Origin of the sequence: Bradyrhizobium sp. 160 (assembly GCF_023073735.1) — a bacterium.
GTDB lineage: Bacteria > Pseudomonadota > Alphaproteobacteria > Rhizobiales > Xanthobacteraceae > Bradyrhizobium.
The window spans coordinates 1-55,549 of sequence record NZ_JADPKD010000025.1 but is presented as its reverse complement, the minus strand read 5'-3'; the positions used below and the strand labels follow the sequence as shown (position 1 = coordinate 55,549).

Annotated in this window: 43 protein-coding genes and 15 pseudogenes; 40 read left to right on the top strand and 18 right to left on the bottom strand. The window is 59.2% G+C overall.

From position 1 onward, the window contains the following. The first annotated feature begins 213 nt into the window (after positions 1–213). From IVA98_RS09590 to IVA98_RS09520, 15 genes are all read left to right on the top strand, one after another. Positions 214–363 carry a hypothetical protein gene (locus tag IVA98_RS09590; protein WP_247278021.1) on the top strand — a complete coding sequence of 50 codons (150 nt, stop codon included), beginning with the start codon at positions 214–216 and terminating at the stop codon, positions 361–363. Positions 364–1,794: 1,431 nt separating this feature from the next. Next, the gene (locus IVA98_RS09585) at positions 1,795–3,690 is read left to right on the top strand and encodes an MFS transporter (RefSeq protein WP_524536365.1); all 1,896 of its coding nucleotides are present in this window, start codon (positions 1,795–1,797) and stop codon (positions 3,688–3,690) included. Positions 3,691–3,907: 217 nt separating this feature from the next. Continuing rightward, complete coding sequence (locus IVA98_RS09580) at positions 3,908–5,122, top strand: TlpA disulfide reductase family protein (protein WP_247354783.1); 1,215 nt, start codon at positions 3,908–3,910, stop codon at positions 5,120–5,122. 540 nt (positions 5,123–5,662) lie between these two features. Continuing rightward, positions 5,663–6,958 carry a C4-dicarboxylate transporter DctA gene (locus IVA98_RS09575; protein ID WP_247278019.1) on the top strand — a complete coding sequence of 432 codons (1,296 nt, stop codon included), beginning with the start codon at positions 5,663–5,665 and terminating at the stop codon, positions 6,956–6,958. Between the two features lie 489 nt (positions 6,959–7,447). Then, positions 7,448–8,368 carry a P-type conjugative transfer ATPase TrbB gene (gene trbB, locus IVA98_RS09570; RefSeq protein WP_247305784.1) on the top strand — a complete coding sequence of 307 codons (921 nt, stop codon included), beginning with the start codon at positions 7,448–7,450 and terminating at the stop codon, positions 8,366–8,368. Next, positions 8,365–8,691 (top strand): TrbC/VirB2 family type IV secretion system protein, encoded by a 327-nt coding sequence (locus IVA98_RS09565; protein ID WP_458309325.1) that lies wholly within the window; start codon positions 8,365–8,367, stop codon positions 8,689–8,691. The genes trbB and IVA98_RS09565 overlap by 4 nt, the downstream gene beginning before the upstream one ends. Continuing rightward, the gene (locus IVA98_RS09560) at positions 8,691–8,954 is read left to right on the top strand and encodes a VirB3 family type IV secretion system protein (RefSeq protein WP_247278017.1); all 264 of its coding nucleotides are present in this window, start codon (positions 8,691–8,693) and stop codon (positions 8,952–8,954) included. Before IVA98_RS09565 ends, IVA98_RS09560 begins: the two co-directional genes overlap by 1 nt. An 8-nt stretch (positions 8,955–8,962) precedes the next feature. Beyond that, positions 8,963–11,395: a conjugal transfer protein TrbE gene (gene trbE, locus IVA98_RS09555; RefSeq protein ID WP_247354781.1), complete on the top strand. Its 2,433-nt coding sequence runs from the start codon at positions 8,963–8,965 to the stop codon at positions 11,393–11,395. Continuing rightward, on the top strand, positions 11,395–12,129 hold the full coding sequence (gene trbJ / locus IVA98_RS09550) for a P-type conjugative transfer protein TrbJ (protein ID WP_247305790.1): 735 nt from the start codon (positions 11,395–11,397) through the stop codon (positions 12,127–12,129). The genes trbE and trbJ overlap by 1 nt, the downstream gene beginning before the upstream one ends. 2 nt (positions 12,130–12,131) lie before the next feature. Next, positions 12,132–12,503: a putative entry exclusion protein TrbK-alt gene (gene trbK-alt / locus IVA98_RS09545; RefSeq protein ID WP_247305793.1), complete on the top strand. Its 372-nt coding sequence runs from the start codon at positions 12,132–12,134 to the stop codon at positions 12,501–12,503. A gap of 3 nt (positions 12,504–12,506) precedes the next feature. After that, complete coding sequence (gene trbL, locus IVA98_RS09540; protein WP_247305796.1) at positions 12,507–13,739, top strand: P-type conjugative transfer protein TrbL; 1,233 nt, start codon at positions 12,507–12,509, stop codon at positions 13,737–13,739. Between the two features lie 51 nt (positions 13,740–13,790). Next, entirely contained in the window at positions 13,791–14,471 is a 681-nt protein-coding gene (gene trbF / locus IVA98_RS09535) for a conjugal transfer protein TrbF (protein ID WP_247278012.1), read from the top strand. A gap of 1 nt (position 14,472) precedes the next feature. Further along, positions 14,473–15,447, top strand: a complete 975-nt coding sequence (gene trbG, locus IVA98_RS09530; protein WP_247305801.1) for a P-type conjugative transfer protein TrbG — start codon at positions 14,473–14,475, stop codon at positions 15,445–15,447. Further along, complete coding sequence (locus IVA98_RS09525) at positions 15,444–16,649, top strand: TraB/TrbI/VirB10 family type IV secretion system protein (RefSeq protein ID WP_247354779.1); 1,206 nt, start codon at positions 15,444–15,446, stop codon at positions 16,647–16,649. The genes trbG and IVA98_RS09525 overlap by 4 nt, the downstream gene beginning before the upstream one ends. A gap of 5 nt (positions 16,650–16,654) precedes the next feature. Beyond that, positions 16,655–16,897 (top strand): DUF2274 domain-containing protein, encoded by a 243-nt coding sequence (locus tag IVA98_RS09520; protein ID WP_247334032.1) that lies wholly within the window; start codon positions 16,655–16,657, stop codon positions 16,895–16,897. A 307-nt stretch (positions 16,898–17,204) separates the two neighbouring features. Here the strand turns inward: IVA98_RS09520 and IVA98_RS09510 are convergent. Both IVA98_RS09510 and IVA98_RS09505 read right to left on the bottom strand, forming a co-directional pair. After that, positions 17,205–17,578, bottom strand: a pseudogene (locus IVA98_RS09510) (acyl-homoserine-lactone synthase); the annotation flags it as partial. 143 nt (positions 17,579–17,721) lie between these two features. After that, positions 17,722–18,180, bottom strand: a complete 459-nt coding sequence (locus IVA98_RS09505; RefSeq protein WP_247354777.1) for a helix-turn-helix transcriptional regulator — start codon at positions 18,178–18,180, stop codon at positions 17,722–17,724. A 559-nt stretch (positions 18,181–18,739) separates the two neighbouring features. Here IVA98_RS09505 and ald point away from each other — a divergent pair. Further along, positions 18,740–19,852 (top strand): alanine dehydrogenase, encoded by a 1,113-nt coding sequence (ald, locus tag IVA98_RS09500; protein ID WP_247278008.1) that lies wholly within the window; start codon positions 18,740–18,742, stop codon positions 19,850–19,852. A 231-nt stretch (positions 19,853–20,083) separates the two neighbouring features. Here the strand turns inward: ald and IVA98_RS37560 are convergent. After that, positions 20,084–20,842: pseudogene (locus IVA98_RS37560) on the bottom strand (MFS transporter); the annotation flags it as partial. A 20-nt stretch (positions 20,843–20,862) separates the two neighbouring features. Continuing rightward, positions 20,863–21,594 (bottom strand): annotated as a pseudogene (locus IVA98_RS37555) (aldehyde dehydrogenase family protein); the annotation flags it as partial. 913 nt (positions 21,595–22,507) lie between these two features. On the opposite strand from IVA98_RS37555, the gene IVA98_RS09490 reads away from it, so the two are divergent. The 3 genes and pseudogenes from IVA98_RS09490 to IVA98_RS09475 all read left to right on the top strand — a co-directional run. Continuing rightward, positions 22,508–22,702 carry a hypothetical protein gene (locus IVA98_RS09490; RefSeq protein WP_247354775.1) on the top strand — a complete coding sequence of 65 codons (195 nt, stop codon included), beginning with the start codon at positions 22,508–22,510 and terminating at the stop codon, positions 22,700–22,702. Positions 22,703–23,261: 559 nt separating this feature from the next. After that, positions 23,262–23,525 (top strand): annotated as a pseudogene (locus IVA98_RS37550) (hypothetical protein); the annotation flags it as partial. Between the two features lie 705 nt (positions 23,526–24,230). After that, positions 24,231–24,466: pseudogene (locus IVA98_RS09475) on the top strand (IS5/IS1182 family transposase); the annotation flags it as partial. A gap of 793 nt (positions 24,467–25,259) precedes the next feature. On the opposite strand, the pseudogene IVA98_RS09470 reads toward IVA98_RS09475, so the two are convergent. Then, positions 25,260–25,637: pseudogene (locus tag IVA98_RS09470) on the bottom strand (TCP-1/cpn60 chaperonin family protein); the annotation flags it as partial. Between the two features lie 291 nt (positions 25,638–25,928). Between IVA98_RS09470 and nifT the strand changes: the two are divergent. From nifT to IVA98_RS09420, 10 genes and pseudogenes are all read left to right on the top strand, one after another. Continuing rightward, positions 25,929–26,129 (top strand): annotated as a pseudogene (gene nifT / locus IVA98_RS36950) (putative nitrogen fixation protein NifT); the annotation flags it as partial. Positions 26,130–27,006: 877 nt separating this feature from the next. Next, positions 27,007–27,760: pseudogene (locus IVA98_RS09460) on the top strand (hypothetical protein); the annotation flags it as partial. A 198-nt stretch (positions 27,761–27,958) separates the two neighbouring features. Continuing rightward, positions 27,959–28,273, top strand: a complete 315-nt coding sequence (locus IVA98_RS09455; protein WP_247354773.1) for a nitrogen fixation protein NifZ — start codon at positions 27,959–27,961, stop codon at positions 28,271–28,273. Continuing rightward, the gene (locus tag IVA98_RS09450) at positions 28,270–28,509 is read left to right on the top strand and encodes a nitrogen fixation protein NifZ (RefSeq protein WP_247278003.1); all 240 of its coding nucleotides are present in this window, start codon (positions 28,270–28,272) and stop codon (positions 28,507–28,509) included. The genes IVA98_RS09455 and IVA98_RS09450 overlap by 4 nt, the downstream gene beginning before the upstream one ends. Positions 28,510–28,524: 15 nt before the next feature. After that, positions 28,525–28,877: pseudogene (locus IVA98_RS09445) on the top strand (DUF3024 domain-containing protein). 31 nt (positions 28,878–28,908) lie between these two features. Then, the gene (locus IVA98_RS09440; RefSeq protein ID WP_247278001.1) at positions 28,909–29,178 is read left to right on the top strand and encodes a DUF6129 family protein; all 270 of its coding nucleotides are present in this window, start codon (positions 28,909–28,911) and stop codon (positions 29,176–29,178) included. 558 nt (positions 29,179–29,736) lie between these two features. Next, positions 29,737–29,955 (top strand): hypothetical protein, encoded by a 219-nt coding sequence (locus tag IVA98_RS09435; protein ID WP_247354770.1) that lies wholly within the window; start codon positions 29,737–29,739, stop codon positions 29,953–29,955. A gap of 1,236 nt (positions 29,956–31,191) precedes the next feature. After that, entirely contained in the window at positions 31,192–31,395 is a 204-nt protein-coding gene (locus IVA98_RS09430) for a hypothetical protein (RefSeq protein ID WP_247354769.1), read from the top strand. Between the two features lie 223 nt (positions 31,396–31,618). Beyond that, positions 31,619–31,942, top strand: coding sequence for a beta/alpha barrel domain-containing protein (locus IVA98_RS09425; protein ID WP_247354768.1), 324 nt, complete (start codon positions 31,619–31,621; stop codon positions 31,940–31,942). 432 nt (positions 31,943–32,374) lie between these two features. Then, a complete protein-coding gene (locus IVA98_RS09420; RefSeq protein WP_247354789.1) occupies positions 32,375–32,851 on the top strand; it encodes an Lrp/AsnC family transcriptional regulator in 477 nt (158 codons plus the stop codon). Positions 32,852–34,199: 1,348 nt separating this feature from the next. Here the strand turns inward: IVA98_RS09420 and IVA98_RS09415 are convergent. The 7 genes and pseudogenes from IVA98_RS09415 to IVA98_RS09385 all read right to left on the bottom strand — a co-directional run. Then, a pseudogene (locus IVA98_RS09415) lies at positions 34,200–34,521 on the bottom strand (AMP-binding enzyme); the annotation flags it as partial. 387 nt (positions 34,522–34,908) lie between these two features. Further along, positions 34,909–35,922: an anthranilate phosphoribosyltransferase gene (gene trpD / locus IVA98_RS09405; protein WP_247354766.1), complete on the bottom strand. Its 1,014-nt coding sequence runs from the start codon at positions 35,920–35,922 to the stop codon at positions 34,909–34,911. A gap of 862 nt (positions 35,923–36,784) precedes the next feature. Then, a complete protein-coding gene (locus IVA98_RS36840; RefSeq protein ID WP_346657704.1) occupies positions 36,785–37,570 on the bottom strand; it encodes a carboxyl transferase domain-containing protein in 786 nt (261 codons plus the stop codon). Further along, entirely contained in the window at positions 37,452–38,228 is a 777-nt protein-coding gene (locus IVA98_RS36835) for a carboxyl transferase domain-containing protein (protein ID WP_346657702.1), read from the bottom strand. Before IVA98_RS36835 ends, IVA98_RS36840 begins: the two co-directional genes overlap by 119 nt. Before the next feature lie 247 nt (positions 38,229–38,475). Next, positions 38,476–38,901, bottom strand: coding sequence for a hypothetical protein (locus tag IVA98_RS09395; RefSeq protein WP_247354765.1), 426 nt, complete (start codon positions 38,899–38,901; stop codon positions 38,476–38,478). Between the two features lie 10 nt (positions 38,902–38,911). Continuing rightward, positions 38,912–39,901, bottom strand: a complete 990-nt coding sequence (locus IVA98_RS09390; RefSeq protein WP_247354763.1) for an ATP-binding protein — start codon at positions 39,899–39,901, stop codon at positions 38,912–38,914. A gap of 52 nt (positions 39,902–39,953) precedes the next feature. Then, the gene (locus IVA98_RS09385) at positions 39,954–40,364 is read right to left on the bottom strand and encodes a biotin carboxylase N-terminal domain-containing protein (RefSeq protein ID WP_247333635.1); all 411 of its coding nucleotides are present in this window, start codon (positions 40,362–40,364) and stop codon (positions 39,954–39,956) included. A gap of 486 nt (positions 40,365–40,850) precedes the next feature. Here IVA98_RS09385 and IVA98_RS09380 point away from each other — a divergent pair, with 486 nt between their 5' ends. Then, on the top strand, positions 40,851–41,000 hold the full coding sequence (locus IVA98_RS09380; protein WP_247354761.1) for a hypothetical protein: 150 nt from the start codon (positions 40,851–40,853) through the stop codon (positions 40,998–41,000). 566 nt (positions 41,001–41,566) lie between these two features. Here the strand turns inward: IVA98_RS09380 and IVA98_RS37545 are convergent. Continuing rightward, positions 41,567–41,740: pseudogene (locus IVA98_RS37545) on the bottom strand (ATP-binding protein); the annotation flags it as partial. Between IVA98_RS37545 and IVA98_RS09370 the strand changes: the two are divergent. From IVA98_RS09370 to IVA98_RS09355, 4 genes are read left to right on the top strand one after another with little or no spacing between them, the layout of a single operon-like run. Next, positions 41,714–42,184 carry a hypothetical protein gene (locus IVA98_RS09370; RefSeq protein ID WP_247354759.1) on the top strand — a complete coding sequence of 157 codons (471 nt, stop codon included), beginning with the start codon at positions 41,714–41,716 and terminating at the stop codon, positions 42,182–42,184. The pseudogene IVA98_RS37545 and the gene IVA98_RS09370 overlap by 27 nt on opposite strands. Before the next feature lie 3 nt (positions 42,185–42,187). After that, complete coding sequence (locus tag IVA98_RS37210) at positions 42,188–42,466, top strand: recombinase family protein (protein WP_346657701.1); 279 nt, start codon at positions 42,188–42,190, stop codon at positions 42,464–42,466. 17 nt (positions 42,467–42,483) lie between these two features. Beyond that, positions 42,484–43,878, top strand: a complete 1,395-nt coding sequence (locus IVA98_RS09360; protein ID WP_346657700.1) for a recombinase family protein — start codon at positions 42,484–42,486, stop codon at positions 43,876–43,878. A 25-nt stretch (positions 43,879–43,903) separates the two neighbouring features. Beyond that, entirely contained in the window at positions 43,904–44,197 is a 294-nt protein-coding gene (locus IVA98_RS09355) for a hypothetical protein (RefSeq protein WP_247354758.1), read from the top strand. A gap of 25 nt (positions 44,198–44,222) precedes the next feature. Here IVA98_RS09355 and IVA98_RS09350 read toward each other — a convergent pair whose 3' ends face one another. After that, complete coding sequence (locus IVA98_RS09350) at positions 44,223–44,906, bottom strand: sigma factor-like helix-turn-helix DNA-binding protein (protein ID WP_247354757.1); 684 nt, start codon at positions 44,904–44,906, stop codon at positions 44,223–44,225. 426 nt (positions 44,907–45,332) lie between these two features. Then, a pseudogene (locus IVA98_RS09345) lies at positions 45,333–45,765 on the bottom strand (hypothetical protein); the annotation flags it as partial. A 970-nt stretch (positions 45,766–46,735) separates the two neighbouring features. Between IVA98_RS09345 and IVA98_RS37205 the strand changes: the two are divergent. The 3 genes and pseudogenes from IVA98_RS37205 to IVA98_RS09330 form a co-directional block, all read left to right on the top strand. Next, complete coding sequence (locus IVA98_RS37205) at positions 46,736–48,004, top strand: hypothetical protein (protein WP_247354755.1); 1,269 nt, start codon at positions 46,736–46,738, stop codon at positions 48,002–48,004. After that, on the top strand, positions 47,997–49,646 hold the full coding sequence (locus tag IVA98_RS37200) for a Ulp1 family isopeptidase (RefSeq protein WP_524536364.1): 1,650 nt from the start codon (positions 47,997–47,999) through the stop codon (positions 49,644–49,646). The genes IVA98_RS37205 and IVA98_RS37200 overlap by 8 nt, the downstream gene beginning before the upstream one ends. A gap of 147 nt (positions 49,647–49,793) precedes the next feature. Beyond that, a pseudogene (locus IVA98_RS09330) lies at positions 49,794–49,973 on the top strand (IS256 family transposase); the annotation flags it as partial. Between the two features lie 62 nt (positions 49,974–50,035). Here the strand turns inward: IVA98_RS09330 and istB are convergent. Together istB and IVA98_RS36735 are read right to left on the bottom strand one after the other, a co-directional pair. After that, positions 50,036–50,712, bottom strand: a pseudogene (gene istB, locus IVA98_RS09325) (IS21-like element helper ATPase IstB); the annotation flags it as partial. 444 nt (positions 50,713–51,156) lie between these two features. Then, a complete protein-coding gene (locus IVA98_RS36735) occupies positions 51,157–51,873 on the bottom strand; it encodes a VirK family protein (protein ID WP_249816355.1) in 717 nt (238 codons plus the stop codon). A 237-nt stretch (positions 51,874–52,110) separates the two neighbouring features. Here IVA98_RS36735 and IVA98_RS09315 point away from each other — a divergent pair. From IVA98_RS09315 to IVA98_RS09305, 3 genes and pseudogenes are all read left to right on the top strand, one after another. Beyond that, positions 52,111–53,433, top strand: a pseudogene (locus IVA98_RS09315) (prolyl oligopeptidase family protein); the annotation flags it as partial. A 323-nt stretch (positions 53,434–53,756) separates the two neighbouring features. Continuing rightward, positions 53,757–54,152 (top strand): prolyl oligopeptidase family serine peptidase, encoded by a 396-nt coding sequence (locus tag IVA98_RS09310; protein WP_346657703.1) that lies wholly within the window; start codon positions 53,757–53,759, stop codon positions 54,150–54,152. 178 nt (positions 54,153–54,330) lie between these two features. Continuing rightward, on the top strand, positions 54,331–54,705 hold the full coding sequence (locus tag IVA98_RS09305; RefSeq protein ID WP_247300228.1) for a hypothetical protein: 375 nt from the start codon (positions 54,331–54,333) through the stop codon (positions 54,703–54,705). A gap of 444 nt (positions 54,706–55,149) precedes the next feature. Here IVA98_RS09305 and IVA98_RS09300 read toward each other — a convergent pair. Then, positions 55,150–55,549: TCP-1/cpn60 chaperonin family protein (locus tag IVA98_RS09300; protein ID WP_276576808.1), on the bottom strand; the 400-nt coding region annotated here is incomplete at its 5' end.

Sequence of the window (55,549 nt, the reverse complement as noted above, 5' to 3'; positions counted from 1 at the left end):
GCGGATCTTTGAACCGCAGAGGACCTGAACTGAGTCGCTGCATAAAACCCCCGTTCTGACCGTGTCGCGAGGGGGTCAATTCCTCGTGTCGTCAGGGGGTCAATTTTCCACGTCGCCCGACACTCAGTAAACAACCGCAGTTTCAGGGCGCAGTATCCAGCCCTATGCTGGCCGGATGGAGCAAAGAGTACTTTTCAGGTGCCCACGCCGGGCATGAACGTGCAGCACCTGCTGACGGCACTGGAGCAGATCGGTCCCGACACTCATCTGCCGGTCGTTTGTCTGGCATGCTCCTCGGTCCATTTCGTGAATGCCTACACCGGCAAGCTGCTCGGCGGCCGCAGTGCTTCCGAAGTGCGGTGAGGGCGGTCGACTGGTGAGATCCGGGTGCTCACTCCGGCTTGGGTGCGCATCCTTTCCCGATGTAGTTCGTGTACCGTCCCTGGAAAATCCAGCGCCTTGGAGCGGTGATGTTTGCTGCCGCTGCCGGCGGTCTTCGTCAAGCCTCGCCGGCATCGGAGATGGCGCTCACGGCTGGCACTGTGCGGGGCAGCGGTAGCGTGCGTTGAAGATCGCGGCTGGCCGACGAAGGGTTGCCGAGCTTGGCATCGTATCTCGCGGGCAGCACCAGAAGCCGCTTTCGCGTGAACGGGTCGGCCTTACCGGCCAGATCGCGCGCCCGCTATGCAAAGCTGTGGAACTCAACATCCATGGTGTGCCCCAACTCAACGCTACCAGGATGCACTTAAGTACATCGGCCGCTCCGACGTCAAGGCGGGCGAGCAGTGGCCTTGCGCGGAATGTGCTGCGACGTGCTGTAACAGCCGATCTGGCGCGAGTAAGCTCGCTGTCGGCAGGGACAATTCACATGGCAGTCCTCCATCAGATGCGGAAGCAATGCCCGGCGTGCGGAGGGAGCGATGGATCTCCTGGCTGGCGAGGACGGGCACAACGAGCGCTACGTCTGCCGCCATAGCGAGGGGGACCCGCTACGCGATTTAGCCGCCTGCCAGTGCGGCCGACCATTCCCCTAAGGCCCCGAGAAGTGAGTGGTCGCACCGGGCCAGCAGATACGTTTCAACGGCCGTGAGCTGGGCTGGACGCGCGGCACGCGAACGGTTGTAAGTCCTATCGCACGCTGGTGATGCATGCCGGAAATCGGTGAGGCGCAGGTGTATTTTGGTCGCGCGCATGAGCTGGTGCGCTTCTTATGAGGCGCATCACCCCATAGGGAACAACGCCGGTGCGTCCGCGGGGGTCGTTCGCGACGTCGGGGGCGCGAGGGCGCTGTCTAGATTGCGCCTGCGCCTCTTTTTTGGATCGGTGACTTTTTCGATTTGAAGTAAGGGTGCACGCACCGTCCGCGAAATCGCTCGTCTGTCGGCGACCTGACAGTCTAGAGGGACAAGAGGCTACGAGACGTCTGGCGCTGGTCTTTGAGAGTCCGCCGTTTCTTTCTTTCGGTACGCCAGACTGCGACCAGAATGTCCCCGCGGTTGAAGCGGCATGCGGTCTCGACGCTTTTGTCGTGCGTCATCGCAGCGCGATTCATCCGTTTCGACCGAACATACAAACCACGCGCGTGCAAGCGCGGGCGGTGTGCAGTCGCAGAGAGAAGGAAGCTGGAGTATGCAGATTAGCGGCGAGCGCCGGGGAGAACCGACCTCAAGTCGGAATGAAGCTGAGGTAGACGCGCAGCCGAGTCCAAGCGATGCTCAGCAGACCAGAAAGATAACGATTCAACTTTCTGAGTGCATTTTTCAGCGACTCCAAGCCGCGACTGAGCGCGCTGGTATGGGCAAGAGCGTCGCCATCGAGGCGGCTCTTGAGCGCTTCCTGGATCCGGCGCCGCCTATAGAGGGCCTTGTTTTCGAGGCGATCGAGCGAACGAATGAGCAGGTGCTCAGTCTGCGGACGGACATCGCGATGATCGCGGAAATAGTGGCTCTCCATGTGCGACACCACCTCACGCTGACGCCGCCGATGCCGCCATCCAAGCATGACGAGGCGTGCGTACTCGGGCTCGAGCGCTTCAAGGCGTTTGCCGAGCAGGTCGATCGTCGCGTACGGTTTGGCCGCCCTTTGCTGCAGGAGGCAATTGATCGCTCGGGAAATTCCAGCCGATCCGGGTCTGAAATGGGAGGCGGAGCGTCACGCGCCGTTCGACGAGCGCCAGCTGAAGAAGAACCCCACTGTGTGGCCGTCGTAGGTGAAAACTCAGAGGCGTGTGCTGTCGCCGAGGAGGGCGGCAGCAATATCAACTTTCGACAGCTGCCAACGCCTTGTGTTAAAGCCAGTGGCCGCGTTCCGAGCAACACGCGCAGCGATGCCGCTGGGCTGATATCAGGCGAGAAGCCGGTCAACCGGGGTTGGAGCTGGCGGATCATCTCTTGCGTGTTCCTTCCCTTTGCCGCGGGATATTATCTTTCCTACCTGTTTCGGATGATCAACACGCTAATTTGTGGCCGCCTCGCGTCTGAATTGGAGCTTGGTACGGCCGATTTGGGGCTGTTGGGCTCGATCTACTTTCTGGTCGTTACCGGCAGCCAGATTCCGATGGGCATGCTCTTGGATCGCTTCGGTCCGCGCCGAGTCCAGGGTGCGCTCTTGCTGCTGGCTGCAGCAGGCGCTGCGCTTTTCGGATTATCGAGTGGATTTCTGTCGCTTCTGGTTGCTCGCGCGATGATAGCATTTGGCACCGCAGCTTCCCTCATGTCTGGCCTGAAAACAGTCGTGCTCTGGTTTCCGAGAGAGCGCGTGGCGCTCATCAACGGCTGTATGATCATGCTGGGTGCACTGGGCGCGGTAACGGCAACCGCACCAGCCGAGGCATTGCTTAATTGGATAGGCTGGCGCGGTCTATTTGAGCTGCTTGCCGCATCCAGTGCCTCCGCGGCCGCTTCGATCTATTTTTTGGTTCCAGAGCATGAGGCAACTGCGAAGAGCCCTCCAGGAACGGTCAGCCTGAAGACCGTCTATACGGATGGGCGGTTCTGGAGAATTGCGCCGATTTCTTCAACATGTATTGGGTCCGCGTGGGCCCTGCAGTCCTTGTGGGCAGCGTCCTGGCTGAACGATGTGGAAGGGTTGGATCGAACAAGCCTTGTCACACAATTGCTCGTCATGGCGATAGCCCTAAGCATTGGCGCATTGCTGCTCGGCGTGGTCGCCGATTCGCTGCGTCGGCATGGCAAGAACATTGAGACGTTGCTCGCAATCATAGCTGCTGTGTTCATTGCAGCCGAACTCGCGCTGATATTGCATCCGCCATTTCCGTCGCTACCGTCGTGGATCATTGTGGCGGTGGTCGGATCAGCAATCGTGCTCAGCTACGCGATCATCGGAGATTACTTTCCGGCCCAACTGATCGCGCGCGCGAACGGCGTGCTCAACGTTCTGCATTTCGGGTGGGCTTTCCTCGTCCAGTACGGGACGGGGTTAATTCTCGCGCAATGGCCGGCAAAGGACGGACACTACCCCTCAATCGCGTATCAGACGGCGTTCAGTATCAATGTTGTGCTGCAGCTGGTCGCCCTGGTCTGGTTCATCGCCCCTCGGCTCAAAGAGTTGATTTGGAAATCTGAGATCGCCCTCAAGCGCAAGTCGACGGGCCAAAGCAGGTCAGTTCACGTCATTATCCCGATCGCCGAAATGGTTATCCTGAAAACCGATCAAGATGTGGAGTGGTGAAGTCGGCCCTCTGCCTGACCCGCCTCGCCGGTCTACAGGCGCGTCAAGAACGTCCGGCCGACTGATTGCCTGAGAAGCTCCAAACAGCTGGTCGGATATGCGACATGCGTCACAAGGTCGACAGGAAAGATACGAAACATGCGTAATATCAATGAGCGCTGGCTGGCATGCGACTTGCTGTTGTTTTCCGCAGAGCCAGGTAAAGCGAATTTGAGCAATGACCAGTGTGACTGAGAGCGCAAGGCAAGTCGGTGCGGAGAATGTGCTGAGAGTCGGTTCGCCGGCTCCCTCCATCAAAGTTGAGGACTGGCTACGTGGCCAGCCCGTTACAACGTTCGAACCTGGGAAAGTATACATTATCGAGTTTTGGGCGACGTGGTGCGGACCATGTATCGCCTCGATGCAGAATTTGGTGATCCTGCAAAGCAAATACAGGAGCAGCGGAGTTGAGGTGGTGGGCATCGCGGCTCACGAACAAGCTTCGACGGCAGATGAAGCGCGAGCCAGCTTGGACGCTTGGTTGACGAAGAGCTTGCCAAATCTGAACTTCGCGATCGCATTCGACTACGCCGGCGAAATGAACAAGCTTTGGATGGATCCCAGCTTTTCTGTCGGGATTCCCTCGTCATTCGTGATCGATCGTGACGGCCGCTTCGCCCTTATCGGCCATCCGACGCAATTCGATAACGCGTTGCCCAAAGTTCTTGACGGCTCCTGGGCAGTGAGCGACGAAGCCCAAGCCCTGGATGCGGAGAGGATAACCAAGGGTCGACGCAGAAAGCGCGAACTATCGCAGAAGCGAGCGCTGGTGGAGCCGATCTTTGCCAGACTTGAAGCCGCCATGAACAGTAAGGATTGGGCGGTAGCCCTTTCAGGGGTTGAGGAGGCACTCGCTGCGATGCCGGACGAGGTCACCTTTCGTGGGCTTCATGCGGAATTGTTGCTTCACAAGATACGCGACATGCGGGCCGGCCTCGCGGTATTGCGCCAATTGGTTCGCGATGCGATCGACAAGAAATCCGTGGTTTGGATGAGCGTGGCCATCCGCCAGCTCTTCGACCCCGCGAAAGACTACTCCGGTTTTCCACATGCCGAGCGCTTTGCCATGGGCAAGGACCTCTCCGAACACATCCTGGCGGCGAATCCGCCCCAAGGCAGCGAGGGCGCGAAGTTTCTCTCGTACGGGGCGGTCGCTCGGTACTATTACGAGACCGGTAACAGGGATCGCGCGATCGAATTGGTCGAGGTGGCGCTGAAATGGCTGGATGCAGCGCCTGCCTCGGATGTAGCGAAACGGGATCTCGTGCAGTGCTCACTCCAGGCCTTGGCGAGCTACAGGAGTGAGAAGCTCTGTTACGAGGAGTGTTGTTCGACACCGCAAAACACAGCTCCCGAAAAGCCGCAACCGGGATCGCCAAGGGAGGCAGCGTGAGCAATGCTGCTGGCCATGTCTTCTCGGCCCTTGTGGTTTTGCGATCGACGTCGATGCCTTTGGGGATGTCGGGGCATTCACCTGAGGCGAGGATAGGATGAGTGAGGGGTGAACGCAGGCGAGCCGCACCACCACAACTTCTCTACGATGAATGTTTCTTCAACGTACGTCGCGATCCGGTGCGATAGCGGCGAGAATGCCTGTCCAGGTGAAGAGTGGTCGCGGGCTGCTAAAGGTGGCGTCTTATAAGATGCTGGTGGCATCTTCGAACAACCAAAAAAGATTGAAATGGGTGGTGACGTTGATGCATTCCAACTCTCAAGGAAGCTTTCTCAAGTTTTTATGGCTGGTTTCAGAAGGGATTCAGCACTTCGTTTCGCGTTGGCCACAAGCCCATTCGGGAGAGGCGGCAAACCCTGGCAACGGACGGGGTCGTTTAAAGCGGTCAGTGCCCTGTGCGCGCCGCGCTAAGGTAACACTGAGCCAAGCCGTGCCTTCATTGTCACCCCTCTTTGGTACCACGGCGCCGGGGCGAGCGTGATGCACAATCACCGCCAGCGCCGCTCTGTCAAAGCCGCCGCCCTGTTCCAGCCATCCGGCCCCTGGTACAATGTTCTTTATGTCCAGGTACTCATCGCGATCCTGATTGGCGTTCTCGTTGGTTGGTTGTGGCCTGCTGTGGGGACGAACAGCTGGGTCAAAGCGCTTGGTGACGGATTCATCAAGCTGATCAAAATGGTGATCGCGCCGATCATCTTCTGCACTGTTGTGTCCGGAATTGCGCATGTTCAGGATGCACGAAAGGTCGGCCGAGTCGGCGTCAAGGCGCTGCTTTACTTCGAGATCGTTTCAACCTTCGCGCTGATCCTGGGTCTCGTGATGGGCAATCTCGTTCAGGCCGGCCATGGGCTGGCTCCCAGGGCTGATGCCGCGGCGGTAGCCAACTACGTCAAAAGAGCGGAAGGGCAGAAGGCGGTCGATTTCCTCCTTAATATTATTCCGGATAGCGTAGTTGGCGCTCTGGCCCGAGGCGACGTGCTACAGGTGCTGCTGTTTGCCATCCTATTCGGGTTCTCGCTGATGGCGCTTGGCGAGCGGGGTGAGCGGATGCGCAGTCTGGTCGACGATGCTGCACACGCGGTGTTTGGTGTCATTAGGATCGTGATGAAGGCAGCGCCAATCGGGGCGTTCGGCGCCATGGCCTACACTATCGGCGAATTCGGACCGTCCGCGCTCGGTAAACTCATCGGCTTGGTTGCGCTGTTCTACGTGACAGCCGGGCTCTTCGTGATCATTGTGCTTGGTCTGGTTGCGCACTTGGTCGGTTTTTCTATTCTAAAGTTCATCGTTTACATCAAGGATGAGCTGCTGATCGTCCTCGGAACGTCGTCGTCCGAAAGCGCGCTGCCGCAGTTGATGGAAAAACTCGAACGGCTGGGCTGTTCCAAGCCGGTCGTTGGCCTGGTGGTGCCGACAGGATACTCTTTCAATTTGGATGGGACGAACATTTACATGACGTTGGCGACCTTGTTCATCGCGCAGGCGCTCGGGGTCGATCTCGACTTCGGCCAGCAGCTCACGATACTGGTTGTGGCGATGCTCACCTCGAAGGGCGCAAGTGGTGTTACCGGTGCCGGGTTCGTCACACTGGCCGCAACATTGACCGTGGTCAGTCCTGACCTCGTCCCGGGCATTGCGATCGTATTCTCGATCGACAAGTTCATGAGCGAGGTGCGCGCGCTTACCAACATTATCGGAAACGGTATTGCCGCGGTGTTTGTGTCGTGGTGGGAAGGCGAACTCGACCATGTCTCGCTACACGCGCAGCTCAAGTAGACCTGCGATCTCAGCTCGGCCATTGCGGACTAGAAATCACTCTTTGAATGTCTGCATTCTGGGGGGCAATCGTCGTGCAGTACAGGGCCAGTCTGATTCCAGGGGGAATGGTGCAGGGTCATTACGCTCACGGTGGTGCACCAGACCAGCGTCGGCATTGGTACCTGCGGCAGCCCGCCGGCTGATGTGGTTCATTATCCCGGGTTTGACGTCCTCCAAAAGCGGGAGCTCAATCGTGCCTACGCGCGGCAGCGACAGTGGTTCGATTTCTCGCCTCGCCGTCGAGGGGTCGGCGCGTCAAGCCGGCGCTCTTTTCAAATGTTCCTTTTTCTACGCTAGACTTCGAACGGCATATTCCCTTTGTTGCGGTAAGACACGACCTATCTTTTATTTGCCTTCAGATGAGGGCGCCGAAGCGGCCTCAGCAGCTTGGGGCAAATCGTGGCGATCCATTCTTTTGATTCAGAAGCGAACTTGCGCGGAGCGCGTATGCTGCGTACCGCGTTGGGGCCCGCCATCGCATGGTTTTTGGAAGATCCGGCAATCGTCGAGGTGATGCTCAATCCCGACGGCCGACTGTGGATCGACCGACTGTCGAGCGGCCTTACGGATACTGGCAAGAATATATCCCCTTCTGACGGAGAGCGAATCATCCGCGTGGTGGCTCACTACGTGGGTGCCGAGGTTCATCCCGGGAGCCCACGGATTTCTGCCGAGCTGCCCGAGACGGGGGAGCGATTCGAGGGGCTGCTGCCGCCGGTCGTGGCCGCGCCAACATTTGCGATCCGAAAGCCGGCGGTCGCCGTGTTCAGCCTCGAGGATTACGTCGCAGTCGGCATTATGACGCCGGATCAGGCCGGTGCATTGAGGGATGCAGTTTGCGCGCGCAAGAACATTCTGGTCGCCGGCGGCACCTCGACCGGCAAGACGACACTGACCAATGCCCTTCTCGCCGAGGTGGCTAAAACGACTGACCGTGTCGTTCTCATCGAAGATACGCGCGAGCTTCAGTGCTTGGCGCCAAACCTCGTGGCGCTCCGCACGAAGGATGGCTTGATCTCGCTCTCCGACCTGGTCCGTTCGTCGCTTCGTCTGCGCCCCGATCGAATTCCCATTGGTGAGGTGCGCGGAGCCGAGGCGCTCGATTTGCTCAAGGCCTGGAGCACCGGACATCCGGGCGGAATCGGCACGATCCATGCCGGAACGGCGCTCGGGGCGCTACGCCGACTCGAGCAGCTAGTCCAGGAAGCTGTCGTCACAGTCCCCCGGCCGCTTATCGCCGAAACAATCAACGTAATCGCGGTGCTCAGCGGCCGCGGCGCCGAACGCCGCTTGAGCGAGCTCGCCCGCGTTACCGGCTTAGAAGCATCAGGCGATTACAGCCTTTCTGCAATTGGAGACCGATCATGACGATGCCTTCATCTCTCCGCCGCGCCAGCATTCCGGCCACGGCAATTGTGACCCTTTGGCTGAGCAGTATCCCGGCGTGCGCCGCTGGCTCAAATATGCCGTGGGAGCAACCGCTCAACCAGATTTTGCAATCGGTCGAGGGTCCCGTCGCCAAGATTATTGCGGTCATCATCATCATTGTCACCGGGCTCTCGCTCGCATTTGGCGACACGTCTGGTGGCTTTCGTCGCCTGGTTCAGATCGTGTTCGGTCTGTCCATCGCCTTTGCGGCATCAAGCTTCTTTCTGTCTTTCTTCTCCTTCGGCGGCGGCGTGGTGATCTAATGGAGGAGCCTGTCGCAGGCTTTATCGCGCCCGTGCATCGTGCGCTCACCGAGCCTATCCTGATGGGCGGTGCGCCGCGCGCCGTGGCGATCGCCAACGGCACGTTAGCGGCGGCACTCGGTCTTGGGCTGCGCCTGTGGGTTGCCGGCCTCCTCCTCTGGTTCGTCGGCCACATGGCCGCCATCTGGGCCGCAAAACGCGATCCCGATTTCGTGGAAGTCGTGCGCCGGCACGTCCGTATTCCAAGCCACCTCAGGTCCTAGAGTTGCCTATGATGAATCTTGCCGAATATCGCCGTTCAAACACGCGCCTTGCCGACTTCCTGCCTTGGGCGGCCCTGGTCGATGAGGGCGTCATTCTCAACAAGGATGGATCCTTTCAGCGAACGGCCCGGTTCAGAGGGCCGGATCTCGACAGCTCAGTGCCGGCCGAGCTTGTTGCTGTCGCAGGCCGCCTCAACAATGCGCTCCGTCGCCTCGGATCGGGGTGGGCCGTCTTCGTCGAGGCGCAACGGCATTCGGCAGGACGCTATCCGCCGGATACATTCCCGGACGTCGCCTCGGCGCTGGTGGATGCGGAGCGGAAAGCGCAATTCGAGGAGGCCGGCAGCCACTATGAGTCGAGCTACTATCTGACTTTCCTCTATCTGCCTCCGGCAGAGAGTGCGGCCGTGGCGGAGCGCCTGCTGTACGAGGGCAGCCATCGCGCTGCGGGAGCGGATGCGCGCGAGGTGCTTGCCGGCTTTGTCGACCGGACCGGCCGCGTCCTGCAGCTCGTCGAGGGTTTCATGCCGGAATGTGGCTGGCTCGATGACGAGCAAACGCTGACCTACCTGCATTCGACGGTCTCGACCAAACGGCATCGCGTGCGCGTGCCAGAAATTCCGATGTATCTCGATGCGTTGCTTGCCGATCAATCCCTGACAGGAGGTCTCGAGCCCATGCTGGGCGAGGCGCATCTGCGCGTTCTGACGCTCGTGGGCTTTCCGACCGCGACCACGCCCGGAATTCTCGACGACCTGAACCGGCTGGCATTCCCGTATCGCTGGTCCACGCGGGCGATCATGCTCGACAAGACAGATGCCACAAAGCTCCTCACCAGGATCAGGCGGCAATGGTTTGCCAAGCGCAAGTCGACCGCGGCGATCCTGAAGGAGGTGATGACGAACGAGGCCTCCGCGCTTCTGGATACCGATGCCCACAACAAGGCGATGGACGCCGACAGTGCGCTCCAGGAATTGGGCTCGGATCAGATCGCACAGGTCTTCGTTACGGCAACGGTCACGGTCTGGGACGGGGATCCTCGCGCAGCCGACGAAAAGCTCCGCCTCGCCGAAAAGGTCGTCCAAGGCCGCGACTTCACCTGCATGGCCGAGACGGTCAATGCCGTCGAAGCCTGGCTCGGCAGCCTGCCGGGACAAACTTACGCAAACGTCCGCCAGCCGCCGGTCTCGACCCTGAACCTCGCCCATATGATCCCGCAATCTGCCGTATGGGCCGGAGAGGTCAGGGATCACCACCTCAACGCGCCCCCATTGTTCTTCGGTAAGACTGAGGGTTCCACGCCATTCCGGTTTTCGCTGCATGTCGGAGATGTCGGCCACACCATGGTCATCGGGCCGACGGGCGCCGGTAAGTCGGTGCTGCTCGCGCTCATGGCGCTGCAGTTCCGCCGCTATCGCGAGGCGCAGATCTTTGCGTTCGACTTCGGAGGCTCGATCCGCGCATCGGCCATCGCCACGGGGGGCGACTGGCATGATCTCGGCGGCGCCCTGGAATCCTCAGAATTCGTCTCGCTCCAGCCGCTTGCAGGCATCGACGATGTCGGCGAGCGAGGCTGGGCATCCGACTGGATCGCATCGATCCTGACGCGCGAGCGGATCGAAGTCACCCCTGAGACCAAGGATCATGTCTGGTCGGCGTTGACCTCACTCGCCTCGGCACCAGTTAAGGAGCGGACTCTGACTGGGTTCTCCGTTCTTCTGCAGTCCAACGCTCTCAAGCGCGCGCTGCAGCCCTACTGCCTCGGTGGTCCATACGCCCTGTTGCTCGACGGCGAATATGAACGGCTGGGTGAAGCCTCCGTCCAGGTGTTCGAGACCGACGGATTGATTGGGACCTCTGTCGCGCCCGCAGTTCTGGCCTATCTGTTTCACCGGATCGAGGACCGCTTTGACGGCCGTCCGACACTGCTCATCATCGACGAAGGCTGGCTTGCGCTCGATGACGCCGATTTTGCCGGCAAGCTCCGCGAGTGGCTCAAAACCCTCCGCAAAAAGAACGCCTCGGTCGTGTTTGCGACCCAATCGCTTGCCGATATCGATGGCTCCAAAATCGCGCCTGCCATCATCGAGAGCTGCCCGACCCGCATCCTTTTGCCAAACGATCGCGCCATCGAGCCGCAGATCAAGGCGATTTACCGTCGCTTTGGGCTGAACGACCGGCAGATCGAGATCCTCGCCCGCGCCACTCCGAAGCGGGACTACTACTGCCAATCGCGCCGCGGCAACCGCCTGTTCGAGCTCGGACTTGGCGAAATCGCGCTCGCCTTCGCGGCCGCCTCGTCCAAAGCCGACCAGGCTTTGATTGATCGGGTGCTTGCCGAGCACGGAAGGGACGAGTTCGTCACCGGCTGGCTCAAGGCGCGCGACCTCGGCTGGGCCTGCAATCTCATTCCGCAGTTCGCCAAACAAGGAGCGCTCTGATGAGCTGTATCCGCCCGCTTCTGGCAGCAAGTATCATCGCCATGACCATGATCCAAGCGCCCCGCGAAGCGAAGGCGCAGTGGATCGTGTTCGATCCCAACAACTACGTTCAGAATGTGCTGACGGCCGCGCGTGAGCTGCAGCAGATCAACAATCAGATCACTTCGATCCAGAACCAAGCGCAGATGCTGATCAATCAGGCGAAGAACCTGGCGAGCCTGCCTTATTCATCCTTGCAACAGCTCGAGAAGTCGATTCAACGCACCCAGCAGCTACTCTCGCAGGCGCAGCGGATTGCCTACGACGTCCAGCAGATCGATCGCGCGTTTTCCACCACCTATGCGCCGGCATCGGCGAGCATGTCCGATGGGCTCCTGGTCGCAAATGCCCAAACACGCTGGCAGAACTCAGTTGCCGGGCTGCAGGACGCCATGAGGGTCCAAGCGAGCGTTGTCGGCAATCTCGACGCCAACCGCATCCAGATGTCCGCCCTCGTGACGGCGAGCCAGGGCGCAGCGGGTGCGCTCCAGGCAAGTCAGGCCGGCAACCAGCTCCTTGCGCTGCAAGCCCAGCAGCTTGCGGACCTTACGGCGACTGTTGCCGCGCAAGGTCGCGCACAGACGCTCGAATCCGCCCAACGGGCTGCAGCGCAGGAGCAGGGTAGGGAGCAGCTGCGGCGCTTTCTCAATCCGGGCCAAAACTATCAACCGACAACCGTGCAGATGTTCCACTGATCATGAAAATACGATTTGAACGACTACCTGTCGCGGCAGCAGCTGGTCTTGCTGTCCTGTTGGTTGCCGCCTGCGCCATTCGCCTGCGCACCGACGAGAGCGCGACCCAGTCTTCCGTCTCTCTAGCCTCAAAACCGGATTTGACCGCAGCAAAGCTCGAGCAATGCCGTACCGTCACCTACGAGCAGAAAGACGCTCTGCCTGAATGCCAGAAGATCTGGGCCGAGCAGCGCAATCAGTTCTTAGGCGGAAGCAGGTCAATTGATGGTTCGCATAGCCGGACCGGCGCGGCGCCATTCCCCTCTCCAGTCCCGCGTAAAGACGAAGGTCGCCTCCCGTCCGGCTTTCCCTCCATTCCGAGCCAAAGCGAGTGAGCCATGGGCGGCACGGGCGTCATCGACCAGTTTCTGGAAGCTTTCACCCGCTACATCGATTCCGGATTCGGTCTGGTCGGGGGCGAAGTCGGATATGTCGCCACAACGCTGGCTGCAATCGACATCACCCTGGCTGGCCTGTTCTGGTCATTCGGAACGGACGAGGACATCATCGCCCGGCTGGTCAAGAAAACCTTGTTTGTCGGCGTCTTTGCTTACCTGATTGGCAATTGGAATAACCTCGCCCGGATCGTCTTCGAAAGTTTTGCGGGGTTAGGTCTGAAAGCCTCAGGGACAAGCCTTTCGTCAGCAGATTTCCTAAGGCCGGGCCGCATTGCGCAGGTAGGCCTTGATGCAGGCCGGCCAATCCTGGACTCCATCTCTGGGCTGATGGGCTATGTCAGCTTCTTTGAGAATTTCGTGCAAATTGTGGTCCTGCTGTTTGCTTGGACCGTGGTGCTGCTCGCGTTCTTTATCCTGGCGATCCAGCTGTTCGTGACCCTCATCGAATTCAAGCTGACGACACTTGCCGGGTTCGTCCTGATCCCCTTCGGCCTGTTCGGCAAGACCGCTTTTGCGGCTGAACGGGTGCTGGGTAATGTCATCTCATCGGGGGTCAAGGTTCTGGTCCTTGCCGTCATCGTGGGCATCGGGTCGACCTTGTTCTCGCAGTTCACGAGCGGCTTTGGCGGCAACCAGCCGACCATCGAGAATGCGATGGCACTTGTCCTGGGCGCGCTCGCCCTCTTGGGCCTTGGCATCTTCGGCCCCGGTATCGCCAATGGCATCGTCTCCGGAGGTCCGCAGCTTGGCGCAGGCACCGCCGTCGGCACGGGCCTCGCTGCCGGTGGGGTGATCGCGGCAGGAGCTGGCGCTGCCGCCGGCGCTGCAGGTCTTGCCGCCGGCGCGATTGCGGGCTCGCTGCGCGGTGGAAGCGCGATTGCAAGTGGCGCGACGAACATGTTGCGGGCGGGAAGCTCCGGCGTCGAGGCGAGCGCGCCAGGCGCGGCAAGTCCCTTGCGTTCGCTCGCAGCCGGCCTTGGGCGAGCGACTGGTCATGTCGGTCAGGAGGAGGGGGGCTCCTCGGCCGCCCCCGACAGCCCGCCAGCCTGGGTTCGGCGTATGAAGCGTGCGCAGACCATCCAACAGGGAGCATCAGCGGCCACGCACGCGGTTCGGTCAGGCGATCACGGCGGGAGCGGCGCATCGGTGGACCTCTCACAAGACAATCGCTGAGTTCGCTGTCTCTCCAAAATCCATTTCCAACCATGCCTTGAGGTCAGACAAATGTTCAAACGATCGGCCGTTCACTATGGCCGCACGCCGGAGCCGGTCACGCCCTATCAACGCGCAGCTCAAGTCTGGGATGACCGCATTGGTGCAGCACGAGTCCAGGCCAAGAACTGGCGGCTCATGGCATTCGGCTGCCTGTTCCTCTCCGCGGGCTTTGCTGGAGCTCTGGTCTGGCAATCAGCCCATGGCACGATCACGCCCTGGGTGGTTGAGGTCGATCAATTGGGTGAAGCGAAAGCACTTGCCCCTGCAAATGCTGCCTACCAGCCGACGGACCCTCAAATAGCGTTTCACCTGGCGCGCTTCATCGAGCACGTCCGCGGCTTGCCGATGGACGCGATTGTCCTCCGCGAGAACTGGCTGCGTGCCTACGACTTCACGACCGATCGCGGCGCCGCCGCGCTCAACGACTATGCCCGCAACAACGACCCCTTCGCTAAGCTCGGAAAGTCTCAAATCGCGATCGAGGTCTCGAGCGTCATCCGAGCCTCGCCTGAGAGCTTTCGCCTCGCCTGGATCGAGCGCCGCTACGATAACGGCCAACTTGCCGCAACGGAACGGTGGACTGCCATCCTTACCATCGTCGTGGAAATGCCTCGCGATCTGGATCGCCTACGCAAAAATCCCCTTGGCATCTACGTCAACGCTATCAACTGGTCAAAGGAGCTCGGCTAACATGCCGTCAGGTCTTGTTTTTGTGTCACGAAAAGCGCGGCCGTGCTTGCCTCTGGCTCTTCTGGTCTGTGTCTCGACGCTCGGCGGCTGCACGACCTTCAGGCCGCCGCAAATCAGCTACGACAACGAGCTCCCGCCGGCACCGGACTTGCCGGCGCTTGCCGATGATCGCCCGCGACCGCTACATGTGCCACCGACCTGGAAGGCTGCACGAGGCGGCAAGAGCGCGGAGGCCGAGGAGCCTGTCGAGCGCATCGAAACCGCAAATGACGCTGCACGCGTGCAGCCTCGCAAAGCCGGCTACTACAATGCGGTGCAAGTGTTTTCCTATAGTCCGGGCGCGCTCTACCAGATCTATGCCGCGCCGGGGCAAATTACGGACATTGCGCTCGAGCCCGGTGAGCAGCTGATCGGCTCAGGACCGCTCGCCGCAGGCGATACCGTCCGCTGGGTGGTCGGCGACACCGAGAGTGGCAGCGGCGTCGCCCGCCGCGTTCACATCATGGTCAAGCCAACCCGTCCCTCGATCGAGACCAACCTCGTCGTCAATACTGATCGCCGGACTTACCTGATCGAGCTTCGCGCCAACGAAAAGCCCTATATGCCCTCGGTCGCCTGGTTCTATCCGCCGGATCCTGGCGGGCGAGCTCAAGCTTTACCGCCGGCACCCTTTATTCCGGACCTGCCGGCGCGCCGCTACCGCTACGCCATCGAGGGCGACAGCCCGCCTTGGCGTCCCGTCAACGCTTATGATGACGGCCGAAAAACCTACATTGAATTCTCCCCCGGCGTCAGTCAGGGCGAGATGCCGCCGCTCTTCGTGATCGGGCCCGACGGCAAAACCGAGATCGTCAACTACCGCGCTTACGGAAATGTGCTGATTGTTGACCGGCTGTTCGCGGCCGCGGAACTGAGGCTGGGGGAGGAGCACCAGCAGAAGGTCAGGATCGTGCGAACCGACGGGAGGTCGCTTTGAACGATACGGACCAGGCGATCGATACACCAAAGGAAGCGCCTCGGGGCAAGCCGCCGGAAGAGATTGCCGAAACCCTGCGGCTCCGGCCGGATCAGCCAAAAGTTGCGCGCCTCTCGCGGAAAGTCCTTATCGGCGGCAGCGCCCTTGTGCTCGCGCTGATCACTGGCGCGGTGCTCTGGGCGCTGCACGAGAAACGGTCAGGTACTTCAGCACCCGAGGAGCTTTACGCGACTGACCACCATAACGTCGCCGATCAGCTCGCGACCTTACCGAAGGATTACACCGAGATCCCGAAGGACGTGCCGCGCCTGGGGCCGCCTTTGCCCGGTGATCTCGGTCGGCCGATCGTCGCAGCACAGGGATCTTCGACATCCAGCTCGCTCGGTATTGATGCCGAACAGCAGCGTGTCAATCAGGAGAGCGAGGCGGCACGGACCAGCAAGGTATTTGCCAGCACCAATGTCCGGCCACAAGCCCCCGCCACTTCATCGAGCGAAGCCCGTTCGAGCGGCGTGCCATCATCCGACGAAGCATTTGCTCAGAATGGCCAAGACCGAAAGCTTGCGTTCGTCAGTGCAACGGTCGATCGTCGGACGACAAGCTCCGATCGCCTTGTGAGGCCGGCTTCGCCTTTTGTCGTTCAGGCCGGAACGGTCATTCCGGCCGCTCTCATCACAGGAATCCGCTCCGACCTGCCTGGCCAGATCACGGCGCAAGTCACAGAGTCGGTGTACGATTCTCCTACCGGGCGAGCTCGCCTTATCCCCCAGGGAGCAAAGCTGATCGGGAGCTACGATAGCCAGGTCGCATTTGGGCAGTCGCGCGTGCTCCTGGTCTGGACGCGCCTTATCATGCCGAATGGGAGGTCGATTGTTCTGGAACGGCAGCCCGGTGCAGATGCGGCAGGCTTCTCTGGTCTTGAGGACGAGGTCGACAATCATTGGAAGGAACTGTTGGGGGCGGCCGCTCTTTCGACGCTGCTTTCCGTCGGCACGGAGGTGAATTCCGGGGCGGATAACGGCAATACCAACAACGATCTCATTGCCGCCCTCCGCCGTGGAGCTGGGGATTCGATCAATCAAACAGGCCAGCAGGTTGTCCGCCGCAATCTCAACATACAGCCGACTTTGACGATCCGTCCGGGATTTCCGGTGCGGGTGATCGTCAACCGTGACCTGATGCTCGAACCGTATAGAGGCTGAGGACGATGACAAAGCTTAAGATCGGAGCAATCGAAGACGACAAGCCGATCAAGATTACGCATGAACTGCCCGCGAGCGTGCACAGGGATCTCGTGGCATATGCCCAGATCCTTGCACAGGAGACCGCTCAGCCGATCGGAGATCCGGCCAAGCTTATCGCGCCCATGCTGGCCCGGTTCATGGCGGCCGACAGGAGCTTCCGGAAAGCGCGCCGCGCGCGTCAGCGACCGATCGAAGGCGAGGAATAGCGCTCGGAGAGGCGAATTTGGCGGACCTTGTCTACCGAAAGCTGCGCAATGGCGCGGGTGCGAGCCGATTCGAGTTTTCTGCCTATCGGCACGCCGGCAATGAGATCCGGCCCTGCAGGAATTCCTGATGTTGCTCGTCAGTCACGGCATCATCAAAAGGCTGATCAGCATGAAGACAGGAATAAGCCTCGTGCTCGAGTCCGACATAGGTGCTGCCGCTGACCTCGACGGTCCAATCCAGGCGTTGCTCGAAAACGCGGTAGCGCAGCCGGTGCATCTCGGCGAGATCGTGGACGAATTCCCCGAGTTTTCCCACCCTGCCAAGGGGCCATCCGGCCCGGCGAAGAATGCGCTCCATGCGGGCGTCGGTCACAGCGACGATTTCGATCAATTCAATGGAAAGGCCGAATTCAATCATACCCGCAAACAGCTCGTAACTGGCAGCAGCAAGTCCGCCGCTCGCCTTCGGCGCATCCGCGGGAACATCGAGCGCGAATCGGCTGCTCCCCCAGATCCGATCGCTTCGTGGCGCCGGCTGGCCGTCCAGCAGGATCGGGAAGATGTCCCCCAGCATGGTTGGACCGGTCGAAGGCAAAAGCCGGACGCAACCTTGAATACGTCCGGCTCCCGAGCGGTTCAGTAGATCCACCGCTCAAGGACGTCAAACTTGTCGACTTCCATGTACTCCGGCGTGATGAGCTGCATCATTTTTGCCTCCCTGCTTCGTTTCGGCAACTAAGCAGAAGGCCTAGGCAAGCGCATCCTGTGCAGTTCCACAGGTGTTTATGGAAGGCCGGTGTTTCATTTTCGAGATTTTGATTCGGTCAACCGCACGATCGCTTGACGAAGCGAGCTGACACCAGCTTTGCACGGGCGTTGTCTAGGTGAAATCCCGCGGTTGGCTCTGCGATGCCGAGAATGATCCTGATCTCCCCAGCCGATTTACCGCGCGCGGACCATTCGAGACACTGGTACTCGCGAGGAGACAGCACCACGCCGCCGATCATGCGATCAATCGTCCAGAAGCGTTTTGCATGCTCATGTAAAAACGTTGCGATTAATCGCAGGCTCTGGGCGTGCTCGACAAGCGCGCGCTCGAAACCAGTTCGACGCTCGTCACTTGCAAAGCTCAGCGCGGCGATTGCGCCCTTGTCATCGTGGATAGAATGTAAACCTGCAGCAAATCCCAAATTTTTCGGCTTCTTCGAACAAAGCGCGTTCGGACTCCGACCGATTTCGCGCCTCAAATCCAAGCCCCATCGAAAGGGATTAGGCTGGCGCATTGCCCGACGCACCCCGGATCGACGGATTCGTAGCCACGCTGCAGATAGATGGCGGTCCACGAGGGGATATGTCGAGATCACGTTGGGAGCACTGCCCGGCTCATGGGAAGAGCTAGATATGCGAAGCACGACAGCTTGAGCGCAGCGGCGACCTCAGCCATGCTCTGCTGAGCTGCGTCCTGATGCGTGCTTTCGGTCAATCGTTCCGCAAACCTTTGAAAAACCCGATCCATCTTTGATGAACCCGCGGGTCACCCTCGCAAGCGCCACTCGTCTTAGCGAATCGAGCATCGTTGCGAATGAGGCAAACAACGAAGAAGTCGATCCAGTCCGGCGTAGATCAATCCTGATCACGAATGCCCGGTTTGGCGCCGGGGCCGCATCAGGTCTTGCCACCCTGTGGTAGCATCCCTGCCAACTCGGCGGTCTTCGGTCGTCTGTTCGAAATCCTGCAAGCAGGCGGGGCAGATCGCCGGATTACTGCGCTATTTGGCTTCTCGCCTCGCAGGTTTGTACTGCTCTTCCGATTACAACGAACTGCTCACCAAGGAGATTGCAAATGAAGGTCGGTATTCTCAAGGAAATTAAGACGCACGAATACCGCGTCGGCCTGACGCCTGGGGCCGTCCGCGAATACGTTGCAGCTGGCCACAGCGTATTGGTCGAGAGCAACGCCGGCGCCGGGATTGGCGCGACAGATGATAACTACCGCAAGGCTGGCGCGACGATTGCGACCTCTGCTCGCGAGGTATTCGCGTCGAGCGAAATGATCGTGAAAGTCAAAGAGCCACAGCCCTCCGAATGGACGCAGCTTCGAGAAAACCAGATCCTCTTCACTTATCTGCATTTGGCTCCGGATCCGGACCAGGCGAAGGGCCTCATGAAGTCTGGCTGCACCGCAATTGCCTATGAAACTGTGACCGACGCGCACGGTGGCCTTCCACTGCTTGCCCCTATGAGCGAGGTTGCGGGAAGACTTGCGATTGAAGCCGCGGGTGCGGCGCTGAAGCGGTACGCGGGCGGACGGGGACTGCTGATTGGCGGGGTACCGGGCGTGCCACCCGCTCGCATTGTGGTGATCGGCGGGGGCGTTGTCGGCACTCACGCTGCACGGATGGCGGCAGGCTTGGGTGCTGAGGTCACGATCCTCGACCGTTCGATTCCCAGGCTTCGCGAACTGGATGAGCTGTTCGAAGGGCGAGTACGTACCAGATTCTCGACGATTGACGCCGTTGAAGAAGAGGTATTTGCGGCGGATGTTGTCATTGGTGCCGTCCTCGTTCCTGGCGCGAGCGCGCCGAAACTGGTCAGCCGCGGTATGTTGAGTTCGATGCGCAAAGGCTCCGTGATCGTGGACGTAGCAATCGATCAGGGCGGATGTTTCGAGACATCGCGGGCCACGACACATGCCGATCCAACCTATGAGGTGGATGGCGTTATCCACTATTGTGTCGCAAACATGCCGGGAGCTGTGCCGCTCACCTCAAGCCAGGCACTCAACAACGCTACGCTGCCTTTTGGTTTGGCTCTCGCCAGTAAAGGATTTGCAGCTGTGCTCGAAAATCCGCATCTGCGCGCAGGCCTAAATGTCTATCGGGGCCGGCTAACCTATAAGGCTGTCGCCGAGAGCCTTGGTCTTCCCTTCTCGCCGATCGAACAGGCGGCGGCCTGATCCTAGAGGTCCCCTACGGGACGTTTCGTCGCAGACTTGGGCCGCTCATCAGAGTGGCCCTTTTTGTGTGCCGAGTATGAGCGACAGCTCGGAGATGGAAGTCCTCTACCCAACTTGATTGACGGCGAAGGCTTAGCCAAGCGCAAGGGCGTCAACGTGCCCGAGGTCTTTGAATGCGGGTGCGATGGAACGGACGACAGCTAGTGCCTGCGCCGCGCGCTCAACCAGCAGCTAGAGCTCACTCGCGGCGCGGTCGAACACATTATTTTTCCAGCGTACCGACCCAAGCGGGCGCTCCAGCATACGACGGATACGCAGGGACTCAGGCCCGATATGAAAAGCCGTGGCATTCTCGTCTAATGCGCGCTCCGACTGGTCCAGCGGTTGCGTTGGCGCAAATATCGAGTCATGTCGGCCAGTCTAGCACTCGGTCCACAGCTCGGGGGCGGCGATATCACGCGCAATTGACCAACCATAGGCGCCGTTGCGTTGCCGGTAGAGCTGCACATCCTGCATGAGGTTGTGGAAGGCTCGCTCATTTTCCGAGGCCACGCGATAGTCGAGCTCAATTACCAGTGGGCCGTTCCGGTGGTCAGCGTGAGCCGCACCTTAGGATCGGCAAGAATGTCGGCGTCATCCCGCGCTCAGTGATGGCCGGCATGCGCAGCCAGCGCCCAAGCAGCCGCAAGAGCAGCATCAGTCCGGCAGAGACGAGCAGCGTGATGTCGAAAGCGATGGCATCGGTGAGGCGCCCTCAGCCCAAACTGCCAACTGCGAGGCCCCCAGAGAACGCAGCCTACCAAGCCGCAACGGCTTGGCCCGCAACCCAGCGTGGGGCGTAGAGCTGCACGCCAATGTCGAATAGCGTCCACGTCCATACGGCGCCCGCCAAAACCAGAGCTGCGGCTGTCAAGAGCGAATTATGAAACGGAGCACAACCTTCGCGATCGCGCCGCTCATGGACAGTGTGCAGGCACGAACCGCAGCCTCGCGGATCTTTATCGCCGCGACCTTGAGAGCTTCTGCACGAATCCTTATAGATGCCTGCCTGTGCGTAGAGGCGGTTGGCGCAGACGCAGGTCTGGCCCATGTTGCGGTATTTGGAGACGATGACGCCTTCGATGGCGGCATCGATATCGGGTCGTCGAACACCACGTAAGGCGCCTTACCGCCCAGCTCGAGACCGAGCTTCTTCAGGCGACGGTAGAGGATCTTGCCGACCTCGCTCGAGCCGCCGAAGCCGACAAAGCGCACGCCCGCGTGCTCGCACAAAACTTCGCCGATCGGTCGCGAATCTCCGGTGATGACGTTGAAGACACCTTTGGGCACGCCGGCCTTCTCAGCGAGGGACGCGGGCGCAAGCGCCTAGAGCGGCGTCTTGCTGGTTTGCTTCAGCACCACCGTGCAGCCTGCGGCGGGCGCCAGCCATACTTTGCGGGTGATCATCGAATTGGCCAAGTTCCACGGCGTGATGGTGCCGCAGACGCCAATCGGTGGCTTGATCGCAAGCAGCCTTGCATCCGGGCGCGGCGAGGGAATCGTTTCGCCATAGATGCGGCGCGCCTCTTCGGTGTAGAACTCGACATAGGCGCCACCGATATCGACTTCGCCTGGGGCCCTTGGAGAGCGGCTTGCCCTGCTCGGAGGTGCCGATCGCCAGATCGTTTTTACCAAAGGCAAGGTGAGCCGACTCAGGCGCGATCAATGTAGCAGGCCTCCGGCAGAAGTGACGGGTCCTTCAGACGCTAGCGCAGGATGGACGAGCCTTGCGTGGGTTGTGCGGCGGCGGTCGGGGCCGTCCCGTTGCTCCTGGAGGTTTTCAAATCCGAGCAATCAGATCTTCGTCGAGCGTGAAAAAAGGCCGCGCGAGATACCGCGCGGCCGAGTCAGGGAGGAAACGCCCCGAAGGGCACTGAATAGGAGCTCGGCAAGTAAATGAACTCACTGGGAACTCCAATCTTGCACGAAACGTCGTCAGATCGTGCAAGCGGACATCGGATACTCATTTACCTGGGAGGATTGGAGGCGTTCGCAGCCATATCTTGCAGTTTTTGTGCGCAGATTTCGTCAAGTTTGCAGCAACTGCTATCGTGAAGCGTTTCTCGCGAGAATATTCGCTTGCGTACTGTTCATTGAGGCCATCGAACACTCGCTCGGTGTACGCGTCCGTACCCTCGATAGCTCGGTTTCAGGATCAATCTAAATTAGTCAGCGCGCGTCCACGAGCGGCAGAGAAACGTTGAGCTCGGCGATTTAGCAGGATAGCTGCGCGACAGTGCGAACCAGCATCGGGCGCGTCCGGACAAGTCATTTGACGGGCAAAATGAGCAAAGTCGCCACCAGAAATCGTTGGACATCATCACCGAGTCGCGGATTCCACGTTGGGCTACTCGAACAGCTGGCACTGACGGGGATTTCAGGGGTCATTGTCACAGGCGCAACCTGCACTGTCGCACGCTCTACGGGAGCGTGGCGCAACGTGAGTCGAATGCCAGCAACGAATTCAAAGGTCATGTCGTATCGTTGTCATAAACCTTCTTGGAATCCGGGCAAATTGCAACCGAATTCGAGCGCAAGCCCAGTGAAGAATCGATCAAGAAACATGCCGACAATCATTAGCGCCAGCTCGCAGCATCCAGTCGTATTGAGGGATTCGTGACCGATTTGCGCGACGATGACCCCATGAAGGAGGCGACCTCCCTGCGGTCTGTCATCAATCTCTATGCAACACGCTTCCAGAACGTGGTCTCGGCCCAACGAAACCTTGGCTTCAACGAGAAAGAAGGAGTTCAAGGCAAGTTACGAATGGCCGTGCGCGCACTTGAGCATCCGGTGAGCGAGCTCAATTAGCCTCAGCGCGCGATATTGATGCTGAAGATGCGCCGCCACGAGAAAGAGTTCATGTAACGCGGCGAGGACAAAGCCATCGCGATGAAAATCGTCAAAAAGAGCCTCTCCGGGGCTGAATTCCATCACGGAGGTGGTTCCTCGGCACTGGCGTGGCGGAGCAGGAGCATCACAACTATGCGCCATGAGGAGGACACGGCCGCGACGTTTCAGGTAATCAACAAACAACGGCAACTGTGGTGAAGTTCATAGTCTTGGAATCAGCTAGTAGTTCATTCGAAAGTTTCAGCGTACTTCCTCGTGCTACCATTCTTTGCGCCTTGCGGAGTCGCCAAGTGTTGGACGCAACGACCACTGCGCTTTTGCGTGCTGTTCTTGAGGAGGTTTGCGAGGGTCTGCCTCGCAACGAAACCGGCACTCGGGCCCATGTCGCTTCCAAGATCTTGGACGCCGCCAACAGAGGTGAGATCACGGCGGACCGCCTTAGGCAGGTCGGCATGGAAGCTCTTCGCTCTGCGCCAACAATGTGGCGGTAGGTGCGGACAACAGTGATAGTGCTAATGTGAACTTCCAAGTCACGGTGCTGAAGATCCTTGTGAGCTACCCGGACGGGTTCGCATCGATGCCGGACCTCAAGCGAGACATGGCCATTTTGGCCACGAGCGGTCCCGATTGGGCGGCGCGCACCAAGAGAATGGGCGCCCGCGTGCCCGAGCTCGACCTTTTTTCGCAGCGACTCGTCGAGCGTGTGAATGGAGGGTGGCGCATCACGGACAAGGGACGAGCGGTGCTCGAACTGATGGAGCCGGGCCCTAGCACGCCCCAAGTCCAGGCCAGAGGACAGGAGAGCTCCTGAGCTGCCATCGCCAGTGCCGGCACGATCCCATTCTGTCGAACTACGTCTGCGCCAGCCTGAACGACTGGGGCCGCGCCGGTCCTCGAAGAGCCGAACGTGCGCACCGCATTCTTAGACCGACTATCTAGGCGATTAAGGCCGCGCCCGACGATCAGGTTGCCGAAGGAGAATTTTCGATGCCGTTGTGGAGTTCGAGCTTTTTATTGGAGAGCTCGAACGAGAAGTGCTGATATCTCAGCACATATCGGGGAAAGGTGCTGTTGCTTCGATCAGGTCCAAGATCCCGGGATGCGCAGTGCGCCATTCATGTATGGACCTCGATTTTATGCGCGTGAGCCGTTGGCTGGGGCCACGGCGCAGGCGCGGCCAAGTGGGACGGAGTGCCCGGGAGTCTCGCCGCCTCTCCGGCAAAAGTATCTGAGCGCTGATGCCGCTCGGCATAAAGCGATCGATGGCCGACACGCTTGGTTCGCATTGACTCACGTCAATTCGCTCCGGCCTCGTTCTTGAAACATCCTTCTTAGACCGTCGCCCGTGAACAACGCCTAAGGTGCTGATTAGGAATCGGTTTTCCGGACGTTGGCGCGTTTCGGATTGCAGGCTTTGATAGGTTTGAGCATCGGAAGCCTGCAATTTGCAGTTTGAGTTTCCGTCGAATCGCAAAGCCTAATTCGATGGCCGTATCGGAGGAGCCGATGCGACCGAAGAATCCGACGCAAGCGCTTTGGTGACAAGCTCGAGCTTCTGCTGGCCGACAGCCTGAGGGTGGCGCACGACGCCGGGGCACTGCGCAGACGCGATCTCAAGCGCGTCACCGTGGATACCACGGTGCAGCCCAAGCCGTCACTTTCCCGACCGACGGCAAGCTGCTGCATGCAGCCATCGAAGGGCTCAACCGGCTGGTCCGCAGAGTAACTGCTGGCTAAGGAGGCCGGCGCAACCAACATGGACTGTCACGATCTCCGCCGGTGGATGGTCCGTCGGATCTGATTGACCAGATAGGTGCGCCAAATGATCATCATGTCGCCAACACGTTCCGTGCGCTTGCTCTCAAGGAACGTTGACCGGCGGCATGGCCGCAGTCGGGCGCAACACGAAGCGTTCTTGCTGCTGCCTGCGCGCCGCCAAGATGATTGCAAAAACCACGAGGAAAACCAGAGACCCACGCATGACCAAAAACTACTTCAGAGCCCATATCGCAATTATGAACCCCTCACATCCGGGCCAAACGGCACGCGTCGCGGGCGGATGTCGCGCCGCTCTTCAGGTGCCGTTTGCTGAAGCCGAAAGGAATAGCGATCATTCGTGCCGCAACGCGGCCGAGTAGCCTTGTGCGGTGCTCAAAAATGCATTTTCTAGGCGCAGCAGCGGGAACTATTTGAAAAATCAGGATAAGAACTGATCGCGCGGGCGCAGGAAAGGGGCCCTGTTGCAATTCAGGACCGCAACTAGGGGCACTCATGCGCAAGCATAATTTTGTTTCCGGCGGCCTCCTGGGGCTGACCGCAGCGGGACTTATACTCTTATGTTCCAGCCTATTCGCCTTCTTCTTATAGAGCTTAAGTAATTTAAGGCATCGTATCGCTTTTGAGATCAAAGACAATAATTCTCTTTTCGACTGCCGACTTGCCACCTTGGCCAGCTTGATGGTGCCTCGCGAAGAGCTCTTCTGCTTCTTTTCTGACGGAATGATTTGAAGGCGCCCTTGAGCTGCTCGGAGGCACGGAGCGGGGCGACGCCGCTGCCCAGGACGATGCCCTCCTCGATAGCCGCGCGGGTTGATGCATCGCGTCATCAACGCGATCCTTGCGCTCCTTCACGTCCACTTCGGTCGCGCCGTCAACGCGGATCACCGCGACGCCGCCGGGCATCGCGAGACGCTCCTGAAGCTTCTCAAGGTCGTAGTCCGAGGTGGTCTCCTCGATCTGAGCCTTGATCTGGACCACGCGCCTCGATGTCGGCCTTCTTGCCGGCGCAGTTGACGATGGTGGTGTTCTCCTTGTCGATCATCACCTTCTTGGTGCGACCGAGCATGTTGAGCGTGACGTTCTCCAGTTCGATGCCGAGATCTTCCGAGATCGCTTAGCGAAGAGACGAAATTCTCCACCATCTCAATCGTGCGGGCATCGCCGCTTCGCTCGGATCAGCCTGCGGATCCTGCTCAATCGAGCCATCGCATGTCCTGCACGCCAGGGGCTTGCCGGAGAAGAGCCTGCACGGCGCGGTGCGCTTGTCCCTGACGCGTGAGACAACCCTCGAAGAGGTCGACCAGGTCGTCTCCGTACTGTCAAACATTGTGGCTCACCTGCGCGCCAACTCGCGGGAGCGTGCTAAACCACCCAAGTATGCATCGCGGTCCAGAAAATTGACCTCATGAAACTCTTGAGTCGCCGCTCTCTTGATGCGGGCCTTTCGCAAGAAAGATCTCGAAGAGCCGATCGTGGATCCGAATATGAAACGCTCTGGGGCGGTTGGATCAGAATGGCCAATGGCTGGATGCTCGATCTGCCCGAGATGGCGAGCGACACGCCGCTCCCGATCACAATAAATGCCAGGACGCGGGGGAAGACAGGGGGACTGATGAAGGCGCTCCCGCGAATTGAGTTTGTCAACGCAGCCGACGCGAAGGCGAATTCTTACTGATCTTGCAGTGAGGATGAGAGCTCAGCATTGTTCCGTATCTCGGACCTCGCCTCGCCGAGTTGATCGGACCAGATATGCATGCCCACTGGCACTACTGTGCTGCAAGCCGCACGGCAGCGTGCTGCCGGTCAAGAGCTTTCTGGTTACTGACGCTGATTATGTTGAGGTGTTCTGACCGAAATCGGCATCCAGACACCAGTTCCCGACCTCATCAAGGAAAGGCGGAACGGACGGAGCTTCCTCTTCTTCGGCTGTCGCTTCAATGATCGGCTTTTTGCTACTATGCGCGGCAGATCACCAAACGCTCGGCTGACGTCCATTACCGATCGTCTGATCCGCAAGCACTCTCGCGCAACGAACTCTGCTTTCTGGTCGAGCAACACCTGACACTGATCGCGATATGGCTTCCGCACGCGATAGAGATGTTGAGCGCCAAGTAGCGGCGCAAGGTGGGCTGCTCGCCCCGGTCCGGTAGTAGGAAGAGGTCGCATCGCAAACGACCGGTGCGGGTTAGGAGATTTCACGCGAGCTCAATGAGAACCCAACGCCCATCTCCGTCACAATTGCGACGCCTGTCGCATTTGCGACGTGTGAACTGTCGCTGACGCGTGCACAACTGTGCGGATCACGGCTAGCTAACTCATTCACAGGGCGAGAATGCCATCGCCGTCCGAGATGGCACGCGAGTTGCTAACTCTCGTTCTGTGGCCACAGGCTGGTCGCCATGGCCACACTTGGTAGAGAATTGAATATGAACGCTGTTGCCGGACGCGGAAAACATGTCAAAGATGCTGAGGATAGCGGCGGGATGCGGGTCATCGCCGATTATAAGCGTTCCCGGAGCTCTTCGAAGAATGGGAAACGGAGCTATGGGTCACAGGCTGGCCCAGGCGATCTGCCGTCCGAAATCTGGAACAAATTAGGACTCATCCCTGCTAGAGAAGAAGCTCATCATCATTACGCTCGCATCCATGTCGCAGTAGCGCCGGCTTGCAATATTCAATGCAACTACTGCAATCGTAAGTACGACTGCGCCAATGAATCGCGTCCGGGTGTTGGTAGTGAGAAGCTCACTCCTGAGCAGGCGGCGAGAAAGCTGCTCGCGGTCGCCACCAGAATTCCACAGCTGACTGTGCTCGGTATCGCCGGCCCGGGCGATGCCTTGGCCAATCCGAGAACGACTTCTCGTGCCACTGATCTCCGCGCCCGAGCACGGCACAGCATTCGGGCTCAAAGGCCAGCGAGGCCCGACCAGCGCAGGAATTGGCGGCCCTGCAGGATGCTTGTAAAGGTCAGATAAAGATGATGCGGCATTGCCGCCATCGCCGCGCTGACGCCGTCGGCCTGCTCGGAGATGATCGCACCAGAGAGTTCACCATAGAGAAGGTCATGGCCATGGACGTTCAATATGACTTCGAGACGCGCAAGGCTTATCAGGCCAAGATTGAGGATGAACCTGCGGCGAGGATCACGACCAGGCAGGGAGAGTTAGCGGATCCGGCACGTCAAGCGCGGCGACGCCGGTCAAGCTTCTGGCCGCGGTCGCAACCAAAGGCTCGGGCCGAGCTCGCGCAGCGGCTTTCACCTCATTCGGTAACCTCTCTGAACCGCGAACCTGAACGGCATGCCCGCTACGAAGTGGCGATTCGCCTCGCGGATGACGAGTCGGCATGTCTCATCGCAGACGAGGACAATATGCTGCAGAAGAGCACCTCTGCTCGCGTCTCCGTGCGCCCTGCAGGTTCGCGAGGGGGCGGTGCATGAACATGATCGTTCGCGACAGTGATGTGGTCCAGCTAAGCGGGCCGCCCGCGTTCAGCTTCGGGGAAAGGGTGCGGGCCAGCAGTACCATCCGCAATGACAGCACCCTTCGCGGCAAGGAGATCGGCGATATTCTGGCCAAGAAGGGCGACGTGGGTTATGTCGTTTCCATCGGCACGTTCCTGCAGAAATTCTATATCTACGGTATCGAATTTCTTGAAAGTGGCTACCGCGTCGGCATGGGGCGCAAAGAGCTCGATCCGGTCGACGAGGCCGTAGATGATCTGCCATTGCCGGAAGTGGCTGTGTCATGACAGAGCCGCGCGTTCCAAAATATCGATCGGGCCAGCGCGTGAAAACCGCAGTCAATCTCATCAATGACGAGTCAGTTGCTACCTCGCCGCCTGATGGGATCCTGGTCGGCGCCGGTGCTATCGGCGAGATCGTCCGGGTCGCTATGCATACCGAAGCGAGCGTGCCGATTTATCTTGTAGATTTTGGTGAGCGGCTGGTCGTTGGTTGTCTTGAAGAAGAGATCACAGTCCTTTGAGGGGATGTTCTCGCAATGAGAGTGTCGAGAGAGGTACCGGTCGGGCTGATCGCGCATCCGAACGAGCTAGATCGCAAGCGGATCGAACGTGCTTTGATCTCGCGCAAGCACTATCGCTATGTCTTGCCGAGTGTAACGCCGGTAAAGGCTGGCTATCTCATTGAGAGTCCCTGCTGCTCGCGCAATATCGACAACATGGCGGTCAGATCGATGTCGCGCTATTTCATTACGATGCCGTGAGCGGGATCTGGAAATTGTTCTTCAAGAATCATGCGCGAGGAAGCTAGAAATTTTACAGCATTTTCCACCGGCTTGCGTCGGCTATCGACGAATTGAACACGGATCCCGAGCGGCTGTTCTGGCAGTGATGCTCATTGGCAACAGTCATAAGGAATCACAATGGCGCTCGCCACAGAACAATTGATCGAAATCGAACGCCTGCTTGCGACAGCTGACACAGACACTAGCGTCGTTGCTGACCTAAGGCGCCGCTTTCCGCAGCTCACCTTGGTTCGATGTGATGCGTCGGATCTGTCGCAGCAGCCATTCCGACGTCTTCCGCAGTTTGACCTGCATCTCATCGATGGATCTGACCACTGCATGCAGATTACGGCCGACCAGGCGCGAGCGACTGGATTAGTGCTGGCTAGAAGGCATGTTGGGCGGTGATCGGCACTGGACCCGCAGAGAATCGCCTCGATGACGCGGAGGCGGTGAATGCAATTCCGCTCTCGGATCCTGATATCATTGTTGTCGTCTCTCTGCCGTCGAAGCGCTATTGTGTTCGCAGCGAATTTCCAGTCGGTCGACGACTGAGACGCTCGGACCAGCTTTCGCGGTCTATGTTGGCTCCAAGTATAGCGTTGCGGTTCCAAGCGCACGATTGGGCTCCTGCTTGGCCTGAAGGCGCTCGGTATCGAGCGGAGCAACAGGTAATCGCCTCCTCGTATTCGTTCTCAAGCCGTCCATACCCATCAATCTCGCGGACGCACGGGCGGAGTTTGCCCACATCGACTGTTGGTCTGAAACGAGCTCAGGGCAATGCCGAAGAACGTATGAGGCCTAACACACGGGCGATTATCGCCGCCAACCCGGACCGCCCACCTGGCACTAATGCGGGTGCGAAGTTCAAGTCGCGGCGCGGGACCCACCCAAAGGGGACGAAACTGAACACGTACAATCGAGCAGCCCACCGGTCTCTAAACCTTGGCAAAAAAAGGGAACGATATGAATCCGCAGATCATCATTCACGTCCGCTTCGCCCCGAATGGCAGGGTGATCCAGATCAGCGAGTGCCCGCCGAGGCTCACGCCCGACCAATGGTTTGATGTTCTCAAGGCCCGAGCCGACTCTGCCTATCGCTCACGGCCCCGTGGTCGTGGCGTTTTTCGGCTGACCCGGGCGGCAGTTGATACCTTCAAGCAACAAGCTGTGACGCTGGCATGAGCGAAGAGATTCATCGATATCGTGGCTAGCCACGAAATCGAGGTGTTTGCAGGCTGTCCAGCCGATGCGATCGAGCGGGTGGCGCCAGGGAGTCTGTCGCAGATCGAAGACATGGCGACGGCCTGCCGGTTACAATTCTTCTGACTTTCGGCAATGACACGATTATGTCAATCGTTGCTGGCACGACGGGGTCTGGCTTAAGATCGGTTACTGCGCGTTGTTCTCCCAGGATCGGTCATGATTCAGAAACAACGGCACGGTGCGACCTTGGAGGTCGACAGTGGGTTTTGCATCGGGCCCCGTAATGGACACGCGCTTAGATCGGTTGCACTCCACGCTGTAGTCGACAGTTGGGTCCGAGTGTCCGGGGGTCCGTATAGTCGCGATCCGTCGGATTTGCAAAACACCCACGTGCCGGCGGTCTCGTTCTCGATAACCGATCGACAGGCCTCGTCCGATTGATACCAAGACGGGCGTTTTGCGCACCGGCTTGTCCAGCCGTGCACTGCGGCTTTCGAGCGTCTTGTCGCTGATGCGCCTGACCATCGCCGAAGCCTCAGCTTCATTCCGAAAGTGTCCAGCCGGAGTCCAGTGGACAAGGATGTATACGGGACTGATACTGGCGGACGCCAGCGCACTCGAATCCTTGAGACGGCCGGCAATTTGACGATCTCTATAATAGGGCGTCGTTTCCTTCTCTCAGCTGAACAAGAACAAGCTTCGCTCAGAAGCATGCCTTGGCCGCGGGAGGAGCCCATGGGAGGGAGACAAAAGCTCGCTAGCATTTCTTTCCTGCGGAGCCTTTAGCGCCGTCTGCTTTTCGAAAGCTGTACAAGCGGAAGACACCGCTCAGCATATGTTAGGATGAATCATCCCGTCCACGTTGCGATACGCGAGAAACCGACAAGTCTGAGTTGGCAGCTGAATTAGACGGTTGCGTCCTACAAGGGATACTTTCCCAAAATTACCCAGATGCTGAGTTCGGGCGCCGCGACCAATGCGACCTCATCTGGAATAATCACGATCGGGGCAGGGCCGCGCCTCATAAGGTCGAAGCAGGACAGTTCCAGTCATCTCCAAAACGCTGAGCGAAAAACACCGCGTATCCACGGACGACCGCTGGGACAAAGGTCCATCGCTCCGATCTCATCGGCAAAGGCTGCCGCAGAGCCGGAATGATCTCGTGGGATTGCTCATGCCCTGCATCGGAAGAGATAAGGTAAAGCGGGTTATGGCATGAGCTACACCAACGCAGCCTTTAGTTTCTGGTGGACCCGCTGGAACAATAACTACGAAGTCTTCGCGGTGGCTGGACGCCCGATGATTGGTTCGGCCTTTCTTGCAGGCGGCGAACACTGCGAGGACCATTCTCGGATCCTATTATCTGTTCGAGGCGCATCGAATGTTCTTGATGACCTGAGCGAGCCCAAAGATATCTGACCATCAAGAAAATCTGCTTGTTGGACGCCTGCTCATGGCAAATGCAAGGAAATACGCCTATGGCCGCCTCTTCCCAGTCGCACCGGCTTTCACAAACCGGAGTTCTTGCCCTTGAGAGGCAGCGCCGCGTGCTCGAATGCATGATCGACGAGCGCGCCGATGGATCTGCATTCTGGCTCATTGTTCCGAGCAGTTCCTGTTATCGGAGCAGGAGTGCGATATTTTGGTTGATTTGTCCCTGGCTCATGTGGGTAGTCGCAAGGCGGTCATGATCACATGCAAACATTTCAGCACGCAATTTGCAATCGAGCGCGTCCGCTATGCGGCCGCGCGTGGCGCAAGCCTTCTGATGCTGATGCCGCCCTACCACGGCGTGAGCCTCAACGCAGACGCGCCCTCGGTGCTCGATCGTTTCGGCCGCATCGCAGATGCAGCCAAGATTTCGATCCTGGTCCTGAATGCGCTGCTCAGTGGCGTGACGTTAACAATGTCCTTTCTGGTGCGCCTTGCCCGGGAGATGCCGCGCTTTAGTTATTTCAATACGTGACATAGCTGAAGCAAAGTCACCCCGCACTAGCTCGCCCGCGAGGTCAATCCAATGGCGCTCCATTGGTGACGCTAAGCCGCCCACATGTCCGCTCCCGAAGGGACTACATTCAATCAGCTGCCAGGGATCAAGAGAGGTGCGGTACAGACAAATTCACCTCCACCAACAGCGCCGTGAGGAAAAGAGCTTTAGCGGCTTATTGGAATTAGGGAACGCGACGCAAGCCGACCGGGCGCGCACAAGGCCGGAACCGGTGGTTGGCTGTCCCCGATAAGGTTTGAGCCTTTCAACTCGTCAGTGCGCGCATTGTCGGCTGAAGACGTACATTGGTAGAGGTGCTAGGGAGGAGGTTTAGAGATGACCGGGACGCTCAATGGCACTACCTCGCATGCCTGGAGGAGGCGGTCGCGCTCGAGAGTCCGCAATGCAGCCATGGAAATCGACAAAATCGATGCTCGTCTTCTTGATCTCGTTCAACGCAACAATCGCCTAAGCAGTGAAGAACTCGGCGCGAAAGTTGCCCTATCTGCATCCGGAGTTCAGCGCCGACTAAAGCGCCTACGGAAAGAGGGCGTGATAGAATCAGACGTCTCAATCATTTCGCCAAGGGCGATCGGCCGAAACGTGACTATGCTGGTCCTCATTTTCTTCGAGCGCGATCGCGCCGACATCATTGATCGCTTTAAGCGGGGCATCCGCACTATGACGGAGGTGATGAGCGGATTTTACGTCACGGGCCAAGCTGATTTCATCCTGTTGGTGACTGCAAATAACATGGAAGAGTACGAGCATTTCACCCGACGCTTGATAAATGAAAATCCAGATATAAAGCGCCTCGAAACTGTAGTTGTTCTGGACCGAGTCAAAGCCGGTTTCATTTTACCAATGGGGTCTCTGGCATGCTGGTGACCAATCTCGCCGTGACCCTTAACGCCCTCATCTTGGATCAAGCATAATCGCTTTCCACGCGGTGAGAGCGGTAACGACCATCCTCGCACTCTCGGCCCGGGTCGATGCGGTCCGATTAAATGAGGCCGCGTTCCAGCACTTCCATCTGGCTCGGCGCATGCTCCTCAACAGCAATGTCCGAGGCTAACACTATGAGGCTGCACTTGTTGTGCGGTTTCGGACTGCCGAACAAGTCAGGTCAGGTTCAAGACGCCTTGCGATCGACAGGTCGCTAATTTTTCCGGGCATAATCAGAAGCTTTATTCAGCAAGGCGCTGGTGCGGGATTGCTGCAAGCACTCGTCAAGGGCGAGCGTCAACGCAGGCTCGCAAGAGCGATCTCTCCTTTTGAACCCGGACTGGTTCGAATGGCGCGCTACTTATCGGTTGATAGGAAGATTGATACAATCGCGCTCCCAAAGACGGCATGCGCAGTTCGATCACGTCCCAGAATACGCCGGCAGCAACACGGGCAAAGCTCTAACTGACGCGGGCGTCGGCGGCGTCGAGGGGCCAAAAATGATAGACGATCGGAATATCGGCTGAGTGAGGACGGGTACCCCAACTGGCGACGTCGCTCCGGCTCAGCACCTCTATTAACTTCCTGGAAGAGTGCGGCACCTGTGAAGACATGGATGACATCTCGTGCGAACCGTCGACATACGTCGACTGCAACGGCATTTGCGATCTGATTCGCAAGTTCAAAGCGCAGGAGATGTAAATCGCGATATTTGGTGAGAGGATGGCAATGTATGCCGCCAGCAGCATTTCAAGAGACATTCCGAAGCATGCCAGCTCTGGCGTCGTGCAGCTCGGCGGTCTGCTCTGCAGACCGAAAAGGAGGCGCATGGGCCGAGAAGGCTTGTGAGTGCCGCTTTGTTGAGCTCTCTTTCCTTCTCGTCCACGGAGCGTTCTCTCCCGTGCCTGAGGTTTAAATGACGCGTTCTAATGCTTCTCCTTTCAAACGGCGCGAGCATCCAGAGATAACAGGCGGCGAATCCTTGACTTACCAATACCGGAATTGGGCCCCCCATCTCCCCCCTGTGCAAACCACACGGAGACCAAGCCGACTTGGAGGCAAGCGAAAGTTGGGTTGTCGGCAGATCAGAGCCCGACATTTGCGCGGTACCGGCATTCATAATGAGGATCCGCGGCATCAGCGACCTCGGGGCAACGTTATTCGACCGAAAGGCGCCGAAAATGAACAACTCACAGCTGCCGTGTTCGCATAGACGCGTGACCCGTGGGGTTCTCGCGCCCTCAGCGGCCATGCCTGCGGGTAAAGGAAATGCCAAACCCGATCGAAATCTTCATTCGCCGTCGTTGTGCTGGCTTGATCGTGTAAGCCCCTTCAGCGCGAAATGCTGGATCTTGCCCAACGCCGTTCGTGACAATTCTTCCGTGAAAATAATTTCGCGCGGCACCTTAAAGCGGGCGAGCTGCGAGCCTGCATGCGCCATTAGTGCTTCCGCGTCAAACAGAACCCCCGGCCGCCTGATCACATAAGCGATCGGCACCTCATCCCAGCGCCGGATCGGGTCGACCGACAACGGCGCAGTCTGCGACATCGGGATGCTCCATAAGCGCGCGCTCTACTGCCGCCGGGTAGATATTTTCTCCAGCCGATGCTATAGGCGCCCAGGCGATTCAACTAACGAAATGTAGAGCTGCTCATAGTGGGTATGCGCGCCCTTGCCGTCACGGCGAGGCCGTCGAGTCTTGCGGTACGGGACGCTGTAAAATCGCCGTCGGAAACGCCGTTGGTGAAGACGTCGACCAAATCGAAGCCGAGCCCGGCGGCAAGGGTTTGGCATGATCGAAGGGCGCAGCTCCGGCGCTTCACTTCTCATAGGGTGCGCTGCAGCTCCCCGTCGCTTCGAAAGCGGGGCTGCTGCGTCTGTGACGCAACCGCGGTAAGTGCCTCGACGTGTGGCAGAGGCAACTCGCGCTTTGCGCTTGCAATCTCTTCGCGCTCGTTAGCTTCGATGTTGGTGTTAAAAATGTCGTACATCGGCCGTGTCAAGCATTGGAGATCGCGATCAGGTGTTTCAATCGCGCGGCTGCCGCACCGCTATTAAGGGATTCGTGCCCAAGGGCGACGCCGTCCTTCAAGCTGCTTGCGTGGCCGGCCACGATCATTGCCGCGGCGGCGTTGAGAAGAGCAACATCGCGGTACGGACTTGGCATGCCGTCGAGCACGCTTTGCAGCGCGATTGCATTGGAATCGGCGTTGCGGCCCCTCAGCGCCTCGTTATGGCAGCGGGCGAGGCCCGCTTCTTCGGGGGTGACTTCGAAGGTGCGGATCGCATCTCTCTCTAGCGCGGCAACAAACGTCGGCCCGGTGAGGGTAATCTCATCGAGTCCATCTGAGCCATGCACCACCCAGACGGACTCAGCACCAAGGTTCTTTAACACCTGCGCCAAAGGCTGCACCCATTGCCGCGAAAACACGCCGACGATCTGCCGCTTGACTCCGGCCGGATTTGTGAGCGGGCCGACTAGATTGAAGATCGTGCGGGTTCCAAGTGCGGCTCGGATTCGGGCAACGTGGTGCATAGCCGGATGACGGATGGGCGCAAGCATGAAGCCGATGCCAGCTTCGTGCACACAACGAGCGACGCCTACAGGCGGGAGGTCGACCTTCACACCGAGGCGGGCCAAGACGTCAGCAGCGCCTGATAGTGAGGACACGGCGCGGTTGCCATGCTTGGCCACAGGAACGCCGGCCCCGGCGACGATGAATGAGGCGCATGTCGACACGTTGACTGAGCCCGAAGCGTCACCGCCCGTACCAACAATGTCGACGGGATCGGGGGGCGCACTGACCCGGAGCATTTTGCTCCTCATGGCCGAGGCTGCGCCGGTGACTTCTTCTACGGTTTCGCCACGTACCCGCATCCCCATTAATAATCCTCCGATCTGGGAGGATGTCGCCTGGCCCGACATGATGATTTCAAAGGCCGTTGCGGTCTCCTCGCGGGTCAGCGTGGCACCTGTAGCAACTTTGCTAATGATCGATTTGAGGGCGTTCATTGCTCTACACGTGCTTAGTCGTTCCAATTGGCCTCATTCGAAACGGGCGTTAATGAGGGCATGCAGCTCGGCAACCGGTCCGGCCGGACCGCGTATGCGTTGTCGAGGCATGCGTGGTGTCAGCTTGAACGTCAGTCGGCTCTGCAATCCTACAACCTGACGCTACGTAAGAATCAAGCTATCCATGGCGTTCACTTGCAAAGGAGCAAGTGTTCTTTGCTCGAGATCAGATCAGACGATTGGACGGCAAGACGGTGGGTGGTTCCATAGTCGAGCATGGCGGGACAACCTCTTCTGCACCCCGCCCGTCGTGGAATAGTTGACTGAGATCGGTATGATGGCTTGCATGTCTCCTCCCAAGGACCGTTATCGTCGATGATGAATGGACCCAACAATTCATCAGTAGGGCGCACCTTAGATCTAATGTGACTAACGCGTTCGTTAGTGGATCAGAGTCAGCAGGGCAGCCCGCGCTTGCATCCATCGCGAACTCCAGATGTCGATGGCTTCGACCCGCAGGAGCCTCGCAATACACTACGCAATACTAGAAGTGTAACGAGCAGATTATCTCGAGTGTTACGCAATTTGCGTAGTCCCCACGCGAGGTTCGATGCGCGGCCAATCAGGGCTATGCGACCCCAGCTCGGCCTACTTCGGCGCAACCCGTTATCCTGATCGAAAACGTGGTCACCGAATTGAACGCACCACTTAGAAACGGGCTGGTCTAATTTGACCAAGGTCGCGAATTCGAGTTCTGCCCGGAATGTGGACGACACCAATCTGGCTCATGCCGGGGAGATGCGTCGATTTGGACCCCAGCTAGGGAGTAGAACTACAGAGACGGACGTTCGACTCCTGCCGGCTACATTCCGAATACGCCATAATGGGGCGCTTCGATGGGAGCATTCAGCGAAGCGCTCAGCGCGATCGCGAGTACACTTCGGGTATCGACTGGATCAAGAATTCCGTCGTCCCAGATTTCGGAGGTTGCATAGTAGGCGCTGGATAGTTCCCGATACTCGTCGAGAAGGGGACCTCGAATGGCTGCCAGCTCCTGCTCTGCGAGCCGCCCACCGTCACGGGCCAGTTGTCTGGTCTTAACGTGGTTCAGCACACCTGCCGCTTGCTCGGCGCCCATCGCAGAGATCTGAGGCTGCGGCCAGGTGAAGACGAACCGAGGATCGAAAGCACGTCCCGCCATAGCGTAGGTACCTGCTCCGTGCGAGCTGTTGCAAACGACCGTAAATTTCGGGACCGACGCCCCCGAGACGGCCATGATCAGCTTGGCACCATCCTTCGTTATGCCACGGCGCTCGTATTCGCGGCCGACCATGAAACCGTCGTATTCTGCAGGAAGAGCAGGGGCGTCCGGTTCTTGTCGCATACGTTGGATGAAGTGAGCGCCCTTCAGCGCACTTTCGCTGAGCAGCACGCCATTATTTGCAAGAATCCCTATTTGATATCCATGAAGCCGCGCGAAACCGCACAGCAGGGACGTGCCGAAACGCGGCTGGTATTCGTGAAATCGGCTACCATCGATCATGCGGGCGATGATCTCCCGCATGTCGAACTGCACTCGAGGGCCCGTTGGAATAATGCCGTATAGTTCCGATGCGTCGTAAGCAGGGGGGCTCCGGGGCGGCTTGATCAATCGGAGTCTTCGCGGGACGATGGAATCGAGCAACGATATCACGTGCGATCGCAATGGCGTGCATCTCGGAGCTTGCGGAATAATCGCTCGTGCCCGACACGCTCGTATGCGTGTGGGCGCCCCCAAGCTCCTGTGCCGATACGTCTTCACCGGTAGCAGCTTTCACGACTGGAGGGCCACCGAGAAATATAGCTCCCGTATTCTCGACCATAATGTTGAATTCGCTAAGCGCCGGGACGTAGGCCGCTCCCGCTGTGTAATGACCCATTGCGATCGCGACCCGCGGTACTTCCATCTTGGAGAGAATGGATTGGTTACGGAGGATCCGACCCGCGAAGTAGGGATCAGCGAAGAACTCTGCCTGAAAAGGTAGGAATCCTCCGGCGCCGTCGCACAAATGAATCACTGACAGACGATTCTCGATTGCGACGTCCAAGGCTCGCACTATCTTCTCGACAGACAACGGATACCATGCGCCGCCCTTTACGCTTGCGTCGTCTGCATGAACCATCACCTCGCGACCCGCGACGATCCCGATGCCGACGACCTGTGCCGCGCCGGGCACTTCGCCGTTATAGGCCTTGCTAGCGGCCAGCGTTGAAAGCTCGAGGAACGGAATTTTTGGATCGAGCAAGGCGTCGATACGATCTCGCACAAACAGCTTATTTTGGCGTCGAAGGCGCTCGAGCTCCCGCTCGGGCCGCTGGAAGCGGACAGCACGTTGCCGCTCCTTTAACTCGTCAACAAGGCGCCTGTTGTGGAGCTAGTTTTGACGAAAGTCTTGCGAATTGACGTTCGCCCCCAGAAGCGATTCGTAGCATTTCAGCGCCCTTCTTTCGATAGCGTAATCAGCACAGCATCCCGCTCGAAGCTCTCCCCTTCTTTGAAATGGATTCGATCGACTACGCCATCCTGTGAAGAGCGAATAATAGTTTCAGCTTCATGCTCTCAATCATCATCAGCGCCGCGCCTGCGGATAACGGTTGACCAGGCGAAACCGCGATCGTAACGACTACTCCCGGCATCGGTGCGCGGGTCATGAGCGAACGTTCCTCTTGGTTCACGCAAGCGAGCGTTCGCAACGGGTCGCTGTAGCGCAAAACGCGCATCATGCCACGGATGTGGACGTGAATCAGGTCGCCTTCGATGACGAAGCGGACTCGTTCGGTCTCGCCAGCAATGGTCTGGACACCTGAATTCTCGCCGTATTGGGCAAACGCGACCGGGGAAATGACTTGGTCGCGCAAGTGAAGATGATAGGAGCCGGATTGGCAGGGTGAAAGCCATAACCGATAATCGACGCCATCAACCTCGACGGAGTGATACACCTCAATTTCTCTAATGGCCGAGCGAAGCGTGAAGCGCGGGCACGGCATCGGCCGATTCGCGGACTTGTCGGGTCAGGAGAGCAGCTGATGCCAAGAATGCCGGTAGGCCGGTAGCAGAGTTACCACCGGCAATGTGCGGGTTTTCCTCCAGATGTCCCGTATGAAACTGTCCGCGGACAAACGACTCGTCGGCAAGGATGCGGGCGAGGAAGCTAGCGTTTGTCTCGCAGCCGAGAAGAATGACTCCCTGAATCGCGTGATTGGCCGTGGCGGTGGCCAATGTGCGCGTCGGCGAATGCGCGATGATCTCTGCGAGCATGGGATCAAACGCAGTGGTGATTGGCTGACCCTGCGTGATGCCGCTGTCAATCCGTACCCCGCTCGGATACTCGAGAAGAAGTACTTTTCCGGACGTCGGAACATAGCCTGGTTCGGGGGCTTCAGCGTACAGCCTTACCTCGATAGCGTGGCCGTTCGAAACGATATCTGACTGAGCAAAACCAAGTTCTCGGCCCGCGGTGGCATAGACCTGTTCGGCGACAAGATCGATGCCGCTGATCATCTCAGTCACGGGATGTTCGACCTGTAGGCGCGTATTCATCTCGAGAGAGTAGAATTCTCCTGCATCGAAAATGGATTCGACGGTTCCTGCGTTTTGATAATCCGCGGCGCGTGCGATACCGACCGCGGTCTCGCAGACGCGTTTCCGTAGTTCTGGCGACAGGGCTGGCGAGGGCGCTTCCTCGATGATCTTCTGGAAGCGGCGTTGCACCGAGCACTCCCGCTCAGACAGGTGTACAATGTTCCCAAAAGAGTCGCCGAGTACCTGCACTTCGATATGCCGCGGGTTCTCAATGTATCTTTCGACGTAAAGCCGGTGATCCCCAAAATACCGTTGCCCCTCAGAGCGAGCCTGCTCAATCGCGCCTTCCAGAGCATCGACGTCGCGTACAATCCGCATGCCCTTGCCGGCCGCGCCCCCTGACGGTTTTACCAGCAAAGGGGTTCCAATTGCACGCGCCCTGGAGACGAACGTCGCTGGATCGTCCTCCTCAATTTGCAGATGGGACCACTGGAAAGCCGCTCGACTGGACGAAGCTGCGGGCCCGAATCTTATCGCCCATCAGTTCAATAGTTTCGGGTGCGGGGCCGATGAACGCAATGCCGGCCTTTATCACGGCCGTGGCGAATTGAGCCTGTTCGGAAAGAAATCCATAACCTGGACGAACAGCGCCGGCGCCGGCCTTATGAGCGGCGGCAATAATTTGTGCGATGTCCAGATAGCCGCGATCGGCGTGTGACCGCTGATAAGAATCGCTGTGTCGGCCATGGAAGACTGCCGGGCTTCGCGCATCGACCTCGTGGTAGACAACTGCAGAACGAAGGCCCAGCTTTCGCAACGTCTTGATGATGCGGGCGGCGATCTCGCCTCTGTTGGCGATAAGGACTGTATCGAAAGGCATTGTGTGCATTCATATCCAAACAAACAACTCAAACGAGACTTCCGTCACTTGCGAGCGGTTGGTCCGCTTTCGATGGCTCCGCTCGCTTATCTGTTGACAGTGAGTCGGCCTTCCACCGCTTAATTATTACCTTGCGGCTCGGTTTGGGGAGCGCCGCGCGGGGACGATCGAAGGTGCAGGATGGTTCGTAGTACCTCAATTCGAGTCTCCTTTTTCTTTGGCGGTATCGCCAATAGAAATCACGTCGCGACATTGATGAATCAAGCTCGCCTGCCTGGCTCAGAGACTGTGCCTTGCGCAGGAACACCAATACCGCAACGTACCGACCTAAAGAGGATATCGTGACGCGCACACAACGAACGCATTGGTTTTTGCGTCCAAAAGCCAAGTGCTGTGCAGTAGTTCTTATTGTGCAACGGCATCTCTGTGGTCGAGTCGGCGGGTGCGCGAGATCAGCCGCCGAACGACGCGAAGAAAGACGCTTGCATGGAGGACGTGTTTCGCCTGGGTAGCACCCACATCCCGGATCGCACCGCCATCACCTGTCTACAGGAAAAAGAGGCCGAAACCGTTCAAGTCTTTGATGGCTCGGAAGTGTTGCTTTGTATGCCAGAACCGAAGGCTGCGATGTGTTGACGATTTACAATCAGCATGCCGATGTCGGCGTAACGCGTGTTGTCTTGCCGGACTCGACCTCGCAAGTTTGCCTGGTTCCGGACGAGCTGATCGAGCAGTTGCACGTCGACAAGGCACTAACGTCTTCCCGACGGCAAAAAAGGCCCGGCCTCATTTTGGAAGCCAGGCGAAGTCAGTCTGGGAGGAGCGACGCTGCTACACATCGTCCCGACCGTCGGCAAGGGAGAGTTGCCGCCGGCTCATTTACGGCGAGCGTTCGCCGCAAATTCGAAATACGACAAGATCGTTATGCCATCGTCCCACACCCTAGGAGTAGCTTACGTTCGTTTGTCAGAGGTCGCGATCTCATTTCATGATCGTACAATGTGACGTTACGTGCGATTCAAGGCCTTTCAACGAAATGATCGCACAAATTTGTCCAAGCTCCTGGCTTCCCGGAAGTAGCCGAGGTCCGTACGTAACGCACTATCCATTCTGTCTAGGGGTGGGGGCTTGCCCCGTGTGTCAAACGCCATCCGGAACTGCCCACTTTGCGTCATGAAGAACTGCCCCCACCATCCGGATTGTGATCTCGGTTGAAGGTTGTTTCCGGCGGTGACGGGCCGGAGGGAGGCGGAGCCGACCGGAGGGCCGTCACCGGCGGTCGGCGTCTTGACCAGGCCGCTTTTGCGCTTGGCGCGGAGCCGGTAGCTGTCGCCGCGGATCGTCAGCACATGGCTGTGGTGCAGGAGCCGGTCTACCCGCATCATTTCCTGTTTGGGCAACGGCTTGAGGTGCTGAAGGAGCGGTCGGGGCGCGGTCCCGCCCACGTCGTTGTCGCGCTGCCGGACGGACGGCCGCGGGCGGTTCGGATCGCGTCGACGGATCTTGGCGAGACGCTGATCACGTCCCGCCCGAACGCCGCCGATCTGCCGCGCATCAGTGCACGTACGCTGATCCTATTGATGCAACATTTGAGCGCGAGTCTGGGCCTTCTCGACGAGAAGGTGATTCGCGATGACCCACCGACCGCTTCCAGGTCGCGTTGCGTATCGACCACTGCCGACGTCGGCAAATCCACCCGGCCGACATTCCGCGCCTGTGGCCGAATCTATCGACCGCGACGCAAACCCAGATCGCTCAAATCCTCGCCACGCTGCTGCGGCGAATGCAAGCGGTTCCCGGCACGCCCGGAAGGGGATTGAGCCGTGCTGATCAGCTCGACCGTCGCTGACGAGCGGCTCACGACTGCGCACCGAGCCAAGTTGGCCTATGTCTACGTGCGGCAGTCATCCATGAACCAGGTGCGCCAGCACCAGGAGAGCACGCAGCTGCAGTACCGCCTCGTCGATCGCGCCATCGGTCTGGGCTGGCCGCCGGAGCGCGTCCAGGTCATTGACGAGGATCTGGGCAAATCCGGTGCTGGCGCTGTGGATCGTCATGGTTTTCAGAAGCTCATTGCCGAGATCACGCCGGCCTTGTGGTGAGCCTCGACGCTTCTCGCTTGGCCCGCAATAACCGGGACTGGCATCAGCTGCTCGAACTGTGCTCGGTGTTCGGCGTGCTCATTGCGGATGGCGAGCGGCTTTACGATCCGCGCGCCTACCACGACCGCCTGCTGTTGGGCTTGTCCGGTATCATGAGCGAGGCGGAGCTGCATCAGCTTCGGATGCGCCTTCACCAAGGAGAACGCGAGAAGGCGGCACGGGGCGAACTGCGGCTGCCCCTGCCGGCCGGGCTCGCCTATGATCGAGCCGGCACAATTGTTCTCAATCCCGATGAGGAGGTGCAGGCCCGTCTTCATCTCGTGTTTGCCAAATTCCGGGAACTGCAAAGCGCTCGCCGTGTGATGCGGTACTTGGAGAGGAACGGATTATCCTTGCCGGTTCGGCCGCTGCTTGGACCATCTCCACACGAGATCGTCTGGCGTGCGCCAGATAGTGCACGCGTCCTTAGTATCCTTCAAGATCCGGCCTATGCTGGGGCGTATGTTTATGGCCGTCGGCAAAAGGATCCGAGCCGATGCCGGCCGGGATCGCTGACGGGAACGGTCAAGGTGGCGATCGGGGATTGGGCGGTTTGCCTCCACGCCGCTCACCCAGGCTATATCAGCTGGGAGGAGTTCATGGCCAACCAGGGGCGACTGGCAGATAACATCTTCCGCTATGAGGCAGGACACTCTGGCGTACCGCGCAAGGGGGCAGCCCTGTTACAAGGAATTGCGATCTGCGGCCGTTGCGGACGGCGCATGAGCATGCGCTACACGGGCCCGAATGCCGACTATCCGGTCTATTGCTGCCGCTCGGATCGGGACCAGCAAGGCAGTGCACTATGTCAGGAAGTCCGGGCCTTGGCGGTTGACGCGCTGGTCGAACGGATGCTCCTCGATGCCCTGGTGCCGGATCAGATTGAGATCGCACTCGCGGCGGCGGGCCAACCGGAGCAAGAGAGTCGTCAGCTCGAGCGCCAGTGGGCGCTTCGCGTGGAGCGCGCCCGCTACGAGGCCGAGCGCGCCCGGCGTCAGTATGACGCCGTCGAGCCCGAGAACCGTCGTGTGGCGCGCTCACTTGAGCGGCCTTGGGAAGAGAAGCTGCGTGTCGTCGAGACGGTCGAGCAGCAGCATGCGCGTTGGCGCGCGCAAGAGCCGCTTCTGATTGGCCCGGCGGAACGCGCAGGGCTACAAGCGCTCGGCGAGAACCTGCCGCGGATTTGGAATGCGGCCACCACGTCGGCAGCCGATCGCAAGCGCATTCTGCGATTTGTCATCCGCGAAGTCGTTCTTGATCAGAAGCGGACCCGAGGTCAGGTGTGGCTCAGGATCGTCTGGGCAGACCGGCGCAACCAGCGAGCATCACGTACAACGGCGCGTTCATACCTACCGCAACTATATCGACATTGATCGGTTGCGGCGACGGATCGTCGAGTTGAATGCTGAACACAAAATGGATGGCGAGATCGCGGCAATACTCAATCAGGAAGGCTTTGTCGCGGCCCGAGGCTGCGCCTTCAAAGGCGAGAACGTCTGGCTGTTGCGCACCCGCTGGGGCATTCCCACCGTCAAAATCAACGGCGTGGACAAGAATCCGATGCGCTGGCCCGACGGCAGCTTTTCGATTCAGTGCGCAGCGGCTGAGCTTGGAGTAACCCCGCAAACAATCTTCGATTATCTTGCGCGCGGAATGCTGGCAGGTCGTCAGTTAGCCAAAGGCCAGCCATGACAGACCGAGCTCTCAGACGAACAAATCAGTCGGCTGCGCAATCGGATACGACGTACCAAGCGTTCAAAGACGGAGGCATCATGAAGTCATCGGCTCGGCAATGACATCGTGCCATTGCAACACGGGCACCTGAGTCGTGATCAACAGCGATCCCTTGTCGTAGCGATCGGTTGAAGCTGGCCTCGGCATAGGTGTAGTTCGAGGCGCCGAGCTCGGCGACGAAGATCTGCATGCTGCGCGCCTCGCCGCTGAGCCCGTCAACCACCTCCATGGTATGGCCGGAATAGTCGACGAACAGCTTCTCGCCGGCGACATGGACCTGGCGCAGGGTCGGCTTGAGGCGGCCCGTCCACTCCTTGTAGCGTTCGCAGAACCGCGCATAGTTGAAGCTGTCGGAGTTTGCGTCGCAATACTCCTCCCACAACAGCATCAGCGTGACGTTCCTCCGCCGTAGCTCGCGATGCACGAGCGCCCAGTCTGGATGCGGACGCTCGTCGCTGGGCCGATCAGAAGGCGGCGGAAACAGGCGGTTCTCGAGCTGGACATCGTCATCCAGCTCCGGCGGCAGTGGCCAGGTCAGGCCGGCGCGGCGGGCTCGGTTGAGGTACTTGCTGACCGTGCCCTGGGCCAAGCCCAGGCTGCGGGCAAGGGCGCGTTGCGACATGCCGACGCTGTAGTGCAGGCGTAGAACTTCACGGATGTGGCGCATGGACAGTCTCTCGGTCGGCATCTCGATCCTCTGCGGTTAGGCAAAAAGACCAAGCTACCCGGGTTGCAGACTGTCAGCGGTGCGCGCCTCCTGGTTGCCCCCGATCGCGGTCGCTGGAAATAGCGATCACGATCGGCTGGAAATGGTGATCACGATGCTCTGGAATGGGTGATCACGATGCCCTGGACTCCGTGATCACGATCGGCTGGAACACGCAGCAATACGCCCGACGACTTGAGTTGTCGGGCGTGTTCGTGAGACGTCACCGTCTAGATCACTGCGTCTCAACAATCTCCGTTAGCTCGGCCACCCCTCGATGATTCGAGCCTCGACGCTCGGCCGCTCTCAATCGAGTATCGAGGATGAGCATCGCGAGTGCTCTGGGCGCCTGATCTGTCCCACCTGATGGCCGCCGCTAACGTGGTAGCCCTGCGCCAAATCCCGTCCGGCTGGTCCGGGTGCGACCATAGCCGTAAAGCGGATGAACGCCGTAGGGGTAACGACAGTCGCGCCAACGATCGCGAAGATCATTTGCCAGGTGGGCGAAGGCCTTCGCCATCTGGGCGATTCCATGCGTCGCGTTGTAACCGGCGAACATGGCGGGCGCGACATAGACAACGGTGATCACGAGCCGGAGCCAAGTAGACGTCACGAAGGCGAGCGCGAGTTGGCCTATACCGAACCTCGCGCCGCCCGCCACGACGGCCACCACGATGCCGCCGAGCGCGCCGGCCCCCGTGTAGAAGGCCCAAAGGCCAATCGTCACGCCTGCGAAGACGGGCAGCGCGAAGACTGCGAGCGTGAAGAGCAGCCAGGCGGAGAAGCCGATGACGAGGAAAACGAGCAGTCTTATTGGCAGTCACAAGCGCTTCATGAACACCGCGCGCCGGCATGCGCGGATGCGCAAGACCTGGACCGCGGCCGGCCGCCATGCTGCGGACAACTGCAAGGCCGTCGTCAGGGTTTTTACAGTCGTGACTACCCGCTGTCTATCGCTGCGACCGCGGCAGCGTTATGCTGGGTCAGCGTCGGTGTATGATGTTCGTGGGACTTCGCATCGATAAAGCGGCGCTGGCCGATCTCTCAGATCGATACTTTCATGCCCTGGAACTTCCAAGCCTGAACGGCCAAAGCTTCGCGCTTACGCCGCTGCCAACACGTCTTTGGTATTCATCGGCGGCGGCGCCTGGCGCATTAAGGTCCTTGAAGCGGCGGTAGATCACCAAGCTGCGAGGATTTGCCGCATCCTGAAACGGGTATGAAAGCCAACCAGGCTAGACGCGACAGCACTGGGGCTTGAAGTCTACGTAGCGTCAGGTTGTACAGTCTGAATCATACATGCGGACTTCGCTCTGAAGCGTCATGATCACTAGAAGAGGCTCGTTGGTTGTAGCGAATGTGAGGACGTTAAACTGAAGAACTGATGAGGAAGCAGAGCTTGCAGTGCAAGTATCGAAACCCGGACGCCTTCCATCAGCAATGGGGCGGCCCAATTTCGATCGCGATGTGCCGCATGCGAACTTGCCCGGAAGGAGGGCGGCAACAGGTGGCTTTTGGATTGTGCGAGTATTTGGGTTTCGTTTCTCCTGGATCGTTTTGAGGTTTGGCGAGCGGTTACCTGTTGCCCAGGAAGCCGGGGCGCTCTTCTGCAGCACCCAAGGCTGGGCAGGTGTGAGTAATGCACGAGCTCGGAGCGGCACTAACGGTCCCTTTTTGTTCAATTTGGCGAATCTTGACGTCCGGCTTTTTGAATCCGGTCTCTGTGGTCAGTGCACCGGAGTGTGGCCGCGGAGCAGCTATGAAGAGTCACCTCATCTAGGGAGAGTCGCGTGGAACCCGTCTATAACAATCCGGACGATTGGATGCGCTGGTACGCCGAGCTGCAGCGGCAACAGACCGACGTTGACCCTGCAGATCAAGCTGGCTTCGAGCAGCAATTGGGCGAGCTGCAACTCCGCTCTCCTGAGGAGAGTTCCGGGGTTAGTTCCCCCGACACTCCAGCCGCACGGTCGCATGAAAACATCCAGCGTACGGACGTTGGTGGTTCGATGCGAATGCGGCCAAGGTCCAACCAGCGGGACAATTCGTTCAGCAGCACGCGTCACAGTGTCGATGTTCCGCACGCTCATCATGGCGCGGGTGCGACGGCCTCGCAGTCTAGCTTGCGTGACCAGTTGTTCAGTAGCACGCGCTACACAGCGCCATCGGAACCGCAGCCTGCGGCGCGGACGAAGGATAGCAAAAGCCGTGGACTGTTTTCTCGTGTTAAGTCAGGGTTCGGCAAAGTCTTCGGAGGAAGTGGTGGCGAAAAGTCGTCCGGCGGCTCGACGTCCGAGGTGGCCTCTTCAGAGCTTCGGATGGATTTCGCCAAGCGTGGTCGCCCCGCTGGCCAGAACATGCATCCCGAAGACGAGGCCCGCATCGAGCAGTTCGCTGAAGCAGTCCGAGGATATGAAATTCTTCCCGACGGTAGCACCGGCCGAGGGGACGGAAGGGTTTGCGATGGTACCCTCAGGACCAATTTAGGGCTTCTTAGGGGGTTTGCTCGTTGGCTCCGAGCAGAGAACAGGGGTTCGATGGCTTCTCGGCTTTTAAACGATCCAGAGTCACTAGCCGCTGATATTACGGATTACAGGGCGGGCGGTGGGGACAATCATAACCCTCTCAAGTCGGCACTGTCTCATTTCAGGAGGTTCGCGCCTCACGAGCAAGAACTCCAAGCCGTCGGGCCCGGGCCGCGCCTGATGGGGCGCCAAATACATTATCCTTATCCCGAGGACGCCCACCTCATTGATGGCCTGGCCAATGAAGAGCTGAACAAGCTGGGATCGGATTCGACTTCCCAGAGGAGAGGTGTTTCGGAAAGGGCCAGCAAACAACGTAGGTTTAGTGATTGGCTCCAAAGGGAGGGTAGGGGGAACATAGTCAGCCGACTCACCGGCAGTGATCAGCAGCAACGGTCGTTGATGGAGGATTACAGGGCCTTTACCAAAGCCGAGGGAAAAGTGGTCGTGAGTTTCGATCGGCTTCGGCAGTATCTAGGCACCGAGCCCCAATTGAAGCATCATCATCCATCCCGACGACGCCCGCATGATTGATGGCCTGGCCAACGAAGAGCTGAGCAAGCTCGGACCGGACTCGACTTCCCAGAGGAAAGCTGTCCGGAATATGGCCATAAATCAACGTAGGTTTAGTGATTGGCTGCAAACAAGGGGTAGGGAGAGCATAGCGAGCCGCCTCAACGGCAGTGATCGGCAGAAATGGTCGTCAAAAATAGATTACCAAGACTTCCGAGACTGCACCGAAGCCCTCAGAGGATTTTCCGTGGGTTTCAAGCGGCTTGGGCAGTACCTACAGGTCGTTGAGGCGAACGCGGCGTCGGGGTTGTCCCCTCAGCAGGCAAGTGGGCGGGAATCGGCCGGTCCGGAGGGCCGCTTGGATCAACCTACCGGGTTCGGATCAACCTGGCCGCTGCAGCAGGTTGATCCATCGATTCAAGGCCGCAGCGAATTATCGCTTGGCCCCAAGGATTGGTTGGGCGACGAGCATATCCAGAGGGATTACGAGCTCCTGGAACAGGAGTTGCAGGGGAACAATCCAGATCTCGCCGCCCGGACGCGGTTCGTGGATCCCCTCATAGCCAATTATCATCTGCGCTTGGGCCCCGAGAGCGTCGCGCTAAGCGCATTCCAGCGCATCGTCCATAATCAGAACGGTAACGACACAGCCGACTTCCTGTTCGTGCCAGTGAACGATGCCAGTGCTACGGATCGTCATCGTCGTGGCACCCATTGGTCGCTGCTGTTCGTTGATCGCAGCGACCGCGGACGGCCGGTTGCCTATCATTATGACTCCTTCCAGGGATACAACGACAAGCTTGCAAAAATGCTCGCACAAAGGCTGGGTACGCGTCTGGAGCCTGTCCGCATGACCCGGCAGGGGAACGGTTGGGATTGCGGAGTCTTCGTGGTTGACGGCACGCGGGCGCTTGTTAGGCGACTGGCGCAAAGACGGCCGCCAGCCGTGCTGCACCTCGACAACCTCGTCGCCGATCGGCAGCAACTCCAACGACGTTTGAGGACCGCTCCCAGCAGTGCGCGAGCGGCGGCTGCAGCGGATCGACCGGGGCCCTCAACGCAACTTTTCGATTCGCCAGAGTTTTGGCGTGGAGTGGATCAAGCCGGCCAGCCTTCCGCCGATAGCTGGAACACAGCGAACTTCTGGCAGGATTTGTCGTTACCCGCCCATTCGCCAGTGCAAAGCGTCAATCCGCCAAGCCCACCATCATGGGAGCAAAGCTTCGGGACATCGATAGCGGATCGACCGGGACCCTCAACGCAATTTGTCGATTCGCCAGAGTTTTGGCGTGGAGTGGATCAAGCCGGCCAGCCTCCCGCCGACAGCTGGAATACAGCGAACTTCTGGCAGGATTTGTCGTTACCCGCCCATTCGCCAGTGCAAAGCGTCAATCCGCCACCATCATGGGAGCAAAGCTTCGGGACATCGATCTTCGCGCCACAGTACATGCCGCCAGCGCAAGACTTAGGAGGATTCGTCCCTCCGAGTTGGCAACACGGCAATCAACCGGCGCCGGAGAACCTCCGGCGCGGAATGCACTGGCATAACGTGCTGCCGAGCCCGGACCGACCACAGACCCACATCAGGATTCATGATGTGCCCTACACGGCCACTCTGGGGCGATCAGGCAAGCAGAACGACATTCACGTTTTCCTCGAATAGGGAGGAAAAGATCGAGCAATAGATGATAGTCGTCCGTGAAGAACCAAAAGAGCTATCGCCCAAAGTTGGTGACGGCGGGAATCGGAAAGGCGGCATATCGTGGGGGTGCTTGAGGCCTCCACTTCTCCACCGAAGGAGCGATATGCCTTGTCCAACGATAACGTCATCCATCTGATTCAGCCTGGAATCTTCGACGATCAACTCACAGAAGTCTTGCGCAATGGGGCGCGTGTCCTGCTTGCCCAGGCGGTCTAGGCCGAGGTTGCAGACTTTCTCGGCCAGCATTCCGATTTGAAGACCCGGGACGATCACCAGCGCGTCGTCCGCTAAGGTCACCTGTGCGCATTTGCCGATGGTGAGCAGCGGCTTTGACCGACATGGTGATTGGTTCAGGGGTTTGGGTTGACGCCAAGAGTTTGGTTGCGGCCGTTCTGCTTTCGCATGCTTTCTCCGGAGAGTTGGAGGCGGTGAGCGTTGTGAACGAGGCGATCCGGGATGGCGTCGCCGAGGAGCAACGCTGCGGTTCGACGTGATCAGCATGGCGCCGGTTTCGTAGCGCCGGCTCACCAGTTGGAAGAACAGATGCGCCGCGTCAGGTTTAAGTGGCAAGTAGCCGAGTTCGTCGACCATGAGCAGCTTTGGCTTCGACAGCGCGAGCAGTTTCTCGTCCAGGCCTCGCTCGCCGTGCGCCTTGGCGAGGCCAGCGACCAGCGTCGTCGCCGTGGTGAACTGCACCGTGTACCCGGCCAGGATTGCCTCTCGCCCAAGCGATCGACAAGTGCGTCTTGCCCACGCCTGGCGGGCCGAGCAGCAGCACGTTCTCTCCGTTGGCTATCCAAGGTGACGCGGCAAGATCGCGGATCTGCTTTGGATCGATTGACGGCTGCGCCTCGAAGTCGAAGCCAGCAAGCTCCTTCACGGCCGGGAAGTGTGCGAGCTTCAGCGCCATCTCGATGCGGCGATGATCCTTGCGCGCGATCTCGCGCTCGCACAGTAGGATCAGCGTCTCACGCGCCGACAGGTTCGCGCGCGCCGCCTCGTCGAGCAGGCTGTCGAGCTGGTCGCGGCCGCTGCGGAACCAGCGCTAACCCAGCGCCTTACCTATGGAGTTGCACCAACTCAGTTGCGCAGATGTGTTCGCCCTAGTGCCTCTCGTTGCGCTTGATGACACCGCGATGAGCGTTATCCAAAATGGCTCCGAGAAGGAGTCTAAAGGGTCGTTACGGCAACCTGATCAGGATTTCGAGACAACGTCACCGCCTCCCAAACAGCCGTTCTTCAGGCGGCATGCGATCCACTAGATTAGGATGAGTGGAGCGAACGCGGAGCCGCGCGCGAACGGCTTTACCGCCGGAATCCATCGATGTGCGCAGGCAGCGGTGAGCACGAACGAACTGGGCATCCTGGTCACTAGCGCTCCTCAGGTAATGTAGCCCGATCGAAGTTGTCATCGGTGCGTGCCGAATGGGATACCTGTCACATTCCGACGCGGCTAAGAACGGCTCAAGCCTCATTCCAATTTCAAGACGAACTTCGCGCCGTCCCGCAGTTCGCAGACCAATTCCCCCTGGTTCATGATCTTGGCCGGCCCGGCCACCAGCTTTGAGGCCCGCACCGTGAGTTTGCCTTCGCGGCTGAGGCTGTGGCGGATGTATTCCGTCACTGGGTACCCGGAACTGTCCACGGTTTGATGAGCGTTGGAGAAGTTGATGCCGTTCTGGGCAGTCACCCTGAAGGCATTGATAATTGGCCCGCCCGGTGTGGCCGAGCCGGGTTTTGTTGCCCGCCGGTAAGACCAACCTCTCCCTGGCACGCCCCATCGATCTCGGAGGTCGGTGAGTAGCGGATCACCATTGGTGGCCGCTCTTAATGAACAATCAAGAGACGCTGCCCCGACGATTTTGACGAAAGTCGAGAGCCTGTGCTTGATTCGGTGGAGCCAGTTCTTGTTGTTACCCGACGGAACCTGCGCAGGTGATTGGGTATGTGGGCCTAAGGGTGCGTAGCGCTTGCAAATGATTATGATCGATCCCGCGGAGTGCGAGTCACTTCGTGCAATGCCTGCGAATTGCGAGAACGACTGGCGTCTCGGCGGGCTTGTCACTGGATCCTCCGCATTATGACGCGCCGTGCTGACATGTGCTCGCGCTCGCTGCACCAACCAGCGGCAAATTCTCCGCGCGAGGGCCTTTCTTGAGCACGTGCCGTTGCAAGTTAGGCGCGCCATAAATGTTTCTAGCGCGATTACGGACCGGTCTGTGAAATGCCAGAGCAGGGCACCTCTGCTCCATCGGTGAGTAGTGTAAAGCTCATCACAATACTTTCGAAGCTAACACTGCATTGTCAGGTTTGAGCCAAGGGGCGCGACCGAGCGGCTGGAGAACCGCCAATTTTCAGGCGGCACGCTGCTTGCTTCGTTCGGACCGGCGGGCACAGTCCCGCCCATGACCGCTGTCGAAACCGAATGTACGTCTTCTGTCCGCTTTCGGCCAGCTCGCAAGTCGCGCGAGCCGGGCGGCCCACCCAGCCCAGGATTACTCCCATGAAACACTCGCTCCTCGCCGCCGTGTTGCTCTCGCTGACGTGTTTGTCCTTCACGGCGGTGCCCCAGGAGTGGGCCGCTGCGGCCCGGGTGGACGATTCCTTCCTTTGCCTCGAGGAAATCGAAGAACCACGCGCACTGGATTTGGCCCGCGCCGAGAATGACAAGACGCTCGGCGCGCTCCAATCAGATCCCCGCAATCGCCGCTTCTATGAGGAGGCCATCAGCATCCTTCAGGCCAAAGACCGGATTTCCTATGTTTCGTTGGAACGGCGGGGTCTCAGCAATTTCTCGCAGGACGAGAACCACGTGCGCGGCATCTGGCGGCGTACTACGCTTGACAGCTATCGCGGCCAGGACCCGCACTGGGAGACCATCCTCGATATTGACGCGCTGGCGGTCGCGGGTAAGAAAAGCTGGGTCTTTAAAGGCACTACCTGCCTGCCGCCCCAAGTGCGCCTGTGCCTCGTCCAATTTTCTGATGGCGGTAAGGACGCTGTGCTCGTCCGAGAGTTCGACCCGGACACCAACGCCTTCGTCACGACCGGTTTCGCTCTTCTGGAGGGAAAGCAGGCCGTCAGCTGGGTCGACCGCCACACGGTCCTCACTGCACGGGATTGGGGAGAACGGACCCTGACGCAGGTTGGCTGCCCTTTCCTCTTGAGGGAGCTCAAGCGCGCTCAGCCGCTCGTTCGAGCGCGCGAGGTCTTCCGTGGGGAGCCGACCGATGCCGTGGCGGCGCCCTTCGTGCTGCGGGATAATGAAGGCAAAGTTCATGCGGCTGGCGCCATGCGCGCCATAAGCTTCTTCGAGCAGGAGTATGTACTCTTTGCGCCCAACGGACCGATCAAGCTAAACCTGCCAAAGAAAGCGAACATCAGCGGCATCGTCAGTGGCCGCCTGCTCGTGACGCTCAATGAAGACTGGATACTGTCCGGCAGCACCCGCTTTGCGGCCGGCTCGATGATCTCATATGGCTTGGACAAATGGAAGCGAGATCCGCTGCGCGCGATGCCATCGCTCGTCTTCGAGCCCGAGCCTCGGCAAGCGCTCAGCGGGTTCGCGGTCACCAAGAACTTGTTGATCCTGGCGATCCCTGACAATGTTCAGAGCAAGGCATTCACCTACAGGTACGGCCAGGGCACTTGGCGGGCCACGCCGATCCCGCTCCCTACGAACGAGAACGTCAGCCTCTCTGCCGCTAGCGAAGAAACGGACGTGGTGCTGTTCACCGTCTCCAACTATCCGGGGCCGACCTCCCTCTGGTACTTCGACGCGGCGAGCGAATGGCTTGAAATACTGAGGACGACACCTCCGAAGTTCAACGCGTCCAGGTATGTTGCGGAGCAGTTCGAGGCCACTTCGCTGGAGGGGACCCGGATTCCCTACTTTCTGGTGCGTCCCAAGAACGCGAGGTTCGGAGCGGAGATCGCAGCCCTTCTCAATGGTTATGGCGGATTCCAGGCTTCGCTCCTGCCATCCTATGCGGGAGCGGTGGGGCGGCGCTGGCCCGAGCAGGGCAATGCATATGTCGTCGCGGACCTGCGCGGCAGCGAGTTTGGACCGCGATGGCACGAGCAGTCGGCCCAAGCGGCAACGAAGCAGCGGACATGGGATCATTTCATCGCCTTTGCGGAGGACCTAATCCGCCGGAGGTCACCTCTCCGCGCCGACTGGGCGTGGTCGGCGCCAGCCAGGAAGGTCTGCTGGTGGGCACCGCGATTACTCAGCGCCGGGACCTCTTCAACGCAGCGATCGTGCAGGTGGCGCTGTTCGACATGCTTCGATTCACCAAGTCGGGATGGCGATCCCGCCATCGCGAGCAGCGCGGATGGATCGAGGCCTACTCGCCCTATCAGAAGCTTGTCCCGGGCAAGACCTGCCCAGTCCCCTTCATTCTCACCTCCACCAAGGACAGCGGCGTGAATCCGCCCACGGCCGTCAAGAGGGAGCGTGCGGCATGAGGTTTTGGACCTGTAAAGCGCTCACGGTCAACGCGATCTGTTCCCGGCTACATCAACGTAGCGAGTCGGTTCACGCTGATCACTTGAGCCATGATTGGCATCGTCAGCCGCAGGAAATTTGCGTGCGGGCTTGCGCTCCGACGGACAGGTGAATCACGAAATACAATGGAATCCATTCATGAGCGACATGACAACTCAGATTCATTCGCACGCGGTCGTGTGGATCGACCACCTCATTGCTAAGATATTCTCCATAGGTTTAACGGGCGTCAGCGCGACGGCCGTACGCGCGCATTTGGCGCCCCAGCGTCTTGATTGCAAAGCGCATACTGGCTCTGCCGTGAATGACGATCCGACGTTTGTCGTCAGGGTAGGTCGGGCGCTGAGTAGCTGCACTGATCTGCTGATCATCGGACCGGGAACCGAGAAGACCGAGCTGATGAACTTCCTGAGAGTGAACAGGCCGGATCTCACCCTGCACGTCGAGACAAGTAATCCTCCGACCGACCGGGAAATTGTAGCGGTTGGGCGAAAGATCTTCCGTCTCGATTGAGTTGGCGATGTTCTTCTTCTGATTGTGGACGGTGCAACAGATCGGACCAAATTACGAGAGATGAGGATCGCTCTTCCCGGGGACCACCACCTAGCTCGCGCATCCGTTTACAGCGATTGATAGGCGCGGGGACCGATGCTATTTAAGTCAGTAGCGCCAATGGGCGGCTACCGCGACCGGGCGTTCTCAGGTGTTCGCCTTGACCAGCCGCCGACGTTGAGGCCGCAGGGAAAGACCGTGCAGAACCGCGATCACCCGCTCGTCCTCCCGATGACATGCCTACCAGCAGACTCGCAAAGCCCCAAGCGGAACGACTAGCAACTGCTGATCGTCATTTCCGCAGAGCGCATAGCGCTAGATCAGAACAACGAACTGAAAAAGTCGCGAGCAAAAAAATCCCCCCGGCATTTTTCTGCCGGGGGTCGCATTTTAGAGAGAGTTGGATCAGAAGTCCATGCCGCCCATGCCGCCGCCCGGGGGCATCGCGGGCGCGCCGGTGTTCTTCTTCGGCAGCTCGGCGACCATCGCTTCCGTGGTGATCAGCAGCGCCGCCACCGAGGCAGCGTTCTGGATCGCGGCGCGGACCACCTTGGTCGGGTCGATGATGCCCTTGCTGACGAGGTTGCCATACTCGCCCGTCTGCGAGTCGAAGCCGTAGGCGTATTGCTCCTTCTCCAGGATCTTGCCGACGATCACCGAGCCGTCTTCGCCGGCGTTGATAGCGATCTGGCGAGCGGGCGCCGACAGCGCCTTGCGCACGATCTCGACGCCGGTCTTCTGGTCGTCGTTCTTGGTGCGCAGGCCCTTGAGCTGCTCGGAGGCACGGAGCAGGGCGACGCCGCCG

Excerpts from the sequence above, each read along its gene's own strand:
- IVA98_RS09590 (WP_247278021.1), top strand. The coding sequence starts at position 214 with ATGAACGTGCAGCACCTGCTGACGGCACTGGAGCAGATCGGTCCCGAC.
- IVA98_RS09585 (WP_524536365.1), top strand. The coding sequence starts at position 1,795 with ATGGGCAAGAGCGTCGCCATCGAGGCGGCTCTTGAGCGCTTCCTGGAT.
- IVA98_RS09580 (WP_247354783.1), top strand. The coding sequence starts at position 3,908 with ATGACCAGTGTGACTGAGAGCGCAAGGCAAGTCGGTGCGGAGAATGTG.
- IVA98_RS09575 (WP_247278019.1), top strand. The coding sequence starts at position 5,663 with ATGCACAATCACCGCCAGCGCCGCTCTGTCAAAGCCGCCGCCCTGTTC.
- trbB (WP_247305784.1), top strand. The coding sequence starts at position 7,448 with ATGCTGCGTACCGCGTTGGGGCCCGCCATCGCATGGTTTTTGGAAGAT.
- IVA98_RS09565 (WP_458309325.1), top strand. The coding sequence starts at position 8,365 with ATGACGATGCCTTCATCTCTCCGCCGCGCCAGCATTCCGGCCACGGCA.
- IVA98_RS09560 (WP_247278017.1), top strand. The coding sequence starts at position 8,691 with ATGGAGGAGCCTGTCGCAGGCTTTATCGCGCCCGTGCATCGTGCGCTC.
- trbE (WP_247354781.1), top strand. The coding sequence starts at position 8,963 with ATGATGAATCTTGCCGAATATCGCCGTTCAAACACGCGCCTTGCCGAC.
- trbJ (WP_247305790.1), top strand. The coding sequence starts at position 11,395 with ATGAGCTGTATCCGCCCGCTTCTGGCAGCAAGTATCATCGCCATGACC.
- trbK-alt (WP_247305793.1), top strand. The coding sequence starts at position 12,132 with ATGAAAATACGATTTGAACGACTACCTGTCGCGGCAGCAGCTGGTCTT.
- trbL (WP_247305796.1), top strand. The coding sequence starts at position 12,507 with ATGGGCGGCACGGGCGTCATCGACCAGTTTCTGGAAGCTTTCACCCGC.
- trbF (WP_247278012.1), top strand. The coding sequence starts at position 13,791 with ATGTTCAAACGATCGGCCGTTCACTATGGCCGCACGCCGGAGCCGGTC.
- trbG (WP_247305801.1), top strand. The coding sequence starts at position 14,473 with ATGCCGTCAGGTCTTGTTTTTGTGTCACGAAAAGCGCGGCCGTGCTTG.
- IVA98_RS09520 (WP_247334032.1), top strand. The coding sequence starts at position 16,655 with ATGACAAAGCTTAAGATCGGAGCAATCGAAGACGACAAGCCGATCAAG.
- IVA98_RS09505 (WP_247354777.1), bottom strand. The coding sequence starts at position 18,180 with ATGCGCCAGCCTAATCCCTTTCGATGGGGCTTGGATTTGAGGCGCGAA.
- ald (WP_247278008.1), top strand. The coding sequence starts at position 18,740 with ATGAAGGTCGGTATTCTCAAGGAAATTAAGACGCACGAATACCGCGTC.
- IVA98_RS09455 (WP_247354773.1), top strand. The coding sequence starts at position 27,959 with ATGAACATGATCGTTCGCGACAGTGATGTGGTCCAGCTAAGCGGGCCG.
- IVA98_RS09450 (WP_247278003.1), top strand. The coding sequence starts at position 28,270 with ATGACAGAGCCGCGCGTTCCAAAATATCGATCGGGCCAGCGCGTGAAA.
- IVA98_RS09440 (WP_247278001.1), top strand. The coding sequence starts at position 28,909 with ATGGCGCTCGCCACAGAACAATTGATCGAAATCGAACGCCTGCTTGCG.
- IVA98_RS09435 (WP_247354770.1), top strand. The coding sequence starts at position 29,737 with ATGAATCCGCAGATCATCATTCACGTCCGCTTCGCCCCGAATGGCAGG.
- IVA98_RS09430 (WP_247354769.1), top strand. The coding sequence starts at position 31,192 with ATGAGCTACACCAACGCAGCCTTTAGTTTCTGGTGGACCCGCTGGAAC.
- IVA98_RS09420 (WP_247354789.1), top strand. The coding sequence starts at position 32,375 with ATGGAAATCGACAAAATCGATGCTCGTCTTCTTGATCTCGTTCAACGC.
- trpD (WP_247354766.1), bottom strand. The coding sequence starts at position 35,922 with ATGAACGCCCTCAAATCGATCATTAGCAAAGTTGCTACAGGTGCCACG.
- IVA98_RS09385 (WP_247333635.1), bottom strand. The coding sequence starts at position 40,364 with ATGCCTTTCGATACAGTCCTTATCGCCAACAGAGGCGAGATCGCCGCC.
- IVA98_RS09380 (WP_247354761.1), top strand. The coding sequence starts at position 40,851 with ATGGAGGACGTGTTTCGCCTGGGTAGCACCCACATCCCGGATCGCACC.
- IVA98_RS09370 (WP_247354759.1), top strand. The coding sequence starts at position 41,714 with ATGGCTGTGGTGCAGGAGCCGGTCTACCCGCATCATTTCCTGTTTGGG.
- IVA98_RS09350 (WP_247354757.1), bottom strand. The coding sequence starts at position 44,906 with ATGCGCCACATCCGTGAAGTTCTACGCCTGCACTACAGCGTCGGCATG.
- IVA98_RS37200 (WP_524536364.1), top strand. The coding sequence starts at position 47,997 with ATGATTGATGGCCTGGCCAACGAAGAGCTGAGCAAGCTCGGACCGGAC.
- IVA98_RS36735 (WP_249816355.1), bottom strand. The coding sequence starts at position 51,873 with ATGGCGCGCCTAACTTGCAACGGCACGTGCTCAAGAAAGGCCCTCGCG.
- IVA98_RS09310 (WP_346657703.1), top strand. The coding sequence starts at position 53,757 with ATGGCACGAGCAGTCGGCCCAAGCGGCAACGAAGCAGCGGACATGGGA.
- IVA98_RS09305 (WP_247300228.1), top strand. The coding sequence starts at position 54,331 with ATGAGCGACATGACAACTCAGATTCATTCGCACGCGGTCGTGTGGATC.